Annotated in this window: 33 protein-coding genes, 1 tRNA gene and 2 pseudogenes; 16 read left to right on the top strand and 20 right to left on the bottom strand. The window is 44.7% G+C overall.

What is annotated here, in order from left to right:
* Nucleotides 1–195: 195 nt before the first annotated feature.
* Entirely contained in the window at nucleotides 196–711 is a 516-nt protein-coding gene (locus H9625_RS09150) for a sigma-70 family RNA polymerase sigma factor (protein WP_191764030.1), read from the bottom strand.
* Nucleotides 712–994: 283 nt separating this feature from the next.
* On the opposite strand from H9625_RS09150, the gene H9625_RS09145 reads away from it, so the two are divergent.
* Both H9625_RS09145 and H9625_RS09140 read left to right on the top strand, forming a co-directional pair.
* On the top strand, nucleotides 995–2,428 hold the full coding sequence (locus H9625_RS09145) for a glycosyl hydrolase family 28 protein (RefSeq protein ID WP_191764034.1): 1,434 nt from the start codon (nucleotides 995–997) through the stop codon (nucleotides 2,426–2,428).
* A 648-nt stretch (nucleotides 2,429–3,076) separates the two neighbouring features.
* Nucleotides 3,077–3,736: a glycine zipper family protein gene (locus tag H9625_RS09140; protein WP_191764028.1), complete on the top strand. Its 660-nt coding sequence runs from the start codon at nucleotides 3,077–3,079 to the stop codon at nucleotides 3,734–3,736.
* A gap of 149 nt (nucleotides 3,737–3,885) precedes the next feature.
* Here H9625_RS09140 and H9625_RS09135 read toward each other — a convergent pair whose 3' ends face one another.
* Nucleotides 3,886–8,085, bottom strand: a complete 4,200-nt coding sequence (locus H9625_RS09135) for an acyl-CoA dehydratase activase (protein ID WP_191764027.1) — start codon at nucleotides 8,083–8,085, stop codon at nucleotides 3,886–3,888.
* A gap of 176 nt (nucleotides 8,086–8,261) precedes the next feature.
* Between H9625_RS09135 and H9625_RS09130 the strand changes: the two genes are divergently transcribed.
* Nucleotides 8,262–8,522, top strand: coding sequence for a hypothetical protein (locus H9625_RS09130; RefSeq protein ID WP_158098046.1), 261 nt, complete (start codon nucleotides 8,262–8,264; stop codon nucleotides 8,520–8,522).
* On the opposite strand, the gene recQ is transcribed toward H9625_RS09130, so the two are convergent.
* From recQ to lptB, 5 genes are all read right to left on the bottom strand, one after another.
* Nucleotides 8,515–10,698: a DNA helicase RecQ gene (gene recQ / locus H9625_RS09125; protein WP_191764026.1), complete on the bottom strand. Its 2,184-nt coding sequence runs from the start codon at nucleotides 10,696–10,698 to the stop codon at nucleotides 8,515–8,517. The two genes, H9625_RS09130 and recQ, sit on opposite strands and share 8 nt — an antisense overlap.
* Before the next feature lie 154 nt (nucleotides 10,699–10,852).
* The gene (gene clpX / locus H9625_RS09120; protein ID WP_022040077.1) at nucleotides 10,853–12,097 is read right to left on the bottom strand and encodes an ATP-dependent Clp protease ATP-binding subunit ClpX; all 1,245 of its coding nucleotides are present in this window, start codon (nucleotides 12,095–12,097) and stop codon (nucleotides 10,853–10,855) included.
* Between the two features lie 105 nt (nucleotides 12,098–12,202).
* Nucleotides 12,203–12,874 (bottom strand): ATP-dependent Clp endopeptidase proteolytic subunit ClpP, encoded by a 672-nt coding sequence (clpP, locus tag H9625_RS09115; RefSeq protein ID WP_022040078.1) that lies wholly within the window; start codon nucleotides 12,872–12,874, stop codon nucleotides 12,203–12,205.
* Nucleotides 12,875–13,050: 176 nt separating this feature from the next.
* A complete protein-coding gene (gene tig / locus H9625_RS09110; protein ID WP_191764025.1) occupies nucleotides 13,051–14,397 on the bottom strand; it encodes a trigger factor in 1,347 nt (448 codons plus the stop codon).
* Nucleotides 14,398–14,523: 126 nt separating this feature from the next.
* Nucleotides 14,524–15,342, bottom strand: coding sequence for an LPS export ABC transporter ATP-binding protein (lptB, locus tag H9625_RS09105; RefSeq protein WP_191764024.1), 819 nt, complete (start codon nucleotides 15,340–15,342; stop codon nucleotides 14,524–14,526).
* A 153-nt stretch (nucleotides 15,343–15,495) separates the two neighbouring features.
* Between lptB and H9625_RS09100 the strand changes: the two genes are divergently transcribed.
* Entirely contained in the window at nucleotides 15,496–16,236 is a 741-nt protein-coding gene (locus H9625_RS09100; RefSeq protein WP_022040081.1) for an MlaE family ABC transporter permease, read from the top strand.
* 13 nt (nucleotides 16,237–16,249) lie between these two features.
* Entirely contained in the window at nucleotides 16,250–17,017 is a 768-nt protein-coding gene (locus tag H9625_RS09095) for an ABC transporter ATP-binding protein (RefSeq protein WP_022040082.1), read from the top strand.
* A gap of 101 nt (nucleotides 17,018–17,118) precedes the next feature.
* Here the strand turns inward: H9625_RS09095 and H9625_RS09090 are convergent, their stop codons facing one another.
* The 4 genes from H9625_RS09090 to H9625_RS09075 form a co-directional block, all read right to left on the bottom strand.
* Nucleotides 17,119–17,916 (bottom strand): MotA/TolQ/ExbB proton channel family protein, encoded by a 798-nt coding sequence (locus tag H9625_RS09090; protein WP_191764023.1) that lies wholly within the window; start codon nucleotides 17,914–17,916, stop codon nucleotides 17,119–17,121.
* Between the two features lie 51 nt (nucleotides 17,917–17,967).
* Nucleotides 17,968–18,055 (bottom strand) — tRNA-Ser (locus H9625_RS09085).
* Nucleotides 18,056–18,158: 103 nt separating this feature from the next.
* Nucleotides 18,159–18,938: a TatD family hydrolase gene (locus H9625_RS09080; RefSeq protein ID WP_191764022.1), complete on the bottom strand. Its 780-nt coding sequence runs from the start codon at nucleotides 18,936–18,938 to the stop codon at nucleotides 18,159–18,161.
* A 23-nt stretch (nucleotides 18,939–18,961) separates the two neighbouring features.
* A complete protein-coding gene (locus H9625_RS09075) occupies nucleotides 18,962–19,921 on the bottom strand; it encodes a polyprenyl synthetase family protein (RefSeq protein WP_394354928.1) in 960 nt (319 codons plus the stop codon).
* 163 nt (nucleotides 19,922–20,084) lie between these two features.
* Here H9625_RS09075 and cmk point away from each other — a divergent pair, with 163 nt between their 5' ends.
* The 3 genes from cmk to pfkA all read left to right on the top strand — a co-directional run bounded on the left by cmk (nucleotide 20,085) and on the right by pfkA (nucleotide 22,731).
* Nucleotides 20,085–20,777 carry a (d)CMP kinase gene (cmk, locus tag H9625_RS09070; RefSeq protein WP_022040086.1) on the top strand — a complete coding sequence of 231 codons (693 nt, stop codon included), beginning with the start codon at nucleotides 20,085–20,087 and terminating at the stop codon, nucleotides 20,775–20,777.
* Nucleotides 20,770–21,666: a 4-hydroxy-3-methylbut-2-enyl diphosphate reductase gene (locus tag H9625_RS09065; protein ID WP_087208537.1), complete on the top strand. Its 897-nt coding sequence runs from the start codon at nucleotides 20,770–20,772 to the stop codon at nucleotides 21,664–21,666. The genes cmk and H9625_RS09065 overlap by 8 nt, the downstream gene beginning before the upstream one ends.
* Before the next feature lie 84 nt (nucleotides 21,667–21,750).
* Nucleotides 21,751–22,731 carry a 6-phosphofructokinase gene (pfkA, locus tag H9625_RS09060; protein WP_013619221.1) on the top strand — a complete coding sequence of 327 codons (981 nt, stop codon included), beginning with the start codon at nucleotides 21,751–21,753 and terminating at the stop codon, nucleotides 22,729–22,731.
* Between the two features lie 90 nt (nucleotides 22,732–22,821).
* On the opposite strand, the gene H9625_RS09055 is transcribed toward pfkA, so the two are convergent.
* Nucleotides 22,822–23,667: a CvfB family protein gene (locus H9625_RS09055; protein ID WP_191764021.1), complete on the bottom strand. Its 846-nt coding sequence runs from the start codon at nucleotides 23,665–23,667 to the stop codon at nucleotides 22,822–22,824.
* A 110-nt stretch (nucleotides 23,668–23,777) separates the two neighbouring features.
* Between H9625_RS09055 and H9625_RS09050 the strand changes: the two genes are divergently transcribed.
* Nucleotides 23,778–24,629: an endonuclease/exonuclease/phosphatase family protein gene (locus H9625_RS09050; protein WP_191764019.1), complete on the top strand. Its 852-nt coding sequence runs from the start codon at nucleotides 23,778–23,780 to the stop codon at nucleotides 24,627–24,629.
* A 64-nt stretch (nucleotides 24,630–24,693) separates the two neighbouring features.
* Nucleotides 24,694–25,500: a helix-turn-helix domain-containing protein gene (locus tag H9625_RS09045; RefSeq protein WP_191764033.1), complete on the top strand. Its 807-nt coding sequence runs from the start codon at nucleotides 24,694–24,696 to the stop codon at nucleotides 25,498–25,500.
* Between the two features lie 11 nt (nucleotides 25,501–25,511).
* Here the strand turns inward: H9625_RS09045 and H9625_RS09040 are convergent, their stop codons facing one another.
* A complete protein-coding gene (locus H9625_RS09040) occupies nucleotides 25,512–27,008 on the bottom strand; it encodes a RagB/SusD family nutrient uptake outer membrane protein (protein WP_191764017.1) in 1,497 nt (498 codons plus the stop codon).
* 22 nt (nucleotides 27,009–27,030) lie between these two features.
* A complete protein-coding gene (locus H9625_RS09035) occupies nucleotides 27,031–30,114 on the bottom strand; it encodes a SusC/RagA family TonB-linked outer membrane protein (protein WP_191764015.1) in 3,084 nt (1,027 codons plus the stop codon).
* A 494-nt stretch (nucleotides 30,115–30,608) separates the two neighbouring features.
* Between H9625_RS09035 and H9625_RS09030 the strand changes: the two genes are divergently transcribed.
* The 5 genes from H9625_RS09030 (at nucleotide 30,609) to H9625_RS09010 (ending at nucleotide 34,931) form a co-directional block, all read left to right on the top strand.
* Nucleotides 30,609–31,079: a dihydrofolate reductase family protein gene (locus H9625_RS09030; RefSeq protein WP_191764013.1), complete on the top strand. Its 471-nt coding sequence runs from the start codon at nucleotides 30,609–30,611 to the stop codon at nucleotides 31,077–31,079.
* A gap of 313 nt (nucleotides 31,080–31,392) precedes the next feature.
* Nucleotides 31,393–31,770 (top strand): DUF2141 domain-containing protein, encoded by a 378-nt coding sequence (locus H9625_RS09025; protein WP_225226387.1) that lies wholly within the window; start codon nucleotides 31,393–31,395, stop codon nucleotides 31,768–31,770.
* A complete protein-coding gene (locus tag H9625_RS09020; protein ID WP_191764012.1) occupies nucleotides 31,767–33,923 on the top strand; it encodes an outer membrane beta-barrel family protein in 2,157 nt (718 codons plus the stop codon). Before H9625_RS09025 ends, H9625_RS09020 begins: the two co-directional genes overlap by 4 nt.
* Nucleotides 33,924–34,020: 97 nt before the next feature.
* The gene (locus H9625_RS09015; protein ID WP_022039110.1) at nucleotides 34,021–34,659 is read left to right on the top strand and encodes a hypothetical protein; all 639 of its coding nucleotides are present in this window, start codon (nucleotides 34,021–34,023) and stop codon (nucleotides 34,657–34,659) included.
* On the top strand, nucleotides 34,644–34,931 hold the full coding sequence (locus H9625_RS09010) for a winged helix-turn-helix domain-containing protein (protein WP_087249533.1): 288 nt from the start codon (nucleotides 34,644–34,646) through the stop codon (nucleotides 34,929–34,931). The genes H9625_RS09015 and H9625_RS09010 overlap by 16 nt, the downstream gene beginning before the upstream one ends.
* 123 nt (nucleotides 34,932–35,054) lie before the next feature.
* On the opposite strand, the gene H9625_RS09005 is transcribed toward H9625_RS09010, so the two are convergent.
* Both H9625_RS09005 and H9625_RS09000 read right to left on the bottom strand, forming a co-directional pair.
* Nucleotides 35,055–35,273, bottom strand: coding sequence for an Arc family DNA-binding protein (locus H9625_RS09005; protein ID WP_022039108.1), 219 nt, complete (start codon nucleotides 35,271–35,273; stop codon nucleotides 35,055–35,057).
* Nucleotides 35,274–35,277: 4 nt separating this feature from the next.
* Nucleotides 35,278–36,225, bottom strand: coding sequence for an SPFH domain-containing protein (locus tag H9625_RS09000; protein WP_087208547.1), 948 nt, complete (start codon nucleotides 36,223–36,225; stop codon nucleotides 35,278–35,280).
* 418 nt (nucleotides 36,226–36,643) lie between these two features.
* Between H9625_RS09000 and H9625_RS08995 the strand changes: the two genes are divergently transcribed.
* Nucleotides 36,644–37,927 carry a UDP-N-acetylmuramoyl-tripeptide--D-alanyl-D-alanine ligase gene (locus H9625_RS08995; RefSeq protein WP_191764010.1) on the top strand — a complete coding sequence of 428 codons (1,284 nt, stop codon included), beginning with the start codon at nucleotides 36,644–36,646 and terminating at the stop codon, nucleotides 37,925–37,927.
* 168 nt (nucleotides 37,928–38,095) lie between these two features.
* On the opposite strand, the gene H9625_RS08990 is transcribed toward H9625_RS08995, so the two are convergent.
* The 4 genes and pseudogenes from H9625_RS08990 to H9625_RS08975 all read right to left on the bottom strand — a co-directional run.
* Nucleotides 38,096–42,124, bottom strand: a complete 4,029-nt coding sequence (locus H9625_RS08990; RefSeq protein ID WP_191764008.1) for a hybrid sensor histidine kinase/response regulator transcription factor — start codon at nucleotides 42,122–42,124, stop codon at nucleotides 38,096–38,098.
* Between the two features lie 184 nt (nucleotides 42,125–42,308).
* Nucleotides 42,309–44,332 (bottom strand): annotated as a pseudogene (locus tag H9625_RS08985) (RagB/SusD family nutrient uptake outer membrane protein).
* Nucleotides 44,333–44,352: 20 nt separating this feature from the next.
* Nucleotides 44,353–47,649: pseudogene (locus H9625_RS08980) on the bottom strand (SusC/RagA family TonB-linked outer membrane protein).
* Between the two features lie 883 nt (nucleotides 47,650–48,532).
* The coding region (locus tag H9625_RS08975) for a PD-(D/E)XK nuclease domain-containing protein (RefSeq protein ID WP_191764006.1) at nucleotides 48,533–48,742 on the bottom strand (210 nt) is incomplete at its 5' end.

Raw genomic sequence — 48,742 nt, 5'->3', positions numbered from 1 at the left:
ACATGTATGGCACTGCATAATCTCAGAATTAAAATCAACCCTTGGAACTATCATAACTAATTTACATAAACTCTATTTTATTGTCTCTTGTTTTATACTTTCAAATCCATCCGTTCTTGAATTTCCCCGTTTACAAGTCCCTGTCATGCCCCAACTAAAAAACTTACCAACTAAAAAACTCAAAAACTTACAAACTCATATACATTGGCGGATGAACTCGCGCACCTCCTTGCGACTGATGAAGAGATGATTCTCCACCGTACGCTGTGACAGCTTCAACTCCTCCGCAATATCTTCTGCCGGCTTATCCTGAAAACGGCTCATTATATATACCTTGCGGCGCTGTTCCGGAAGCGCGGACACCCGTCGGCTTTCCAGCCTCCGAAGTTCGTCCGCTACCATCCGGCTTTCAGGCTCCACGGTCGTGACCGGGAGCGTATCATATAAATACCTATCGATTTCCTGCCTTTTATAATAACGACGCAGGTAGTCGTTCAAAAGATTACGCACAATAGTAAAAAGAAAATACTTCAGCGTATCACGGCGGATCATCATCCGATATTCAAGCAATCGTAGAAAAGCATCCTGAGTCAGGTCTTCCGCATCGCTCCTGTTCTCGATGCGCCGGCAAATATAGAAGAAGACAGATTGGCGGTATTCTTCATAATATTCGGTTATCAACCGGTCAGATAGTTTCATACGGTTTTCCATGCCATTAGTGTTTTGATTTAATGATTACGCTGCAAATGCAAAGCAGATTTAAGAAATACAAAACTTTTTACCTGTCAAAGCTATCTCATGCAATGGATACAGACCAATAAGCAAATAACAAACTCATAATCAATACAATAATAAACAACAACAGAAAGTCTCAAATAATTGTATGACACTCTAAATCGAAGTTTTTTCCAAAAAAATCCGATTTTCACTAAGTGTTATTCCCTACTTGTCCGTATATATACCAAAAGTCTAACATTTATAAATAACATCCATGATGAAACGAAAACACATTTTTCTGGCAGCACTTGCCTTGTTGTTGGTATCAGGAAATCCAACAATATGCCGGGGACAAGAACTGGTCACCTATCCGGCTCCCGCATCCGAAGAAGTTACAATGAAACAAGACTTCACTGTCCAGGTAAGAACACCGGAAGGCGAATGGAAAAACATAGATACGTATGCCGTCAAGGTAAAAGCTCCCGACAACGTAGAACTCGCCTCTTTGGCTTATTTCGACTTTTCCGGTACGGTAGAAGTGAAAGTCACGGCAAACGCACCGGTTGAACAGGCACGTATCCGCCCCCTCTCTTACAACATCCTGCCTGATGTAGACGGGCGCAGCATCACGTTCCGACTGGACAGGCCGCGCAATCTCTCGGTAGAGGTAAACGGCGATATCTTCCATAATCTGCACCTCTTTGCCAACCCCATCGACACAAACCGTCCGGCAAAGCCCCGGACGACGAAAGACTTTATCTACTTTGCACCCGGCGTGCACCAATTGCCGGGCGATACGCTCAACGTCCCATCAGGAACCACAGTCTATGTAGCCGGAGGTGCGGTAGTAAAAGGATGCATTCACGTCAAGGATGCACACGATGTGAAAATAGCAGGCCGAGGCATTGTGCATCCCGACAAAAGAGGAGAAGGAATCAGGGTAAGCCGCTCGCGCAACGTAGAGATAGAGGGACTGATTACCACCCAATGCCCCACCGGTGAGTCGGAACATGTCACCATCCGCAACGTCAAGGCTATCAGCTCATACGGTTGGGGAGACGGCATGAATGTCTTTGCCAGCAGCCATGTCCTGTTCGACGGAGTGTTCTGCCGGAACTCAGACGACTGCACCACCGTCTATGCCACCCGTTTAGGATATAAAGGCGGATGCCGCCACATCACCATGCAAAACTCCACGCTTTGGGCAGACGTAGCACATCCCATTTTCATCGGCCTGCATGGCGATTCGGGCAAATTCGAAATCATGGAAGACCTGAACTATGTGAACATAGACATCCTTGACCATCATGAAAAACAAATAGATTACCAAGGCTGCCTGGCAATCAATGCAGGCGACAACAACCTGGTGCGTAACGTACGTTTCGAGAATATCCGCATCGAGGATTTCCGCCGGGGACAACTGGTCAACCTCCGCATCTTCTATAATAAGAAGTATTGTACCGCTCCCGGAAGAGGCATCGAGAACGTCCTGTTCAAGGATATCACTTACAACGGCACACATGCCGAACTGTCGCACATCATCGGCTACGACCGCGACCGCTTGGTAAGAAACATCCGCTTCGAGAACCTCCGCATCAACGGTACGGTTATCTCCGACGACATGCCCGGCAAACCTGCATGGTACAAAACAGGCGATATGGCACGGATTTTCATCGGCGAACATGTAGAAAATGTGACATTCAGCAAATAAGATGATGCGGATCGGGATTCACCACAGAAGACACAGGTACACAGAATCTTTTAAATTTTTATGAATGTCCGCATCTTGCCAATTAACTTGTAGGGGCAGGGTTTGCCTGCCCGAATACATCCACGCAGGCGAATACGGACGGGCGAACCCCGCCCTTACATTGGCTCATTGCGGAATTCAATAAATAATATCTCTACCGGCCAAAACATTATAAGCTAATTGACTTATAAAACGGGGAAATAAGTGATTTGGCTTATTATGATGCGTTATAAGTCCTTAGTCTTATCTCGTCTAACTATCTATTTTGAAAAGTATCTATCGAAATCAGGAAAAGACACGCAACCAAGAGCCCCCGTAAACGAACATAAGTGATACGCCTGACTCACTTATGTAAATCGCCCGACTTACTTATGTTAAACGGGCAACTCACTTATGTTCGTCAAAACACATGCCTTCCTTTTTCGATTGACCATAAATACCTACGGAAAGTAATATATACTGCATCCGCAGTTTCAGTGCACTGAAACTGCCGGAGAAGATAACTTCATCGGCAGATGCAGTATATATTACTTTTTCAAGTGACATAAAAGTACTGCATTACAGGAAAATTTCGTATATTTGTCGAGGAAGAATCTAAAATCCGAAAATATGAAACAGAAGATGATTGCTTTAAGCTTGGCAACCCTTGTCCTATGCGGATGCGGAAGCGCATATCAGACTACTTCCACTCTGGCTGGAGCTTCGATAGGAGGAAACGTAGGAGGAGCCATAGGAGGACTGGTAGGAAACAACCGGCACTGGGACGGAGGTTATCGGGGTTCGGCTATCGGCACACTGGTAGGCACCTTGGCAGGAGCCGCTATCGGAGGAGCCATCAGTTCGGCACAAGAACGTAAAGCGCAGCAGGGTTACGTGGTAGAAGAGAACCATGACTATGCCCCACACCCGCAAGACGCACCGTCAAGCGTAAGCTATCTGCAAATACGTAACATCCGTTTCATTGATGAAAACCGTGACCACATCATCCAGGCAGAAGAGGGAAGCAAAGTCATCTTCGAAATCATCAATACCAGCCAAGAGACGGTATACAATGCCGTACCGATTGTACAGACCGACAACAAGCGCATATACATATCACCATCGGTGATGATAGAACAGATTGCCCCACACGACGGCATCAAATATACCGCCCACCTGAAAGGAGGGAAACGCTTGAAAGACGGCAAAGTGCTTATTCACATTGCTATAGCCGACTACGAAGGTAATGAATACGACTGGCAGGAGTTTTCGCTCCCCACCAGCCGATGAATCAGTTGACAAGGTGACGAGTTAACAAGGTGACAAGGCCCTGAATAGTTTTGCCAACAATATCCGACATTCCACCAATTCGTTAGCTTGTCACCTAAAAACCTTGTCAACTCGTCAACTTGTCAACTCGTTACCTAAATCCTTGTCAACTATTTCAAATTATCGATGAACAGCAGCAAACGGTTGATGATGTTTACATCGCTTACACCACTATCGAAATCGAGCGATAACAGATTCAAATCGGGGAAGAAACGCTTCATCTGTTTTTCGATACCTTTCGATACGATGTGATTGGCAATACAGCCGAAAGGTTGCAGACTGATGACATTGTCCACTCCTCTACGGGCGCACGACATCACTTCGGCTGGAAGCAACCAGCCTTCACCAAACTGCGCACTGAGCGTTATCACCCGGCGTGCCTCTTCCGCCTCGGCAAATATATCTTCGAAAGGTGTATAATAACGGAACTTGGCAGCCGTACGGTTAACCTTTTCTATCTGCTTGCGGATAAGTGCATACACCAGTCCATGTATGAACCGGAACAAAGACTTGCGCGTCAGATGTTCTTCTTCGTCTGACCTGCTGTTGACAAAACTCTGCATAAAGAAATCAAGCAACAGTGGAGGGACAACTTCAATACGGCGTTCGATCAGCCAATCGACAATATGCCTTTGTGCAAAAGGATTAAACTTCAGGAAAATCTCTCCCACCACACCCACTTTCGGGCGTTCTTCATCGCTGCAAATCTGATTGAAATCATTGGCAGCCAACGAAAGATAACACAGCAAATCCTCTGCCTTACCGTCTAAAATGAACTGTGTCCCGGCATTCAAATACAATGTGCGCAGACGTGCAGCTTCGCCCGGCTTCCGCTCACGCACCACCGAAGCATAATAAAACTTGGCAATGCAGTCGGTATAAAGAATAGCATACATTGCCACAGGCAATAACCTGAACCAGTTGATTTTGAATCCGGGCTGACGGTTCTCTATGGCATTGCCAAAAGTGAACGACACCACCGGTACGTCTGTATATCCAGCCTCTACCAATGCTTTCCTGATAAGCCCGACATAATTGCTTGCCCGGCACTGCCCTCCTGTCTGTGTCATGGCAATCGCCGTGTGATGTGGGTCGTATTTTCCACTTTTGAATGCCTTGATTACATCACCTACTATCAGTGTAGCCGGATAACACACCTCATTATTGGCATATTTCAATCCCCATTCGCATGACTCGGTATCGCTCAACGGCAAATTTTCGACATCGTATCCAGCCACCTTCATTACTGCCGGAATCAAGGGAGAAAGGAAAGGCGTAAAGAAAGGAATCAGTATCTTACGTTTCCGGCACTCGTCTGTAAACACAGGAGTCGTTTGAAAAGGTTCTTCCGGAAGTTTCTTTCCGGTCTCATTTCCAGCCAGCTTCAGACTTTCTATCAACGAACGGATGCGCAGCTTCATCGAACCGACATTATTGATATCATCCAGTTTGAGCAATGTCAATACCTTATGATGACGTGCCAACAGGTTTCGCACTTCATCGGTAAGGAAAGCGTCAGGACCACATCCAAATGAAGTGAACTGCACGAATTGTACATCTGTATGTGCAGAAGCCCATTCGGCAGCAGCCAATATCCGGTTGGGGAAAGACCATTGCGCCAAAAAATGTACATCGCAAACCTTTATGTTACTGTGCCTCACTATATCATCGGTAATGACATAGATACCCATACCGGCAAGCATTCCGGAAACTTTATGTTGTATCAATTCGTCCGTATGATAAGGACGGCCGGCAAGCAGAATGGTCAAAGCATGTTTCTCCTTTGCCTGACGGTAAACCTCCTCATTGTAGGCAACCAACTGACGGATATAAGCATCTTGTGCCTGTACAGCAGCCTCGAAAGCCTGTCTGATAGTACGGTCGTCTACTTGAAGACTACGGAGGTAATTCTGGCACTGTATAAACAACAGCTTCCGGTCCTTGAAACCGATAACGGGAGAATCTACCGGCACAGAAGTATCCTGTACACTATGTATTACTGCCGAATAGCCGGTCACAATCGGGCAATTGTAACTATTTTGCCCATCTTCTTGTCCTTCGTATACCACAAACGGCATGAAAATCCGGTCGACCTGCTTGTCTATCAGGTTCTGGATATGGCTGTGTACCAGTTTGGCAGGAAAACAAATATTATCGGACATCACCATACAGGCACTTGCTTCGTACCGGGAATAATTGGAAACATCGGACAAACAGACCTGCATCCCACAAGCTGCAAACAAAGCATGCCAAAACGGATATTCTTCGTACATGTTCAGGCAGCGGGGAATTCCTATTTTCAGCCTGGGACAAACCACATCGGATGTACGATTGAAAAGCAAGGCACTCTTATACTCGTAAGCGTCCATCCCCTTCCCAACCGCATCGGTTCCCTGATTGGTAAAAACTTTTTCACACCGGTTTCCAGAATAATACTGTGCCCCATTGTCAAACTGATACCGAATGACCAGACACTGATTGTCGCATCCTTTGCAATGCAACAGACGAGATGTATAGGAAGCCTTCGCAAGCATATCTTCTAACGTAACAGATGATACTGCCGGATGCTGTAAGGCATACCAGGCACACCCCAAAGCTCCCATCAATTCGGGCATGTCGCAGCGGGTCACCTCGGCATCTGTCAACAGTTCCAGGACACGCACTATAGCATCATTCCGCATCGTGCCCCCCTGTACCACAATGTGCCCCCCCAATGCTGAAGTATCTTTCAATTTCAGCACTTTATAAAGACAATTCTTCACGACCGAATAGGCAAGACCAGCAGCTATATCACCCACCGTTGCTCCTTCACGGAGTGCCTGTTTCACTTTAGAGTTCATAAATACCGTACATCGGGTTCCCAAATCACAAGGAGAACCAGACAGACAAGCAGCATCAGAAAAGTCCTCCAAAGAATATCCCAGTGTACAAGCAAATGTCTCGATAAACGAGCCACACCCCGACGAACAGGCTTCATTGATTTCAATACGGTCAATAACACCATTATTCACAAAGATGGCTTTCATATCCTGTCCGCCTATATCAAGAATAAACGATACATCCGGATTCAGGTAATGTGCTGCCAAATAATGGGCAATGGTCTCCACAATGCCATGCTCCAGATTAAAGGCAGCTTTGATAAGATCTTCTCCATAGCCTGTAGAACATCCGCCTTTGATATGTAACACGGTATGCCGTTCGGCGCACATACGCTGCAATTCTTTCAATCCGTTTTCTACAGCTTGTATCGGATTGCCTTTATTAGGAGAATAGTAGGAATATAAAACCCGGAAATCCGAATCGGTCACAACAATCTTCGTAGTAGTAGATCCGGAATCAATACCCATAAAAACATCCAAATTTCCTACAGGCAATTCGGAACGCCTCACAGCATGGCTGGAAATACGCGCTTTCCATCGAATATATGCCTCGTTATCGGCAAAAACAGGCACCAGATGCGAATGAGCAGATGCCTCATCCGGCAGTTTTTTGTCCAAGCGGGCTATCAACGAAGATAGCATGTAAAGTGTTTCCTGCTCCCCGCACGCCAATGCAGCCCCCAATGCCGGCAATAGTGTTCCATTTTCGGGCAATATTACATCGCTTTCAGAAAGTGAAAGGTATTCTGTGAAAGCTTTCCGAAGAGCCGGAATAAAGGTAAGCGGTCCTCCACAAAACAAAACCGGAGCAGCAATGGTACATCCATGTGCCAATGTAACGACTGTCTGTACCGCCACCGCATGAAAAATTGATGCAGCTATGTCGGCACGATTCACATTCTTAGCTATCAGATTCTGAATATCGGTCTTACAAAACACTCCACAACGTGAGGCTATGGGATAAATACGTACAGCCTGCAAAGCCAGTTCGTTCAACTCATCGATGCTTACTCCCAACAATACAGCCATCTGGTCGATAAAAGCTCCTGTACCTCCGGCACAATTGCCGTTCATACGTAAATCTGCAGCTTTCCCTTCCTTAAAAAACACCACTTTCGCGTCTTCACCTCCTATATCAACCATCGAAGCAGTCTGGGAATAATCGTGGTGAATGGCTTTGGTGGCCGCTACAACTTCCTGAATGAAATCAAAAGCATAGCGTTCTGCAAATCCCATGCCTACCGAACCTGTTATCTTTAGCCTGATTTCCCTATCCCCGACCTTTGCCTGCAATTCATGCAAAAGGATGATTAAAATTTCTTTTGCACGGGCATGATGTCTTTCATATTTCGAAAACAATATCCGATCCGTTTCATCCAAAGCCACAACTTTTACCGTAGTAGAACCTATATCAATTCCTATTCTAATCATAAACCATCTTCCTTTTTACAATGCAAATATCGCACATTATCCTTTGACAACGCTTATCCTCCACGAATGAAAAATGTTCAATATTTCACATTCAGCCTCCTTACACTTACTTTGGCATACGGCATTTCCTTTCCTCGTGGTCTAATATTCAGAAGCTGTTTTGAATTTATCGTGCAATGATTTGGGATGAGTTTTTGAGGCATTTTCGCTTCTGTGATGAGGAAGATAGCGGGCTATCTGACGAAGAACAGGGGCGAAAAAGACCAAAAAATCGCCCAAAGCACACACGAAAACGTATACATCAAGACAAGAAAAACTTTTTGGAGAAATTCAAAACAGCTTCTCATATAAAAAGGAACCATGACAAATGTTCCGTCATGATTCCTTCCTCATATTTCCGCACATTGTCCGATAACGGACCTACAACTATCAATTAGCCATTTCTGAAATGAACTTGATGCGCACCAACCGGATTTCTTCTTCCGTATAATCACCTCCCAGCTCACTCATGGCATCGTCTATCTTGTCTGTAGTAGACTCTTTGAAATAATCATAAATATCAAGCATGTGGTCTTCATCCATGACTTCTTCCAAAAAGTAATCGATATTCAGTTTTGTGCCAGAATAGACTATAGCCTCGATTTCATCAAGCAATTCATTAAATTCGATTCCTTTTGCTACAGCTATGTCATCAAGCGCTACTTTACGGTCAATACTTTGAATAATAGAGACTTTCAGTTTCGACTTATTGGCAACTGTACGCACACGCAAATCTTCCGGACGGTCGATTTCGTTCTCCTCACAATGCTTCTTGATCAAATCGCAGAACTCCTGTCCGTAACGTTTAGCCTTACCGGCACCCACTCCCGGAATATTCTGCAGTTCCTCCAATGTTATCGGATAGATGGTAGCCATTGCTTCCAACGACGGATCCTGAAATATGACATAAGGCGGTACATCCAGTTTCTTTGACATCTTCTTGCGCAAATCTTTCAGCATAGAGAACAGCACCGGATCAACGGCACACGAAGCACCGCCGCGCATCGGCACGTCTTCGATTTCTTCTTCATCGAAATCTGTATCTTCTACAATCTTGAACGATTTAGGCTTCTTCAAGAACTTGCGTCCCTCAGCCGTCACTTTCAGCAAGCCATAGTTTTCTACATCTTTACTTAAATATCCGGCAATCAGCGCCTGGCGAATCACGGCATTCCACAACCTTTCTTCTTCGCCCATACCCGAACCGAACACTTCCAGTTCTTCGTGTTTGTGCGCCAATACCTCGCTTGTCTCTTTTCCCAAAAGGATATCAACAATATAATCTTGTTTAAAGTTTTCTTTAACTGCAATGATTGTTTCAATCACTGCACACAATGAATCCTGAGCCTCCACTTGTTTCTTCGGATTTAAACAGTTATCACAATTACCACAATTATCTTCTGTATATTCTTCACCGAAGTAATGCAACAACACCTTTCTACGGCACACTGATGATTCGGCATAAGCTGCAGTTTCCAACAGTAATTGCTTTCCAATTTCCTGTTCGGAAACAGGCTTTCCCTGCATAAATTTTTCCAACTTCTGCAAGTCTTTGTTCGAATAGAACGTTATACATTGGCCTTCCCCTCCGTCACGTCCAGCACGCCCAGTTTCCTGATAATACCCTTCCAGGCTTTTCGGCATATCATAATGAATTACAAACCGGACATCCGGCTTGTCTATTCCCATACCGAAAGCAATGGTGGCAACAATCACATCAACGTCTTCCTTCAAAAAAGCATCCTGATTGGCATTCCGTGTAGCCGAATCCATACCGGCATGATAAGGACGCGCCTTAATGCCATTTGCCTGAAGGATTTCGGCAAGCTCCTCCACTTTCTTCCGGCTCAAACAATAAATGATACCTGATTTTTCCGGATTCTGCTTAATGAAACGGATAATATCCTTGTCTATATTATTGGTCTTAGGACGTACCTCATAATACAAGTTCGGACGATTGAAAGAAGACTTGAACTCAGTTGCATCCACTATCCCTAAATTTTTCTGGATATCCATTTTTACTTTAGGTGTAGCCGTTGCCGTCAATGCTATCACCGGAGCTTTTCCGATTTCATTGATAATCGGCCGAATACGGCGGTATTCCGGACGGAAGTCATGTCCCCATTCAGAAATGCAGTGCGCCTCATCAATTGCATAAAAAGAGATTTTTACATGCTTCAGGAAATCAACATTTTCTTCTTTCGTCAATGATTCGGGAGCCACATACAACAACTTGGTTTTTCCAGCCAAGATGTCCGACTTCACCTGATCAATCGCTGATTTCGTGAGTGAAGAATTAATGAAATGCGCTACTCCATCTTCTTCGCTGTAGTTGCGCATCGCATCTACCTGATTTTTCATCAGAGCAATGAGCGGAGATATCACGATAGCCGTACCTTCCATCAATAAGGAAGGCAACTGATAACACAAAGATTTCCCTCCACCGGTAGGCATTAACACAAATGTATCTTTGCCTGCCAGCAGGTTACGAATAATAGCTTCCTGGTTTCCCTTAAATGTATCGAAACCGAAATACTTTTTCAATTGTGCTGCTAAATTGATGTTTTCCGCCATTGTCTCTTCATTTTAAGTGATGTTAGTATTCAAGTTTTTCAAGAGAATAATTCCTTTTTCCTCTTAACAAAGTTATAAACAAGTTTTGATATTATGCAAATTTCTTAGGAATAAATTCAAGAAAAAACTACTTTTTTCATCACTTTCCATGTTTTTAAGCCATTTGAAGACGCGAGATGTTCGCTTTTCCCATCTGTTCTTTCGCATAATCGAGCGTCACGACAAAGGTATCCACCTTGTGCGAAGGAACCTCGAACATCGTGTCCATCATAATGGTTTCCACGATGGAGCGCAAGCCGCGGGCTCCCAACTTATACTCGATAGCCTTATCGACAATATATTCGAACACCTCCGGCTCGAACTCCAATTTCACGCCATCCATTTCGAACAATTTGATATATTGCCTGATAATGGAATTCTTGGGTTCGGTCAGAATGTTGCGCAATGCCGTACGGTCCAACGGATTCAGATAAGTCAGTATCGGCAAACGTCCGATAATTTCAGGAATCAGGCCGAATGACTTCAAGTCTTGAGGTGCAATATACTGCATCAAGTTCTTGCGGTCGATATTCACCGTATTCTTTGCTGCACCATATCCTACCACGTGCGTATTCAGGCGCTGGGCAATCTTACGTTCTATCCCATCGAACGCCCCTCCACAAATAAACAAGATGTTCTTTGTATTTACCGGAATAAGCTTCTGCTCCGGATGCTTACGTCCGCCCTGAGGAGGCACATTGACGATAGACCCTTCCAAGAGCTTCAGCAAACCTTGCTGAACCCCTTCACCACTGACGTCACGGGTAATAGAAGGATTATCCCCCTTACGGGCTATCTTGTCTATTTCATCAATAAACACAATACCTCGTTCTGCCTCGGCAACATTGTAGTCTGCTACCTGCAACAGGCGGGTGAGGATGCTTTCGATATCTTCGCCCACATAACCGGCTTCGGTCAAGACCGTAGCATCGACAATGGTAAAAGGTACGTGCAGCAACTTGGCTATGGTGCGCGCCAGCAATGTCTTTCCAGTTCCGGTGCTTCCTACCATTATGATATTCGACTTCTCGATTTCCACATCATCTTTGCTCTCGGGCTGCAACAAACGCTTGTAATGATTGTAAACAGCCACCGAAAGGTAACGCTTGGCACTATCTTGCCCGATGACGTATTGGTCAAGAAACTCCTTGATTTCTTTCGGTTTCGGTAAATCCTGCAAATTCAGATTCAAACCGTTTCCTTTCTGGCGAACAGCTTCCTGTACGATTTCATGCGCCTGTTCGGCACAACTGTCGCAAATACATCCGTTGACCCCCGTTATCAAAAAGCCCACTTCATTTTCCGACCGTCCACAAAAGCTGCAACGCCGTTTGCCTCTTTGATTCGTTTTATCTTCCAATTTTCTTGTTTTTTAGTTGAAAAAGTCAACAAGCTGGCAAGACTTCTTAATTACCATTCAGGTCTTTGCCAACTTGTTATCTGATACTTTGTTTACTCGTTAATACTACAATACCGGTTTACGCGACAACACTTCGTCAATCATACCATATTCCTTGGCCTCTTGTGCTGTCATCCAGTAATCACGGTCCGAGTCTGCCCATACCTTATCGAAATCGGTATGCGAATGTTCGGCGATAATCGTGTACAATTCTTTCTTCAATTTCTGTATTTCACGTGCCGTAATCTCAATGTCGGATGCCTGACCCTGTGCTCCTCCCATCGGCTGATGAATCATCACCCGTGAATGCGTCAACGCAGACCGCTTGCCTTCCTTGCCAGCCACCAGCAACACCGCAGCCATCGAAGCAGCCATACCGGTACAAATGGTAGCCACATCACTACCGATAAACTGCATTGTGTCATAAATACCCAGACCGGCATATACCGACCCGCCCGGAGAATTGATATAAATAGAAATGTCTTTACCCGAATCTACTGAATCCAGATACAGCAGCTGTGCCTGCAAGGTATTGGCTGTATAATCATCAATCTGGGTTCCGAGGAAAATGATGCGGTCCATCATCAAACGCGAGAACACATCAAGCTGCGTCACATTCAGCTGACGTTCTTCCAAAATATAAGGATTCAAATAACCTGCCTGCGACTTGATTACGTCATCAAGCACCATGCTGTTCATGCCTAAATGCTTGACAGCATATTTTCTAAAATCATCCATTCGTCTATTAAGTTTTTAATTGTGTTTTAATCTGAATAAAAAGAGAAGCTTTTAAACTGGCCTCTTCTTTCCGCTTGGGCAAAAGTACAAAAACTTCCACTCACTTAACGGAATGCCAAATTAAAAGCTCCTCTTTTAGCAAGTTTTAGCAATTCGCCTTCACCACAGGAAGGAAATCACTCAAACATCTTATTGAATTCTTCTGCCGAAACGGCCTTGTGGTTTAATGTAACCTGTGCTTTCAATGCTTCTGCCAGCTTGCTTTCCACAGCACGGTTTACCAAAGCTTCCACACTTTCGCGTTTCTTCAACATTTCCTTCGAATAGTTATCCAGCAGTTCATCCGGAACATTGATCATGCCATACTGGGCAAATTGAGCACGAGTAGCTTCCTTGGCCATTTCGTTGATATCTGCCTGTTCTATTTTAATTCCGTTGGCAGCCACCAGTTTTTCCTTAATCAGGTGCCAAGTCAGTTCTTCCAGGCTCTTCTCATAGTGTTCTGAAACGAACTCTTCGCCTTTATCCTTGTTGTTTTCCAGCATGATGCGCTTCATCAACTCATCAGCGAACTGCAATTTTCCGATTTTTCCGGATACATACGAGCGCACATCAATCAAGAATTTATAATCACTGTCTGCTTCGTATTGCTTGGCAATGGTTTCCTTGATTTGTGCACGGAATTCCTCTTCACTATGCGCCTTGCCTTCACCCAAAACCAGATCGAACAGTTCCTGATTCAAGTCTCCCGGAATCATACGTGTAATCTCTTCTATCTGGAAGCTGAAATTGCCGGTATGTGCACCCACTTCTTCTTTCTTGATTTTCAAAAGTGACGACAATTCGGCTTCATTGTTGTCGAAAGCAACAGACGGGTTGAACACCAACACAGTATTCACTTTCGCACCGTTGAATACAGCCTTCTGGTCATCATTCTTCATATAAGTAGGCATCATTACTGCACCTTCTACCTGAATGCCGCCTTCTTTGGTATTTCCGTTTTCATCCAATTCGGCAAGCAAACCTTTCAACAAATCATTGTCCTGATAGTCTTCCACCTTTTCATATTTGGCCGTACGCTGAGTATACAACTTCACCTGTTGGTCTACCATCTCGTCTGTGACATTGATGTCGTAATAATCAATGGTATCAGCAGCCGACAAATCTACTGTAAATTCGGGAGCCAAGGCAATATCGAAAGAGAATTCAAAGTTTTCGTCATTGGCAAAATCTACATTGCTTTCTTTGGGAAGCGGAGCGCCCAACATATCCACTTTATTTTCACGAATATATTCGTTCACCTTTTCCTGCATCAATTTGTCAACTTCCTCTACCAATACTGACGTACCATACTGCTTCTTGAGCAATGTCATCGGAACCATGCCTTTGCGAAATCCCGGCATATTCACGTTCTGACGAAGCTTTTTCAATGTTTTTTCTACTTTTTCCTGATAGTCAGCTTTTTCAATCTGAACGGTAAGCACCGCGCTCACCTTGTCTACATTTTGCAATGAAATATTCATTTCCGACTTATTGTTTTAATTACTACTATATTTCCTATTCAATTTTTGAGGTTGCAAAAATAGTGTTTAATCTTACAATAACCAAAAAGTCAACGTAAAATTTCACAAAACACCTGGCAGATAATGCTATTCGCGTATATCTCTCATCTGAAAATCTTTCCGGCGGAGCACAAAACTGTTACTCAAATATTTCTCACGCACAATCTTGTTGGTCGCCAGTTCCTCGGGTGTGCCTTGAAACAAGATTTTACCTTCGAACAACAGGTAAGCCCGGTCAGTAATGCTCAATGTTTCCTGCACATTATGGTCGGTAATCAGAATGCCGATGTTCTTATCTTTCAATCTCCATACAATATGCTGGATGTCTTCTACAGCAATAGGGTCGACTCCGGCAAAAGGCTCGTCCAACATGATAAACTTAGGGTCGATGGCTAAGCATCGGGCTATTTCCGTACGCCGACGCTCTCCCCCTGACAACTGGTCCCCCAAGTTCTTCCGGACCTTCTGCAGACGAAATTCGGCTATAAGACTTTCCAGCTTTTCCTTCTGATACTCTTTTGAAGTCTTGGTCAGCTCCAATACTGAAGCGATATTGTCTTCCACGCTCATCTTCCTGAATACGGAAGCTTCCTGCGCCAGATAACCGATACCGTTCTGCGCACGCTTGTACACCGGATAGCTGGTTATATCCTGGTCGTTCAAGTAAATATGTCCCTCATTGGGCACAATCAGTCCCGTCGTCATATAAAAAGAAGTGGTCTTCCCTGCCCCGTTCGGCCCCAGAAGCCCCACGATTTCCCCTTGCTTCACATTAATGGAAACGTGGCTCACCACGGTACGCTTGCCATACTTCTTCACCAAATTCTCAGTACGAAGTACCATACGTCCGTCAGCCGGAAGCTCGAAATTGCCTGTAGCCTGTTGCTGGTTTTCCTGTTCTGCCATATTGCTCTAAAATTCGTTTGCGTGATAAAAATCTTCGGCAAAAGTAGTAAAAAACTTGGGTTATGTGGTCATTCGCCCTAATTTCCTCTTCCCTTTTATTATAATATAGCTAAAAAACCGTACTTTTGCACTAAAATCAGACTTGAATAAGATATGGTAAAGCCAATTTCAAACTTCGGAAAATACATCATGCTTATGGGCAGGGTATTCGCCCGTCCTGAACGGTTCAGGATGTATTTCAAACAATACGTCAACGAAATGGCACAGCTGGGCATCAATTCCATCGGAATCGTCCTGCTGATTTCCTTTTTCATCGGCGCAGTCATCTGCATCCAAATCAAGCTCAATATAGAAAGCCCTTGGATGCCACGTTTCGTGGTCGGCTATACGACCCGTGAAATCTTGTTGCTGGAATTTTCCTCCTCCATCATGTGTTTGATTCTTGCCGGAAAGGTGGGCTCGAACATTGCATCCGAACTGGGAACCATGCGCGTCACCCAACAGATAGATGCACTCGACATCATGGGTGTAAATTCGGCATCGTACCTGATTCTCCCTAAAATAATCGGACTGATGACCATGATTCCCCTTCTGGTGGTATTCAGCATCTTTGCGGGCATTATCGGAGCCTTCTGTACTGCCTGGTTTGCCGGCATCATGAATGCCACCGACCTGGAATATGGTATCCAGTACAGTTTCGTGGAATGGTATGTGTGGTGCAGTTTCATCAAGTCGTTGTTCTTTGCTTTCATCATCGCCAGCGTTTCGGCTTTCTTTGGATATACAGTCGAAGGCGGTTCCATAGCAGTGGGTAAAGCAAGTACCGACGCTGTAGTATCGAGCAGCGTACTGATTCTGTTTTCCGACCTGATTCTAACCCAATTACTCAGCTAAAGCGAAACCAATCATGATAGAAATAAAATCAATATACAAATCTTTCGAAGACAAGAATGTGCTGGAAGACATCAGCTTCACTTTCGAAAACGGGAAAACCAACCTGATTATCGGACAGAGTGGCTCGGGAAAAACCGTGCTGATGAAATGCCTGGTAGGACTGCTCGCTCCCAATAAAGGTGAAGTATTATACGACGGGCGTAACTTTCTCACAATGGACAAGAAAGAAAAAAAATCATTGCGCAGAGAAATGGGGATGATTTTCCAAAGTGCAGCTTTGTTCGATTCGCTCACCGTACTGGAAAACGTGATGTTTCCCCTCGACATGTTTTCCAACAAGAATTACAACGAGCGGGTCAAACGTGCCCAGTTTTGTCTGGACCGGGTCAACCTGCTTGATGCCCAAAAGAAATATCCCGGCGAAATAAGTGGAGGTATGCAGAAACGTGTGGCAATCGCCCGTGCCATTGCTCTTCAGCCCCAATACCTGTTTTGTGACGAACCCAACTCCGGACTGGACCCGAAGACATCGCTGGTAATTGACGAGCTGGTACACGACATTACCACAGAATACAATATGACCACCATCATCAACACCCATGACATGAACTCGGTATTAGGTATCGGCGATAGCATCCTTTACATTTACCAAGGGCACAAGGAATGGGAAGGCAACAAAGACCAGGTATTCAGTGCCACAAACGAACGGCTGAACAATTTCATCTTTGCTTCCGACCTGCTTCGGAAAGTGAAGACCGAAGAAGCCTCGAAAGTAAAATAACCTTTGCAAAAGAAATGAACCTATGTTCATCAGCCCACGAACTTATCTTCGCCCGCTGATGAACATAGGTTCATAAGCATACGGACCTATATCCGCCCATATCATCTTTTATACTTCCAGTTGTATTTCATCACCAAGTCAAGGAATGTCAAAGAGGCTTCCTTCATCCGGTTCTCCATTGTTGCAATCCGATTCTGGATGTAAATGTAAAACACATAAAGCACAATGGCCGCAACCAAAGCAAATATCATAGGAAACAGAGCCGTACGTATATTCCCCGCCATATCCGATACCGAAAATCCACCGGCATAGCAAAGAGAATCAAAAGCCATAGCCATACCAATTACTGTGCCCAATACGCCTAACGCCAACGTCGTGACAATAAACATCCTTATCCACAAGCACCTTTTCTTCAGATTACCCGATTGTACTTCCCGATAAGAAACGACCATCCGTTCTACCACATCCGAGTCCTCATCGATTCTCGACAAGCCGTGATAACAAACAGCCGCTACTGGTCCACGCGTGTTATGACAAAGATTCGTAGCTCCTTCCACATCACCTTTTTCCAATGCAGACGCTACTTTTTCCATCAATTTCCGGATATCGATATCCGCCAAGCCCAACGACAGGATACGCTCTACGCAACAAGCCAAGCCTAATACGAAAGCAATGCCGACCAATGACATCAAGCCAGAATCTCCTTCTTTCCATCCTGAGGTCAGAACTCCGGGCACACCTCTTTGCCCAGCGGTCTCAACTGTGTCCTTGTCCATCACCTCATACTCTTCCGCTTGTTCGAATCCCTTGCTAATATCTGCATCTTGAGCCCTTGCAGAATGAACCATTCCCAATGACAGAATACCTGCCACCGCGAAAAATGCAAAAAACTTCTTCATCTTGGATTTGTTTAAAGATTCATATAAGACCTGATAAATCTTACCTTGCTGCGGAGAGAACGGGATTCGAACCCGTGATACGCTTTTGACGTATACACGCTTTCCAGGCGTGCCTCTTCAACCACTCGAGCATCTCTCCTTGACTCTTATGACCGTATCTTAGAAATTCGTGTGCAAAAGTATTCTTTATTTTTGGTTTTGCCTAAGATTTGGCGTACAAAAGTCTTCCAGCAAAGATGAATTTAATATATTTTAAAAACTTTCAGTGCGTTTGCTGATGTCACAGAGGCTATTCCAGCCATCGGGACTCCATAAATCTCAGACAACCTCTCTGCTACTTTCACAATAAATGCACTTTCGTTCCGCTTTCCCCGATAAGGCACCGGAGCCAAATAAGGCGAGTCGGTCTCCAGCACCAAACGCTCTAATGGCACCGACGATGCCAATACAGCCGGTAAGGTACTCTTCTTGAATGTCACAACGCCATTTATCCCCAACATAAAACCGGGATAATCCAACAAGCGGAGCCCCTCTTCCTCTGTACCTGTAAAACTATGGAAAATACCTGTCAGACTCTTTTTGTCATACCGCGAAAGCACTTCCAACAATTCGGAACAGGCGGCACGGCAATGGATGACCAACGGCAAACCATACGTCAATGCCCATTCTATCTGTCTGTGCAACACCTCTACCTGCTCTTTCAGGTAAGTCTTGTCCCAATACAAGTCAAGTCCCACCTCTCCGATACCATAAAACCTCCTGTCTGAATGCAACCACCGTTCTACACGCTCCAGACGGATTTTCCAATCAGCATCTACCGATGTGGGATGCAATCCAATCATCGGATAACATCCTTCATGTTCGTCGCACAAAGCCAGCATCTGCTCTACCGATGCATCATCAATGTTGGGCATAAACAAACGTGTCACTCCTGCTTCACGGGCACGAATCAATGCCAGTTCGCGGTCTCCGTCAAACTCTTCGACAAACAAGTGTGTGTGTGTATCTATCAAATGAGCCATAACCCCTCCTTTCATTTATCCGGTTACAGGTTACGGTGCATCAGACCGACTACAAAATCCAACAGATGCCGCTTGTTCTCCTGCGGAACCTGCACCTGTTCCAATAAACGCATCCCTTGCCCGTAATAATCTTCTATCTTCTTCTGGCACAGTTCTCCGATTTTCTCTTTATTATATATAGCCGTCACAGCAGCTATCTTTTGTTCAGGCATATAATCTCCGGCAGTAATCCAGTGCATCAGTTCGGTACGGGTTCCGGCATCAGCTTGCTCGAAAGCCGTAATCAGCATAAAGGTTTTCTTGTTGCAAAGAATGTCTCCCCCGATATTCTTACCAAAGACTTTCGGATCGCCATACACATCCAAATAGTCATCCTGCAATTGGAAAGCCAAGCCGATCTGGATGCCGAAGTCATACAACTTCCGGGCATCTTCCTCGGATGCACCTCCTAAAATCGCCCCTATCTTCAACGAACCCGCCAACAACACCGAAGTCTTCAAGCGTATCATCTCAATGTATTCATCTACCGACACATCATTACGGTGCTCGAATTCCATATCCCATTGCTGCCCCTCGCAAACTTCCAGTGCCGTTTGCGAAAATACTTCCATTACCGGTTTGACATACTGCGTAGGACAATCTTTCATCAAGAACTGATAAGCCAAGATAATCATGGCATCGCCCGAGAGAATTGCCGTATTTTCATTCCAACGCTTATGTACCGTCGGCTTCCCTCTCCGCTTGTCTGCCTTATCCATCAAATCATCATGCAAAAGAGTAAAATTATGATATGTCTCCAGTGCAGCAGCCTGCGAAAATACAGCCTCCACATCTTCCTTATATAAGTTGTATGCCAATAGCAACAACAATGGACGGATACGTTTTCCGCCAATGGCAAGTACATATTCTATCGGTTCGTACAAACCTTTCGGGTCGCGCATATAAGCCAGTTTTTCCATATACACATGGAAAAGCCCTTGCATTTCTTTCGTGGTCAATTGTTTCATAATTCTTTGGTATAAATAATGCTCCGGAATACTCCGTACTGCAAATATAACAGAAATCTTTAAAGGGTTGTCAAGAAAGAAAAGAAATCTAACAAAAATGTGTATCTTTGAAGCGCAAACCATAAAAACGAAACAACGTATGAAAAAAATAGTCATCGCCATCGACGGTTTTTCGTCGTGCGGAAAAAGCACTATGGCAAAAGACTTGGCAAAAGAAATCGGCTATATCTATATCGACAGCGGTGCCATGTATCGTGCCGTAACCCTATATTGCATCGAACATGACTTATTCGACCCGGACGGAAACATCCGGACCGAAGCCCTCAGGCAACACATGGACGAGATACACATTACGTTTCGCATAGACACAGCCACCCAGCGCCTGCACACCTTCTTAAACGGAAAAGATGTAGAAGAACAGATACGTACACTTGAAGTGTCCTCAAAAGTCAGCCCTGTGTCAGCACTTGATTTCGTGCGCCATGCTTTGGTGCGCCAACAGCAAGACATGGGCAAAGACAAAGGCATTGTAATGGACGGACGCGATATCGGCACCGCCGTATTCCCCGATGCCGAACTGAAGATTTTTGTCACAGCTTCACCCCAAATCCGTGCCAAACGCCGCTACGATGAGTTGTGCGCCAAAGGACAGAAAGCTTCATTCGAAGATATCCTGCACAATGTAGAAGAACGCGACCGTATTGACCAGACCCGTACCGTAAGCCCCTTACGAAAAGCTGAAGATGCTATCTTACTGGACAACAGCAATCTGACACTCAGCGAACAGAAAGACTGGTTGTTGGATCAATTCAAACGCGTAGTCTATGAATAACAAGACATCCCCCCAAATAGAAATAGACGAAAGTTCAGGCTTCTGTTTCGGTGTGACTACTGCTATCCAGAAAGCCGAAGAAGAATTGTCTAAAGGTGCTCCTCTGTATTGCCTGGGAGACATCGTCCACAACGGACAAGAATGCGAACGCCTGAAAAGGCTCGGGCTCCTTACCATAGACCATGAGAAATTCGGCACACTGGAAGAAGTAAAAGTCTTACTACGGGCACACGGCGAACCTCCCTCTACATACGAACTGGCTCGGCGAAAACACATCGAAATCATCGATGCCACCTGCCCCGTCGTATTACGGCTTCAGAAGCGTATCAAGCAAGAATATGACACCCCTGCCCCTGAAGGACGAAAAAAACAAATAGTCATTTTCGGGAAAAACGGACACGCGGAAGTTTTAGGACTGGTAGGACAAACCAATGGTGAAGCTATCGTAATTGAGAATCTGGAAGAAGCCAAACAACTGGATTTCAACAAAGACATCCGGCTCTATTCACAAACTACAAAATCCCTGGACGAATTCAGAGAAATCGTTGCTTATATCCAAGCACATATTGCCCCTCATGTCACGTTCCAGTTTTACGATACCATCTGCCGGCAAGTAGCAAACCGCATGCCAGAAATACGCCGTTTTGCTGCAGCCCACGACTTGGTATTTTTCGTTTGCGGACATAAAAGCTCGAATGGAAAAATACTTTACCAAGAATGCCGCAAAGTAAACCCCAACTCTTACCAGATAGACCAACCTGAAGAAATAGACCGCAACTTGTTACAACAGGCACGTTCAATCGGCATTTGTGGAGCGACCTCTACCCCTAAATGGCTGATGGAAGCCTGTAAAGAAACCATTTTGTCACTCAACCGACAGCCCGGATAATGTCAAAAAATGGAAATATTTATTTGCTTGTAAACTAGTTTTTTGATACCTTTGCAGTATCACTATATAACGAATAACAATTTTATGGGAACTATTAAATGTATTGGTATTCTGACTTCGGGAGGAGACGCCCCAGGTATGAACGCAGCCATCCGTGCCGTAACACGCTCTGCTATCTATAACGGCTTGAGAGTAAAAGGCATTTACAGAGGATACAAGGGATTGATTACAGGAGAAATTCAAGAATTCAAAACGCAAAACGTAAGCAACATCATCCAACAGGGAGGAACAATCCTGAAAACAGCACGTTGCCAGGAATTCAAGACCCCGGAAGGACGTAAGATTGCATACGAAACGATGCAACGTGAAGAAATCGATGCCTTGATTGTCATCGGAGGGGACGGTTCGCTGACGGGAGCACGCTTGCTGGCCCAAGAATACGACATTCCGTGTATCGGCCTGCCCGGAACCATCGACAATGACCTGTATGGCACAGATACAACCATCGGTTATGACACCGCACTGAACACCATTCTGGATGCAGTGGATAAGATTCGTGATACAGCCACCTCACACGAACGTCTCTTTTTCGTAGAAGTAATGGGACGTGATGCCGGATTCCTTGCCTTGAATGGCGCTATTGCCGCAGGAGCTGAAGCTGCAATCATCCCCGAATTCAATACAGAAGTCGACCAACTGGAGGAATTCATCAAAAACGGATTCCGCAAGTCAAAGAGCAGTTCCATTGTGCTCGTTGCAGAGAGTGAAATCACGGGCGGAGCCATGCATTATGCCGAACGCGTAAAGAACGAATATCCGCAATATGACGTACGTGTCACTATCTTAGGGCACTTGCAACGCGGAGGAAGCCCCACGGCACATGACCGTATCATCGCCAGCCGTATGGGAGTAGCCAGCATCCAAGCGCTCATGGAAGGCCAGCGCAATGTAATGATCGGTATCGAAAACGACCAAATCGTATATGTGCCGTTCAGCAAAGCCATTAAAAACGACAAGCCCATTGACCGTGAATTAGTCAATGTATTGCATGAATTGTCCATCTAAGGCTTTAACACAATAAAGAATTGCCTCAAAACAGAAAATAACGTTATCTTATTCATACAGTTATCTTTCTGTTTTGAGGCAATTTCATAATCAGTCCTGAGGAACAAGACGAATGCCTTCTTTTTCCAAGACAATCAGACGTTTCTTGTATAAATCGCCGACCGCCTTTTTAAATGTTTTCTTACTTACCCCGAATGTATTGTAAATCACAGCGGCATCGGTCTTATCGTTCATCGGTGTAAATCCGCCTTGTGCCTCAATATATTGAAGCAAGGTCTCCGCAAAGTCGTCTATCTTTTCAAATCCTGCTTTCTGCAAAGCCAAATCAATCTTTCCGTCTTCACGTACCTGCCTGATATAAGCCAGGACATGTTTTCCCGGACTCAATGGCTGGAACACCTCGTTGTGATATAACATCCCGCTGAATTTATTATCCACAATGACTTTATAACCTAAATCCGTACGTTGCCATACCAACGCATCCACTTCTTCACCGGCTTCATATACCGGATGTTCTTTCGACAAGAAATGCTCCACTTTGGCAGAAGCAGCAATACGGTAACTTTCCTCATCTATGTATACATAAACAATATACTTACCACCCTTCACCATCTTTGTCTTCTGTTCCCGATAAGGGACAAACAGGTCTTTCATCAATCCCCAGTCCAAAAAAGCACCAAACTGATTGACCCACGCCACTTCCAGGCAAGCAAACTCTCCTACCTGTACATAAGGTTGGAGTGTGGTAGCTATCAGCCGCTCTTCCATATCCAGATAAATGAAAACATTCAAGACATCACTCGGAACGCAACCTTGTGGAACATAGCGTTTTGGCAACAAGATTTCCCCGTCTTCCCCACCATCCAGATACACACCGAAATCTACCTCCTTCACAACCTCTAACTGATTGTATTTTCCTAACCGTATATGACTCATAAAAATATTTTTGTTACAAAGATAGAAAGTTTTTTCCATATATTTCGTATCTTAGCCGGATATAAGGAACATCCCGTATAAAACCAACCTATCAAACCATTATAAAGATTATGAAAAGACTTTTTTTAGCCATTGCCGTTATCACATCGGCATTTTTCTCCTTACCCTGCCAGGCACAAACGATTACTTGGGCGACATTCAACATCCGGTATGATAACCCTGCCGACCAATCGAACAACTGGCAATTCCGCAAAGACACCGTCACACGGTTCATCCAGGCACAAGACATGGACATCGTAGGCATGCAAGAAGTGCTGCACAACCAATTGGAAGACCTGCTGCAGCGCCTTCCTGGCTATAAATCTATCGGAGTAGGACGCGATGACGGGAAAACCAAAGGCGAATATGCTCCTATATTATATAAGGAAGACAGATTCGAAGTATTAGACAGCAACACATTCTGGCTTTCACAATATCCTGACAGCATAGGGTTTATCGGATGGGACGGAGCCTGCACACGCATTGCAACCTGGGCGAAAATGAAAGACAGGCAAAGCGGAAAAATCTTTATGGCAGTCAACACACATTTTGACCATGTCGGTGTTACTGCCCGACGGGAAGGCGCTTTGCTGATTATCCGGAAAATAAAAGAAATAGTAGGCGACCGCCCCGCGGTACTAACGGGCGACTTCAACGTAAACGACCAATCGGAAGCTTACCGCACCATTACCTCCAACGCATTCGTACTGAAAGATGCGGCTAAGATTGCCGGCAAACAGACGGGAGTGGACTACACTTTCCACAACTTCGGGCAAATTCCTTCGGAGCAATGCGAGAAAATAGACTTTATCTTTGTCACTCCGCAAATAAAAGTACTCGACAGTTTCATTCCGAAAGAAGCGGCACCGGGAAGCAAATTCCTGTCCGACCACAATCCGCAAATCGTACACCTTATATTATAACAATATATACAAAAGACTAAGTGACATGAAACAACAAAATCAAACGGAAGACCCTACCGGCCCGATGAAAATGATATTCAACTACAACAACATTTTCTTCAGCTTCTTCTACGATGATACCAGCGGATGCATTCACCGCTCCCGTGAATTTGCCATGAATTATGTTTATTCGGGGGAAATGTTGCTCGATAACGGCAAAGAACAAATACACGTGAGCAAAGGCGAATGCGTATTTATCCCTCGCGACCATCATATCACAATGTATAAACGGACAGCCAATGGCGAAAAATATTGCGGTATTTTCCTGATGTTTACCCGCAACTTTTTAAAAGAGATGTACACCAAATCCGAACAATACAAAGCGCCGGCAAATACTCCTAAATTAGATTTGGGAGTCATCAAACTGCCCAAAACAGCGGAAATCACCAGCCTTTTCGCCTCCATGACTCCTTATTTCGACCCCGATGTAAAACCGCAAGACGACCTTATGCAACTCAAACTGCAGGAAGGATTGCTTGCCTTGCTCCATATCGACAAGCGTTTTGCTCCTACACTTTTCGATTTCAACGAGCCCTGGAAAATAGACATTCTTGATTTCATGAACAAAAACTATATGTACGAGTTCACGATGGAAGAACTGGCACATTATACAGGCAGAAGCCTTGCCACCTTTAAACGTGACTTTAAGAAAGTGAGTAACCTTACTCCGGAGAAATGGCTGATACGGAAACGGCTGGAAGCAGCATACGACTTAATGAAAGAAGGCAGACGAAAAATAGCCGATGTATATACGGAGGTCGGCTTCAAGAACCAGTCTCATTTTTCGTCTGCTTTCAAGAAAATGTATGGCGTATCCCCTACGGCTTTGTAACCGTACGCCCTTTAACGGGGATTCTGCACCATATTCGGATTGGCATCTATTTCGGTTTGCGGGATAGGCAAAGCAATACGAAGGTCATTGGGCTGGATAGTCCATGCATCAGAAGTATCCAACGTCACCAAGTGCCAGCCCTTGTTGCGCACAATAGGCTTGCCGTTGCGCAGGAAATCAAAGAACACTTGCCCTTCACCTACCAGTTCCCGGCGCACTTCTTCCAAGATGCGGTCAATGGTAAAACCTGCAGTCGAGACCTGCATACCGGTATTCGGCGTACGCTGGCTGATTAAATCATTCAGGTAAGTACGCCCCGTTTCTGCATACGAGCCTCCTAAATGAAAGCCAGCCTCTGCAGCATTCAGATAGACTTCGGAAAGACGGATGATACAGATGTCATTGTCTTGCGGATTGCCGGTCTTTCCGGGAAACTTCGTAAGAAACACTTTCCGGTCGCGTGCCGCTTCAGGCAATCCTCCATTGTCAGGCGTAACGGAAGCAACTGTCACGCTATGACGCACATCGTCAGGGTCCTGTTCCAGCAAGTCTAAGTAGTCTTCAGTCAATATCAAGTTGTTCCAGTCGAAAGTCGCTTCATTGGCATAAACCATCGGAGCGCCTTCACCTCCTGTTCCTCCCGCAGGTTCGGTCATCGTTATATACAGTTCGAAAAGTGATTCGGACTGGAAATCCTGTCCCCATACAGCAGCATATTCACTCTGCGTATAAAGCTGATAAAGCCCTCCATTATTCTCGATGACATCCGTCGCAGCATCCCATGCCGCCTGATACTCTCCCATATCCAGATAAACACGTGAAAGCAAAGCCTGTGCCGCCCAATAATTGACATATCCGTCCGCTTTCTCACGCGTCAGGTCAGGCAAAGCCTCCGTAAAATCCGCTACAACCTGTCCGTAACATTCAGCAACCGTATTACGGGCAGGAGCCGAAGTCGGATCAGTAGGAGACGTAACAATAGGTACACCCAGAGACGTACCGTTATCATACATATAAGGCATGCCGAAGAAACGTGTCAAATTGAACAATGCCAACCCGCGCAAAACCAATGCTTCAGCCTTGATGCTTGCCAAATCCTCATCGGCAGCTCCTTCAATGCCTCCTTCCTCAATACGTTGAAGAATATTGTTCGCCTGACGGATGACAATATAAGGCTGTTGCCAAGGCAGAGTAATGTTCAGGTTATCGGTAGCCTGGACATTGTACTCGTAATAAGGAGACACACGCCGTCCGTCTCCTTTGGTAACCCGCGCCTGTACATCCATGGCACGGCAATCTCCGTAATACCAGTAATTGTCGCCATAGTAGCTATGCAAGGAAGTCTCGCGATAGACTCCGTTCAAAGCAGTTTCAATATCAGTCAGCGTAGACAAAGCCTGGTCTGTCGTGACCGAAGTAGACGGATTCAAATCAAGCCAACTATCTGAACAAGAAGTTGCCGCCAACGAAGCCGCCATCATTCCTATATATAAAGTAACTCGTTTCATACTGTTGTTTCTATCCATTGAATTAGAAAGTTAATTGTACACCAAAACTGAATGTGCGCATAGTCGGAGCTTCACAGAACACTTCGCCATTCACCGGAGTTTCCGGATCGTAATATTTCCATTTCGCCCATGTCAGCAAATTGCTTCCGGAAAAATAAACACGGGCTTTCTGCAGCAATACCTTTTGTGTCCAACGTTCGGGCAAAGTATAACCGAAAGTCAAGCTCTTCAACCGCAAATGGTCGGTACTGTGAATATAACGTGAAGAGTTTTGCGGTCCAGCCGCTTCTCCATAGACAAAACGCGGCACATCGGTCACATCACCGGGCTTCGTCCAACGGTTGAGCGTATAAACGGACAAGTTATAACCCGTACTTCCGGTTTCGTTCCCATAAATTCCAGTTGTCCCGTTTTCAATATAAGTTCCGGCTTTATCGAAAGAATATCCTCCCAACGAATAAGTCAAGGTAAAGCTCAAATCAAAGTCCCGATAACGGAATTGGTTGGTCAAACCGCCCGACACCTTCGGCTCCGCTCCCTTATAAGCGATGGCTTGAGCTGCATTTGCATCCGTCGTAAGCGAACGGTTCAGGCTTCCGTCTTCATTGGTGGTATTCAAGTAATATTGCGCCTGTCCAGTCTGCGGATCCACACCGGCGTACTCCTTTACATAAAACGTATGATACGGCAGGCCTACCTTATGAATGAACCACGTGCCTTCGATAGACTGCTCCAGCTCGCCGTTCAGCGATACAATCTTATTCCGGTTATGGCTCAAGTTGAAAATGGTAGTCCAGTTAAAACCGTTCGAAGAAAAGTTCAAGGTACGCAATTCCAATTCCACCCCTTTATTGTTCAATTGCCCCACATTGGCAAGATAACTGGTAAAACCGGTTGTAGAACTGATTGGCAAATTATACAGCAAGTCTTTCGTGTCGCGGTTATAATATTCCAGACTGATAAAGATACGGTTAATGAAAGACAAATCCAATCCGATATTCAAGTTATAGTTCTTTTCCCACTTCAAATTCGAATTCGGCTGGGACGATTCATACGAGCCCGCATTGCCGATATAGTTCTGCCCATACGAATACAAGCCCATATATCCGTATAACGAATTCGGCTGGTTTCCGTTCACACCATAGGATGCACGTATTTTCAAGTCACTCAAAATATGGCGCACAGGCTGCATGAACGATTCGTTGCCGATGTTCCACATGCCCGACACAGACCAGAAATTCCCCCAACGGTTATCCGGCGAAAGGCGCGAGCTTCCGTCCCGGCGGAAACTTCCTGCCACATAGTAGCGGTCATCATAATTATAATTCAGGCGCGACAAATACGAAATCATCCGATAAGCTTGCGTCGATGACATAAAGTCGCTCAATGAGGCGGCATTGTCCGGTTCTGTCAATATTCCGGAAGGCAAACCGAACGCCTCGCCTACGGCATGGTCGGTCTCATAACTTTCTACTTCATAGGCTGCCAGAACATCCAAATTATGCTTGTCCGCAAATGTATGCACATAATTGATAGAGGTAGACGAGTTCAGCCGTCCATATTCGATAAACCCTTTCGCTGTACGGGCATCGCTCCCGCTTTTGGGTCCCGCCGAACTGAGCGGATTGTAATAACGGGCATCCTTCTGGATATTGTAATCGTAACTCAACGTTTCCTTCAGCTTCAGTCCCTTTAGAGGTTCTATCTGGGCATATCCCGTACTGAACATACGAGTCATGCGGGTACGGTTGTAGTCGGTCAAGATATCCCGCAACGGATTCAATGAAGACCCCGGATAAGCTCCCGTATAATTGCCTTCCTCATCGCGTACAGTCATTGAGGGATTCATCGTCACAGCCACATCAAAGAAAGGATTTATGGCAGAAGTACGTTCCTCGTTCAATTCCTGGTTCATCTGCGAGAACATCATGTTAGCTCCCACTTCACCATACCTGCCAACCTTTTGAGTCAGGTTCAGACGGGCAGAATAACGTTTCAGGCTTGAGTTCTTGGCAAGCCCTTCCTGCTTGTCATACCCCAACGAAGCATAATATGTCGTGCGTTCGCTTCCTCCCGAAACCGATGCCTCATAGCGCTGCTGGGAAGCCGTACGAAGCAATTCCTTACGCCAGTCCGTATATCCCATCGAAGGAATGGAAGCATAATTGTCTATCAGCCCGTCGGCATATTCCGTGGGCGATTCCACCCCCTGGTCTGTAGCATAATTCACCAAGCCCTCATACAATAATTCACGCCGTTGGTCACCGTTCAGTGTCGGCCGGAAATCGACAGCAGAGTTTGAGAATCCTCCCGACACATTCAGCGTGACTTGCGTCCTGCCTAATTTCCCCCGTTTGGTGGTAATCAAGATAACGCCGTTAGCCGCGCGCGAACCGTAAAGCGAAGCTGCAGCCGCATCTTTAATCACCGTTATGTTTTCAATATCAGAAGGGTTCAGCGTGCTCATGATATTTGTTTTCGAATTATTCATATACGATGCGTCAAAGCCTCCTGTACTTAAATTTCCGGAAGTAACCGGCACGCCGTCAATTACGAACAAGGGTTCTTGCGACGCGTTAAACGATCCCATACCACGGATACGGATGCTTTGATTGGCACCCGGTTGCCCCGAACTTCCGGTAATGTTCACACCGGTAGTCATCCCTTCCAGTTTCTGCTCCACATTCATAACAGGAATGTCTTTCATCATATCCGCCCGCAAGGTATTGGCAGAACCGGTAAATGACGACTTGGTAAAATTACCATATCCTGTCACTACGACTTCCTGCAACATCTGATTATCAGGCTGCAAAATGATATTCAACTTGTCACGCCCATGAGGGATACGGACTTCCTGAGTTTTCATACCTACATACGAAACAATCAAAGCCTGAGTCTCAGAAGGCACATCAAGCGTATAATGCCCGTTGATATCAGTAATCGTACCTTGAGCTTCGTTTCCTTTAATGGCGATAACAGCCCCAATCAAGGGTTCGCCGTCTTCAGCCGAAGTGATAATGCCTTGCAATGTACGGTTTTGAGCGACAACCGTCTGCCCCACTAAAAACAAGGCAATGAAAATAAACAATACTTTCTCTCTTGACATAAGTTATAAATTTTTGCCTATACACTACTTCCTTTGCAAAACAAATACCAAACACTGGCTTTTCACATCCGATTCATCAAAACACATTAAACAACAACATTTTACCATTGCAAAAAATAAAGAAGGAAATCAAACCGGCAGATATTATTGTAGAAAAAATCCACAATCTGTGCAACATTGCCACACTATAAAAAAATGAATGTCCGCAAAATGTCAATGGTATGAAAGGAGTTAGAAGAAGTTATGCTCGCTTCGCCCACAGGAGTTAAAGGACAATAGTTCTGTTAGGATTTCCATTAGTAAATGCATTGGCTTCTAACTCCCTTTAACTCCCTGAAATAACTTCTTATTAGTGAAATGCGGACAATCATATTATAAAAAGCATATCTTTCATTTTGAACTTTTCAACAATATAAATTGAGCCTTTCAGCAATCAGACTAAATAAGTTCTGCCCTATCTTTGTCTTTATAATCATAAAAAATGAATCAACATCATGAAACCTTACATCATTTGCCACATGATGGCATCCATAGACGGACGCATTGACTGCGATATGACGGAACGCATTGGCGGAAACGAATATTACAAAGCACTGGAGCAACTGGCTTGCGACTCCGATTTATCAGGACGTATAACGGCGGCCATGCACATTGCCTTACCCGAACCTTTTCACACCGACAATCCGAAACAGGCAAACCAATCTTCGTTTTACAAGGCAACGGAAGCAAAAGGATATTCCATCGTACTCGACTCGAAAGGCAAGCTGAAATGGCCTGGCAACAATATTGACGGAAAACCAATGCTCGTCATCGCAAGTGAACAAGTGGCGCAAACCTATCTTGACACCTTATGCAGACAAAACATTTCGTGGATAACAACCGGAAAAGAAAAAGTTGACTTGACCCAAGCCGTAAATATAGCTGCACCGTTTGTAAGATTAATAATCTTACAGCGTGAAGATTAATAATCTTTCGGCATGAAGATTAATAATCTTACAAACAAGGCAGTCATGTGAACACATGAAACGAACACATCAAACCCAAAAACTATTTGTAGAAATTCAAAATAGTTTCTTCTAAATACCGATGTTCATATAAAATAATGTAAGCAAGACTCTAATAAAAAAAGAAGTTAAATTATTTCCTTTTATTGGTTTATAAAATAAACTATTCTATATTTGCAAAACAAAATCAAGGGAAAGCGCGCACTCTTGCTTTTATTTAACGTATTCAGTTTATACTATAAACTTATTTATTAACTTAAAACAATAAATGATTATGAAAACAATCTGCTTTATAATCGCGCTGTTAAGCTTGTCTGTATCTGCTTCAGCCAAAGGATTTTCTATCTCCATCGGCAATATCCGCAATGATAACGGGAATATCTTGGTCATGCTTCAAGCGGACGGACAAAACAAACCTGTTTACGGAATGGCAAAAGCACAAAAGGGAGAGGTGACCATCACAATAGAAGAAGTGACTTGGGAGCACTTTACCATTTCTGTCTTTCACGATGAAAACGAGAATTGGCAAATAGATACAGACGAACAGGGAAAACCTGTAGAAGGTTTTGCACGGGAAAAGCATCATCCGAAGAAAAAAGAAGATGCATGTAAGTTGAAATTGTTTTATTTCGATAATCCTTTAGAACGATGAAACGCCTGGTCTTTCTCTACCTATTATATACAGGAGGCATTGCACTTCTACATGCGATGCCTATCGCCCCACAGGCATTGACGGACAGCATCCATGCTACATTGAAAACCTACGACCTGCCAGAGATAACGGTGAGAAGCAGTAAAATCAAGCGGAATGCCGACCGGTTTATCATGCAAGTGACACCATCCTCGGGAAAAAACGGAATTGAATTGTTGAAAGAAGCACCCGGTGTATGGCTTTCCGACAAAGGGATTTCCATCAACGGAGCGTCTGGAGCCAAAGTCTATATCAACGGACAGGAAGTGAGGCTGGAAGGAGAACTTCTGCATTTCCGCCTGCAGTCCTTGCAATCGGCAGACATCCAGCGCATCGAGATACTTCCCTTCTCCGGAGCTGAAAAAGATGCAAACGCTCAAGGCGGTGCTGTCTATATCCTGTTAAGAAAACCCAAGCAGAAAGGTTGGCAAGGGCATTTCTCGCTGATGTCCACAACAGGACATTCCGCCCAGCAATATCAGCCTAACGGAAGTTGGCATGCACATTGGGACAAATGGGACTGGTACGCTTCCGCTTCCATAACCTGGAAACCGGAAGATGCAAGCGATTGGAACGAAGACCGCATCTATCGCCAAACAGGCAAACAGTTTCAAAGCACAGGAGCACGAAAGCAAACATCAGATTATGAGACGTTCCGCTCAGGCATCATCTTCTCGCCCGACACGCTGAATACGTTCGGACTGGAAGTGGAATGCTTCCGCCATTCATCCGATAACCCGTCGCATAGCCGTGACGCAATAAGCAACAGACATGAAACGGTCTATAGCCATGGGAATTATCACCAAAAATCTGATTACGACATGACATCCGTTAATTTCAGCTACCAGCACCGCCTGTCACATTCCTGTTCGACATTAAAAATATTGGCAGACTATACCGGCAAACATGCAAAAGGAAAAAACCGCTACAACATCCTGCGCCAAGCCGGGGATTACAAAAAGGATACTTTATACCGGTCGCAAACAAAAGCCGATTACCGGATTATCAACGCAGATGTGTCATGGAATAGCAAATCTTTCCAAACAGGTGCCAAATACACACAAACCTATACCGATAACACTTCGGCATACGAAGGATTCCGTAGCGGAGCCACGTGGACGCCCCTGCCCGATTTCGGTTATACACGGGATTACCGGGAACAGATAGCCGCCTGGTATGCACAATACACATTTACCCGAAGGAAATGGACGGTAAAAGCCGGACTCCGGTTGGAATATACCCATACCTCTAACCGGGAAAACAACGTAAACCAACGGTATTTCGACTGGTTTCCGCACATGGATGTCAGCTATGCGTTCGACCCTCTCCAACACTGGATGCTGGCAGGACAATATGGCAAGTACATCGAACGCCCGGCATTCGCGGCACTAAACCCGAACCGGACACAAACCTCCGACTATAGCTACCAGATAGGAAACCCTTGGCTGAAGCCTACTTACATCAACCGCTTCAGCCTGACGCTAATCTACAAATACCGCTACACCTTAACCATAGGAGGCAATCTGCATAAAAACCTGATTCGCGAGTTTACCAAGCAAGACGAAGCAAATCCGGACATCGCATACGTCACTTACGAAAACCACCATCGGGAAAATCATTGGTTCGTTGCAATTTCCGCTCCTTGGCAACCCACAGGCTGGCTAAACCTTACCGCCAACTTTATCGGATCCAGGCAAGACATCTATATGAATCCCGAAGAGGAACGGCAAAGCCATTGGCTTTATTTCATCCGCGCCCAAGCCGAATGCTTCCTGCCTTGGGATCTTTCACTTGAAATGAAATACAGCGGAACTTCACGCTTACATTCGGGGAATAGCGAAATCAATCCCTATCACACGGCAGACATCCGCTTGCAGAAAAAATTCAATCAAGGGAAATGGATACTCACGCTGGGCATAGACAATCTGTTCGACCGTTCTTCCGGCTATGCATGCCATACGGAAGACTACGAGAGAGACATACATATCCACACAGCTTCGCAAGGGAGGACATGGAAAATAGGAATCGCATGGAACTTCGGAAAAGGGAAACAAGCGAAAAAGACGGAAGTGGAAAAAGGCAAATTTTCCCAGCGGAACCGTTTGGCAGATTGATGAAACCGTTTTATATTTGCAAGCAAAAGCAAGTCCTCGTTTTCTTGCTTTTATTTTTCCACATAAAGTTTATAACATAAACCATTTTATTAAGACTATGGAAGAAAAGACATTAAACGAAAAAGAAAGCCTGGAAATCATCACACGCATGATTCAGGAGACGAAAAACAAATTGGAAGTAGGCGACGGGAATATGTTGTTACTATGGGGATATGTGTCGGTATGCACGGCTATCCTTGTCTATGCCCTGCTTTTATGGGTTCAAACCCCACAAGTCAACTGGCTTTGGTTCCTGATTCCCCTCATCGGATATGGGGTTACGCAAAAACAGAAAAGGAAAGAAGCCAACGTAAAGCCACATTCGTCCAGCTACGTTGATAAGGTTTCCGCCGGAATCTGGAAGAGCGTAGGCATTATTGCCTGCTTGTTTGCAGCTATTTGCATGGCTTTTATGTTTTGCGGATACAACTGCTGGGTACTGATGTTTGCATACGCTTTCATCATTATCGGATTCGGAAGCATAGCGCAAGGGATTATCATCCGTGAACAAAGTCTGACATTCGGAGGGTTGTTCAGTATAGCCGCGGGAGGAGTCGTGGCAAGCTGCGCCATCTGCGACATACCGATTTATATCACTTGGGCGATACCTTTGTACATCCTTTGTTTTATCTTGATGATGATTATCCCCGGACATATCATTAACCGTAAAGCCAAGAAGCTATGCCGAAAGAACTGAATCCGTTGCTGCATTCCCAGCTAAGACTTGGCGTGATGTCTATCCTGATGGTGAAAGAGGAGGCAGACTTTGTATACCTGAAAGAGAAGACCGAATCCACCGCCGGCAATTTGAGCGTACAGCTCGACAAGCTGGCGGGAGCAGGCTATATCACCATCGAAAAAGGCTTTGAAGGGAAACGCCCACGCACCACATGCCGCATCACCCCCGAAGGAAGGGCTGCGTTTGAGGAGTACGTCAATACGCTGAAGGTGTATTTGCACTTAGAATGAACGGCAAAGGCAACTATATGCACAAGTCTGAAAGGGGCATGCCTACGGACATGGCATGTCCCCTTTATCATAGTAGAGACGATTGCACATCATCTCTAATGTTTAGGAAGACTGAAACAGTTTCTATATCTCAGCGGTTCCGGATGCTGTATTTTCTTCCTGCTGCACACTACGTTTTCTTTTTTTCAACCTGCCGCTTTTCCGCAACGCTTCGGTAATAATCCACTGAAGTTGCCCGTTGGTACTACGAAACTCATCGGCTGCCCATTTCTCGACAGCCTCCATTGTATCCGCATCCAATCTCAAGACGAAACTTTTGGTTGCACTCTCTTTCTTTGCCATAGGATTAATGATTCAACGTACCCGTATTCAGAACAGGTTGGGCAGACTCATCGGCACAAAGCACTACCAGCAAATTACTCACCATAGCGGCCTTCTTGTCATCGTCCAGTTCTACTATCTGGTCTTTTTCCAACTTGTCGAGTGCCATATGAACCATTGATACAGCACCTTCTACTATCTTCTCGCGTGCGCTGATAATTGCCGAAGCCTGTTGGCGACGAAGCATTACGGCAGCAATTTCGGGTGCATATGCAAGGTAATTGATACGTGCTTCCACAACCTCCATACCCGCCATTGCAAGCCGTTCGTTCAGTTTCTGTTCCAATTGTTCGTTGATTTCATCTCCTCCCGAACGAAGAGTCAGTTCACCTGTCTCGCCTTCATTGTCATCATAAGCATATTGTCCCGCCACCTGACGCAATGCAGCATCACTCTGTATTTTCACAAAATTCTCAAAAGCATTCATCCGTCCGGCTATGGCATTGCCGGCATTGGCTGCAGCTTCTTTTCCACTTGCCGCCATCGTTTGCGAATCAATTTCAAACATAGCCTTGTACGTATCCTTCAGCTTCCATACCAGCACCAGTCCGATAAGAATGGGATTCCCTATCTTATCATTGACCTTAATGGGTTCCACATCGAGATTACGTGCACGGAGCGAGAGTTTTTTCTTGGCAAGAAACGGATTGACCCAGAAAAATCCGGTTTCTTTAAACGTACCTTTATATTTACCGAAAAACACCATAGCACGCGCTTCATTAGGCTCCAATTGCATATAACCGGCAAACAGCACACACCATACAAGGAAAAGCAATACGCCGATAGCATATCCCGCTTCGGATACCTGTACAAAACAGCCTACAATAGCAGCACTTACGATAATCAGATGCACGAATAACATTGCAAATCCATTCAGCCTGAATCCTTTGAAAATCATTTCTTTTGTTTCCATAAACATAACATTAAAGTTGATATTATTTTAATATCACAAATATATATAAATGAATTGATACAAACAAGAGTAAAAGGAATATTTTCAAATTGATTGCAGGGGGCATATCGCATACGCTCTGAAAAAACTCTACATGGATAAGTTGGTGCATTCGGGCGTATGCGATACGTCCCTACATTGGCTGTTTATGAATCTTCATTTATTTTTATTCGATTCAAGAGTTAGAAGCTGCGTTCCATCAGACACCACGCCAAGAACATTTTTTATAGAAATCCGAAACAGTTTCTTAATGTTCTTGCCTATTTCCCATTCATTATGTATATATTTGTGCCCACATTATCTAAATGAATATCCGCAATACGCTCCTACAGCAAATTGGACTAAATGCGGATATCAAATTATCTAATTACAAAGAAAAATGAAACTGGAAGAATTGTATAGCCTTTTTCTGACATGCAAAGGAATTACGACAGACAGCCGTCATTGCCCACAAGGAAGTATGTTCGTAGCCCTGAAAGGAGAAACATTCAACGGCAATGCCTTTGCAGCGCAGGCATTGGCACAAGGGTGCCGCTATGCCGTAGTAGACGAACCGGAATATGCAGGCGAACATTGTATCCTGGTAGACAATTGCCTGACAACCTTGCAACGCTTGGCTACCTACCACCGCCGTCAACTCAAAACGCCGATACTCGGTATCACCGGAACAAACGGAAAGACCACAACCAAGGAATTGGTATCTGCTGTACTGAGTTGCAAATACAACACCCTGTTCACTCAAGGAAACCTGAACAATCATATCGGAGTTCCGCTGACTTTATTGCGCCTTACTCCCCAACATGAAATGGCAGTAGTAGAGATGGGAGCCAATCATCCGGGAGAAATCAAGACCTTGGTACATATAGCCGAACCCGACTACGGACTGATTACCAATGTAGGCAAGGCACATTTATTGGGGTTTGGCTCATTCGAAGGGGTTATCCGTACAAAAGGAGAATTATACGATTATTTACGCGGGAAAAGCGGGTCGACCATCTTCATCCAAAACGAGAACCCTTATCTGAACAACATTGCCAGCCAACTGCATTGCATACGTTACGGACAGACCCCAGGTCTGTTTGTAAGCGGAAAGACAACAGGGTGTTCTCCGTATCTTTCCTTCTGCTGGACATCGGAAAGTATTTCACACGAAGTACAAACCCATTTAATAGGTAGCTATAACCTGGACAATGCATTGGCAGCAGTAGCAATAGGACGTTATTTCGGAGTTCCCGATACAGATATTTGCAAGGCTATTGCCTCTTATCTTCCCCAAAACAACCGTTCAGAACTGAAAGAAACCGCTTCAAACCGCCTCATCATTGATGCCTATAATGCCAACCCTACCAGCATGCACGCTGCACTGGAAAATTTCCGGCAAATGCAGGTTCCCCACAGGATGGTTATTTTGGGCGATATGAAAGAGTTGGGCAAATCCAGTATTGAGGAACATCAAAAAGTAATAACCTATTTAAAGACATGTCCTTTCGAGCGAATCGTACTGGTGGGTCCTGAATTTGCGGCTATACCTTCCGGATACGAACATTATCAAGATGTATACCAACTTATCGAAACCTTGAAGCAGGAAAAGCCCGAAGGATACACCATTTTAATAAAAGGTTCCAACAGTATGAAATTGAGCCAGATTCCCGATTATTTATAATTGCTCAACCGCCATTAACCTGCAAAACCTGAATCATGTGAATCAGGAGTTATAGGGAGTTATAAGGAAGTTATAGGGAGTTAAAAGGATGTTATAGGGAGTTAGAGCCAATATTTCTAACTCCCTTTTAACTCATTGATGGCTAAATTCCGGCTTTCTGAAACGGTTTTATCTCTTGTCCTGCTTTAAGTATTCGGTAGGAGTCACTCCATATTCGTCCTTGAAGCATTGACGGAAATAAGCCACACTACTAAATCCGGTCAAATCTGCTATTTCAGCGATGGAATATCCTCCATCACTGATAAGTTCCAGGCTTTTCCGTATCTTGATTTTGCGGACAAATTCATTGGCAGACATTTCGGTCAGACCTTTGATTTTCCGATAAAGAGTAGAATGGCTCATACACATCTTATCCGCAATGAAAGCCAAATCCATTTTTTCCATATTCAAGTGTTCTTCCACGATAGCCGTAACTTTTTGCAGAAACTCTTTATCCAGATTACTCAGCTTTTGTTCTGGTTCTCCATCATTTTCCGGTTCATCTTCTGTTTTCAATCCAGCAATGATAACCTTTGCCAGTTTCTTACGGTTATCCAGGATATTGTCTATACGGCTGTTGAGCAAACGGGCGCTAAACGGTTTGGTGATAAATGAATCGGCACCGGCTGCATATCCTTCCTCTTTATCCTGAATCGTATCTTTTGCCGTCAGCAAAATAACCGGTATATGGCTGGTACGCATATCTTCTTTCACTGCCTTACAAAGCTCGATGCCATCCATCACCGGCATCATAATGTCAGACACAATGATATTGGGTATCCGGTTCGAAGCAATATCCCATCCCTCTTTTCCATCGTTAGCAACCAACACCTCATATTTCTCACCAAACGAACTGCGGATGTATTCACAGATATCCCGGTTGTCTTCTACCAGCAGAATAATGGGTTTTGTCTCACTCCGTGCATCCGCCAACTCTGTCTGTTCGTTTCTGTTTCGGGTCACGATACTCCGATGACTGGTATTAGGATACGTGTTTTCGGTCAACAGCCTGAGGGTAAACCGGCTGCCTTTATCCACTTCACTTTGTACATCGACAGTTGCCTGATGTAAATCAGCAAGCGACTTGACGAGCGAAAGCCCAATACCCGAGCCGGAAGCCTGGTATTTTCCCTCTCCCTGGTAATAACGTTCGAATATATGATTCAGTGATTCCTTCGAAATGCCATGCCCGGTATCAGCCACCGTAATCTCCGTATAGCGCACACCGTTTTCCTCGCTTGCATCGAGTGACAAAGTAATTTCTCCCTTAGGAGTATATTTCAAAGCGTTCGACATCAAGTTATCTATAATAATTGTGATAATTTCACTATCATAATAAATCACTGTATTGTCAGCCGTAATCCGGATATTGATGCCGACATTCGGATTACGATTCAATTCTTTATACTTGATGCCTATTTCCTGGACCAGTTTGCCCAAATCATCCTGTGCCACTTTCAACTTCCGGTTCTCTGTTTCCGTTTTCCGGAATTCCAGAATCTGATTGATAAGATTCAAAAGACGGTTGGCATTATCGTGAATAATACTGATTTTATTGACAACTCCAGCCGGAAGCGTCTTGTCGGCAAGCAAGTCTTCCAGCGGCCCGAGAATCAGTGTAAGTGGTGTACGCAGCTCATGGGTTATGTTGGTATAAAACCGCAATCGTTCGTTATTCAGCTTCTTGTCATTTTCATGCTGATGATGCTCCAGGCTGAGCCTGCTCTCAAGAGTAAGTTTCCGCTTGTATGAACGCATCAGCCAATAACAGAAACACCCCACAAGAACAACATATAATAACTTGGCATACCAGGTCAGCCAGAACGGAGGAGTTACCACAATCTTCACCGCAGCAAAATCATCTCCAAAAGGTTGATTGGGAAGACGCGCCTTAACTTTAAACACATATTCACCAGGCAAGAGACTATGGAATGTAATGCTGTTCTGGCTATGTGTCTCAAACCATGTTTTGTTAAGCCCTTCCATCAGGTAAGCATATTCCACCTGCTGGCTTTGGGTAAAGTCCATCACATTAAACGACAGAGTGAGGGTATTGCTGTTATAAGGAATTCTCACTTCATTGTCTTCAATGGGTTCAAAAGTAGCGTTTTGTTCGTTTTGGGCATTGTCGCCATAGCTTCGTACGCCCGTTATCTTGATAGAAGCGATTTGTTCATTGTCTTCAATCAAGGACGGATGGAAATAGCAAATGCCGTTCTGTGAACCGAAATAAAGATTTCCATCCTTATCTTTGCCCACAGCACCATCCATAAAATCACCCTGGGGCACCCCTTGCGTGTAAGTATAGTTACAGAATTGCCCCCTGTCGTTTTTCCACACCGAGATTCCCTTATTCGTACTTAACCAAATTTGTCCTGCATCATCTTCTATGATGCTTCTTACATTGTTGTCCGGCAATCCCTGGGAGGTACCGAATACTTGAAAGCTGTAAGTCTTTGTATCGGTAATATGTACCAATCCGCCACGCGTAGCAGCCCATATATCCCCCTCAGAAGCCTGATAAAGATAATTTATGGCATTAGAAGTCAGTCCGCCGGAGGTATCTATCCGCTTTACCAGTTTATTTTCAGCATTAAATATGAAAAAGCCCTTTCCGAAAGTACCTACCCAAAGTTTTCCTTGCCGATCTCTTAAAATACCATGCACCATAGGGTCAACAAGCTGCCCGTTAATACGGTCCTCCCGCCGGATTTTATCATTCTGGCACGAGAACAATCCGTTTTGAGTGCCTATCCAAAGCTTGTCAGCATCTTCGTAAAAAGTACATATCTCAGCATAAGGCTCATTTATCGGTATACGCGTAACCATACCTGTATTCGGGTCACACCTCAACACTCCGTCACGGTACATGCCGAACCACAGCATTCCGCTCCTGTCTTTATAAATAACAGATACATGCGTATAAGGCATGATTCCTTTTTCCAGCAGGATTACTTTCCAAAGGCTGCGATTCTGAAATATAGCCACTTCGTTTTCGCCTCCAACCCAAAGCCTGCCACGATTATCAAAGGCAATTCCCCAGACCTGTTTGCCAACCACCTTTCCGTCGCGGGAAGTATCAAACGCCAGCATCTGGAAATCGGGACGCTTATAACTCAGGAAATCCAGCCCTCCCCGATAATTTCCAATCCAGATATTCCCGAAGCAGTCTTGCAGGAAACAACTGGCATTGGGTGAAGAAAGTCCATGCAAGTCACCGGTCACACCAATGTTGCAAAATGTCATATTCTCGGGCGAAGTAAAGGTATTGGCATGCATATTCAGCATGCTGACACCCCCCATATGAGTACAAATCCAGATATTCCCGTCCAAGTCTTCCCCTATGCTATTGATTTGGTTGGAGATAAGCGAATGCGGGTTATTCTCATCGTGACGGAACGAAATGAAACGTTCCTGTTCCATGTTAAACAAGGCAAGCCCCTGCGTGGTGCCTACCCAAATATTTTTTCCTTTATCAATATAGATACATTTCACCGTATTTCCAGGAAGGCTGTTCGGGTCATCCGGATTGTGACGATAGTTTTTACAAGTACGTGTTTTCAGGTCAATCACACTCAACCCATCTGCATGTTGTCCTACCAGCAACTGACCTTTCCCATTATCGGCTGCGCACCAGAAATTGCCTTCCAATCCCTTTACATCTTTGGTGCGAAAAGACGTAAAAGCCTGTTTCCGATTATCATAATAATCTACCCCCAAGTGATAGTGTACAATCCATAATCCTCCATCGGTAGCAGGAACGATATTGGTCACATCATTGGTTATCATGTTATTGGCATCATAGAAATGCGTAAACCGTTGCTGCAGGCAGTCAAATACACACAATCCGTCGCGTTGGGTCCCTACCCAAAGCGTATTATCGTATGCATTGTAGTAAATGGCATTCAGCTCATTACTGGTAATATCCGAATTGGAAGTATTATATTGTGTAAACTGGCTTCCATCGAACCGGCTTAGTCCCGATTCGGAAGCAATCCAGATATTACCTGCTTTGTCTTGCGCCAGATCGACCACATAATTGCTCGATATGCCATTGGCAGCATTCAAGCGTTTGAATGTAAATTCACGCTGAGCCGAAACTGACAACGAACCTATTAGCCCAGACAGTAATATAAGTGCAACGATACGTCTTATCATAATAAACCGATTTCTGTACAAAATGTGTATTATCCAAGTTTGCGGAGTATCAATAAAAAAGCACACCTGAATCGCATGATTATCACAAAGATGCGGGACAACCAACCGATTGAAAAAGACCAGTGATTGCCCCACATTTTACCTACTGAAAACTCGTTGTGATATTGATATTTTGAGAAACTGTTTAATTTGTCGTTTCTTCATCGGCAACCGCCTCTTCCCAGTTGGTAAACATCGGAACCGAATCGTCATAACCGTCATAACCGTAGTTTTGACGCAACGGAGCACCAATGTTGGCAGTAATAGCCGAGTTCGGGACAGGCCAGAACAAGTTACGTTTGTCTACCCGGTAATTCAACTCCCTACCTGAAACAATCGTACCGTGATTAAAGATGTTGTAGCGTGTACAACGTTTGTACCAGTAACTTCCACCGTTCAGGTCAGTTCCGCTCTGTTTGTCCCAAGTGTTGAGGTCGTAAGTCTCACCCCATTCATCCGGTTGTCCGCTGCGGGCAAGGCACCACGAGATACGGGTCAGCTCGGGCTGACGCCATTCTTCCAGATAAAGTTCACGGGCACGTTCATCGGCAATGTCACCAATGGTAACGGTAGTGAACATCTTCTGTGCATGGGCACGCTGACGAATAATATTTACATCTTCAGCCGCTTCAGCTGCACGTCCCTGATAAAACTTAGCTTCTGCACGGAGCAGGTAAGTTTCTGCCAGACGGAACAAATATAAATTGCCATTCGAAGTGGTATTACCATTTGTCGCACCGTTAAACTGGTTGGCACCCATATTCTCTTCTGCGCTTTGGTCAGTATATAGACTTTATACAAAGGAGTAGGGAACCAACTGCGGATGGTATCTGAACAAAGCAAGTCACCTTTTCTTACGATTACTTCACCACTTATCGAGTCAATATAATCTTCAGGCGCATAAAGCATCATGTTTTGACCATAGAAGTCCGATTCGGGATTATTGTATTTCAGGTCGGTCATTTCAATCCAGTTACCTACCTGACGGTTATGGCGCAAATCCTGCCAGTCCGTTTCGCCATCATAGTTCCAAATGGTCTGGTTATAATGGTAAGAAGTACGGAAACATCCGATGCCACGTCCCATAGCACGTACCCAATCCAACTGTGAATCATATTTACCTGCATTACGTGCATAATTGTAAGTTGGCGAGCCAAGGTTATGCGGGTCTCTGATGATACCATTACTCCAATGTACACACATGGCACGCATAAGCGGATAAGAGATAAAACCTTCTGCATAATAATTCAGGATAGGCATAATCAGTTCTTTGTTGGAAGCATCTGTAATGTTCACGCCACGATGCAAATCCCACATTACATTCCGTTCTACCGGCCAAGTATCCGGATTGCCCGAAGGTACATTGGTGCCAAAAGATTCGGTCATCAGTTGCAGGCCATGATTGTCAATCAGGTCCGTAGCCATCTGTTCTGCCTTCTGGTATTCACCTACCACCAAGTAGCACTTGATAAGCAATTGCATGCAGGCTTCCTGGTTGACGGTACCAATATAACCGATTTCGCTCTGTGGCGGCACGTGCTCTACGGCAAACTCCAGGTCGTGTACCAACATCTGGAAGATGGCTTCCTTGCTGGTCGACTTATAGTTTTGTTTAGGCACCTCAATCAATTTGGTAATCAAAGGTATATCGCCAAACAACAATACACCGTGATAGTAAGCATACGCACGATGGAAATAGGCGCGCCCTAAATATTCGTCACGCAGGGTCGGATCCAATCCTTCCACATTATCTACATTTGAAATGATGGTATTGGCAAAAGTCACACTGTTCCACGTACGGTCCCAAAAACGTTGCATGGCGTTTTCGTCCCCACCGCCTTTCATACCCGATGTCGGGGTGATTTTATTGGCAAAATCATCCTGCATATCACCTGCATCAGTCTTTGCATACAGACCAATATCAGTCATAAAATAAAGCGAGGCCATCGGCAAAACATTACCATTCCCGTCCATCAGCATTTCTTTCAGCCCATAGTCACACATCGCCATAGCGGCTTGCAGACCGGATTCCGTCGTATAAGTATTTTCCGGATTGTAGAACGACAACGGGTCTTGTGCCAAAAAGTCGTCAGAGCATCCGGTGTTCAGCAGGGCGGCAGATGCCAGCACCATACATCCCTTTGCAAATATCGAATTTCTTTTTTTCATAACTGTTTTCCATTTAAAGATTAAAGTGTTACATTGATACCAAAGTTAAAGGTACGTGTAGCCAGACCACCTGTTTCCGGATCGCCATATTCCCATCCGCTGATAGTGCAGACGTTCTTGCAGCTTGCCGTTACACGGATACGGTCTACCATGAACTTGCGGGTCCATTTCTTCGGAATGGTATAACCGATGGTGATGTCATCCAAACGTACAAAACTACGGTTATAAAGTTTATCGACACCACTTGCCAGACCCGTATTCGGACCTGCTGCATTCAGGCGGCAATAGTCATTGGTCGGGTTTTCCGGAGTCCAATATTCCTTTTCCGGCATATTGAAGCCATTGGTTACCTGCGAACCGCCGTTATCGATATTCAGCCAATTGCCGCTCGTACTCTTATGACCCATGTACGAATAAAATGAGATAGAGAGAGTCAGGTCTTTCCACAGGGTAAAGTCGTTGCGGAAATTCCAGTAAATAGGAGGAGCGGTAGTGCCCAAATATACCTTATCGTTATCGTTGTACACCGGGATACGGGTACCGTCTTCCGCTATCTGGTCGTCTTCCGTATAGTGGTTGATTACTTTCGGGTCACCAGGTTTCTGACCCACCAAAGCCGCGGCGGCAATGTCTTCGGGCGTATTCTGCCATACACCGTCGGTTTCATAATACCAGATGGTGCCGATAGGCTGTCCGATATACCAGCCATTGGATGTATCGCTAAGTTCGTTGCCATTCTCGTCATAGTCATAATACAAGTGGTTAATCTTATTCTTGTTGATGGAGAAACCTACCGAAGTGTTCCAAACAAACTTGTCGTTTTCGATGTTGGTCGAATTGACGGCGATTTCAAAACCCTGGTTTTGCACTTCACCCAAGTTTGCCATAATGCTGCCGAACCCGGAGAAACTTGGCAGGCGTTGGCTCATAATCATATCCGTAGTTTTCTTAAAATAGTAATCCATGTTGGCAGTCAGCCGGCCTCCAAAGAACGAAAGGTCAAGTCCGACGTTCCATGCCTTTGTTTTCTCCCATTCCAGATTGGGCGCAGCCAGACGGCTCATATAAAGCGGATTTACAACATTCGAATTACCGTTTTGGTAATACACCATTTCACCGCCAGCCAGGGCAAGGTTTGCCAATGTAGAATATACATCTCCAAATTCACGGTTACCGTTAGTACCCCAGGAAAGACGGAGCTTACCCATGTCCCACCATTCTTTCGTATCTTCCATGAATTTTTCTTCCGTAAAAATCCAGCTGGCACCTACCGAACCGAAGTTACCACAAGGATTGTTGGCACCGAAACCTGCATATCCATCCCGGCGGAACGAACCGGTAATCATGTAACGGTCTTTGTAGCTATAGAACAGACGTCCCAGATAAGAAGCTGCTGTGTAATGCGTATCGTTGGTACTGAAGTTACTCTGTGTCTTGTTGGCACCAGAAGTATAATGGAAACCAAGTGCATCACTCGGTGTGATATTGCGTGCTTCGATACGGTCTTGCCAGTAGCGGTGCTCTTCGGCTTCCTGTACCAAGGTCAACGTCACATGATGGTCACCGAATGTCTTATCCCATGTCAAGGTGTTATTCAGGTTCCAGTCGAAGTTCTTGCTCCATTCTCGGTCAACACCCCGACTGGGAGCTGATGCGTTTGGTAAGTCTGCCGACATCCAGTAGCGGTTATAGAACCACTGGTAACGGGGCGCAATATTGAATTGGTAAGTAATGCCGAACGGAAGAGTCACTTTGGCATTGAAGATGGTATTCAATACGGTATACCCTTTTTCCAAATCATAGTACTGGCGGTCGAAATAATAGTTATATCCGCCATTGGTAGGCAACCCCGACATCGGATATTGCTCGTATCCACCAGTTTCTTCATCATACATCGAAGCGTATGGAGAGTTGCGAAGCATGTTGTTGTCCCAATAATTGCTTCCTAAAGATACCTGCATATCACCGTCCGAACGGTCTTGGAAGTTGACGTTGGCACCGATTTCCAGCCAGTCGGTAATCTTGGCGTTTACTTTCATGTTGGCACGGTAAGCATCATAGTCATTACCTCTTACGGCACCTTCATTTTTCATATAACCAAGCGACATATAATAATTTACTCTTTCGGTAGCCCCCGAAATGCTGGCATTATAATCCTGATTCAAACCGGTGCGGAACGTAGCGTCATTCCAGTCTGTAACCTGTCCGTTCAAGAAATTCTGCAATACCAACGGAGAATTATTGAATTCCAAACGGCGGGCAAAAAGACTCAGTGCCGACTCTCCCGTAGTCGGACCGATACCACTCACACCCGTATTCATCATCCAAGCCTGTTGGTCTGCATCACTCATCAGGCGAGGGTCATCATAATATCCTTGTGGATAAAGCAGGTTGCCGTTTTCGTCTTTTGCTTGGTAATACCCATAAAGTCCGTCCTCTCCCTGGCCATACGTATTGACCATCTTACGATAATCCTGATGGTATTTCAAGTAACCGGCCGCATCAAAATAGTCACGGTAAGCCGACTTTTTATTAACGGCAAGGTTGGCACTGACATTGATAACCGGTTTGCCTATTTTACCTTTCTTGGTAGTGATAATGATGACACCTGCCGCTGCCTGTGCACCGTAGATAGCAGCCGAAGAAGCATCCTTCAACACATCGATCTGACCGATATCATCCGGATTGATTTCCGAAAGTTCGCCATAAAACGGCATACCGTCCAATACAATCATCGGGCTGGCATTGGTACCCAATGAGTTCTGTCCACGCAACTGGATACTTGGGCTACTCTTTGCCGAAGCATCATACCCGATTTGCAGACCCGGTGTGCCGCGCAATACATCCTACACGGTATTCGGGTTCTGGTCGGCAAGCTTGGTCGGATTAATTTGCACCACCGAACCGGTCAAGTCTTTCTTGCGCATCGAACCGTAACCTACTACCACCACTTCTTCCAATGTTTCAGAATCTTCCTGCAACGTGATTTGAAGTGTTTTGCCCGGAACAGCCTCTACGGTCTGTGTCTTATATCCTATAAAAGATATTTCCAATACAGCGCCGCTTTTTACTTTCAAAGTAAACTTTCCGTCCAAATCGGTAATGATACCATTATTTGTACCTTTTTCTACTACACTTGCACCGATGACAGCTTCTCCTGTTGCGTCCCGAACGTTACCGCTCACTTCGTTCGTTTGCTGTTGGCTTACGGCAGCAGCCGGTTCAGCCATTGCCGTCAAAGGATGACCAGCAATAAAACCTGCACACACCAGTAAAGCAAACAAGGCTTTTCGATTGTTGATAAACGAATCTCTCATTTGTTTTTCAGATTTAAGTTAAACATATTTATTATATAAATACTTATTTATCCCATTAAGTGTTTTTTACTTAATCGAATGGCGCAAATATAATAGTTTAATTTAAAAAATAAAATAGAAAAATTAGTCAAAAAAGAAAGAAATTCATCAATATCGCTTTCTAGAAGCTCACCTGAAAAAACTGCATACAAGTCTTACAAGCAATAGTAAGCATAAAAACTAAGCATAAATAGTAAAGAACTAAGCATTCTTGATGAAAGAATATTATAATGTGTGCAGCATGAATTTGTGCATTCTATTGATACCACAGTTCCAACATGTTGTCTCCGTCCCGTTCGGTACGCATTACAAAACTGTATTTTATCATACTCAGATGATTTAAAAACTGGTTGTTAATATCTTCTTCTCTCAACACGCAGAAAACTTCGTCTGGTGTAAGATTAATAATCTTCCGCTTGTAAGATTAATAATCTTGCAGCCTGAAGATTAATAATCTTACAGCAGATGGACCTATATGTTTTTGCCGACCCACCTATATCCGCAGGCTTCCGCAACCGCCTGCGCCTTGCTATGATTCTACCCGGAAAGGCAGTAGTCGGTAAGTTATTGACTCGAATGCTTACGAAATTTAAAATGAATACCGCATTTTACCTAATTGACTGTAGGGACATATCGCATACGCCCTGAAGACATCCGCGTGGATAAGTGAACGCATTCGGGCGTATGCGATACGCCCCTACATGGAATGTTTGTGGAATAAATTTAATCAGGAAATTAGTTTTGAATTTCTATAAAAAGTTTTTCTAGTCTTGATGTATCCGTTTTCGTGTATACTTTGGACGATAAATTCAAAACAGTTAATGGCAGAGTTCCGTCTGGAAGATTAGCCTTGAATCTTCCAGTCGTCAATGGTCCCGGTCTGCGAGGAGAAGCTTACACCTATTTTATATACAGGCCGCCTGTCGGAAGCGTAGGGGCGTGCGTAGCCTTTTTCCTCTATCTGCTTTAGGGCTTCATCTGCCGAACCGTCCAGTTTGAACTCGAAAATGTAGACGTAATCGGGTGTCTCTACGATGCAGTCCACCCGTCCTTC

It is taken from the genome of Phocaeicola intestinalis (assembly GCF_014837065.1).
Lineage (GTDB): Bacteria > Bacteroidota > Bacteroidia > Bacteroidales > Bacteroidaceae > Phocaeicola > Phocaeicola intestinalis.
The sequence above is the reverse complement of the archived record's forward strand: the minus strand, read 5'-3'. Positions and strand labels throughout refer to the sequence as shown.

Bases quoted from the DNA above. Each gene is read 5' to 3' on its own strand.
- tig (WP_191764025.1), bottom strand. From the start codon at position 14,397: ATGAATATTTCATTGCAAAATGTAGACAAGGTGAGCGCGGTGCTTACC.
- H9625_RS09150 (WP_191764030.1), bottom strand. From the start codon at position 711: ATGGAAAACCGTATGAAACTATCTGACCGGTTGATAACCGAATATTAT.
- H9625_RS08990 (WP_191764008.1), bottom strand. From the start codon at position 42,124: ATGATAAGACGTATCGTTGCACTTATATTACTGTCTGGGCTAATAGGT.
- H9625_RS09030 (WP_191764013.1), top strand. From the start codon at position 30,609: ATGAAACCTTACATCATTTGCCACATGATGGCATCCATAGACGGACGC.
- H9625_RS09055 (WP_191764021.1), bottom strand. From the start codon at position 23,667: ATGAGTCATATACGGTTAGGAAAATACAATCAGTTAGAGGTTGTGAAG.
- H9625_RS09075 (WP_394354928.1), bottom strand. From the start codon at position 19,921: ATGCAAGGGCTTTTCCATGTGTATATGGAAAAACTGGCTTATATGCGC.
- H9625_RS09080 (WP_191764022.1), bottom strand. From the start codon at position 18,938: ATGGCTCATTTGATAGATACACACACACACTTGTTTGTCGAAGAGTTT.
- H9625_RS09090 (WP_191764023.1), bottom strand. From the start codon at position 17,916: ATGAAGAAGTTTTTTGCATTTTTCGCGGTGGCAGGTATTCTGTCATTG.
- H9625_RS09035 (WP_191764015.1), bottom strand. From the start codon at position 30,114: ATGTCAAGAGAGAAAGTATTGTTTATTTTCATTGCCTTGTTTTTAGTG.
- H9625_RS09100 (WP_022040081.1), top strand. From the start codon at position 15,496: ATGGTAAAGCCAATTTCAAACTTCGGAAAATACATCATGCTTATGGGC.
- H9625_RS09135 (WP_191764027.1), bottom strand. From the start codon at position 8,085: ATGATTAGAATAGGAATTGATATAGGTTCTACTACGGTAAAAGTTGTG.
- H9625_RS09095 (WP_022040082.1), top strand. From the start codon at position 16,250: ATGATAGAAATAAAATCAATATACAAATCTTTCGAAGACAAGAATGTG.
- H9625_RS09005 (WP_022039108.1), bottom strand. From the start codon at position 35,273: ATGGCAAAGAAAGAGAGTGCAACCAAAAGTTTCGTCTTGAGATTGGAT.
- recQ (WP_191764026.1), bottom strand. From the start codon at position 10,698: ATGGCGGAAAACATCAATTTAGCAGCACAATTGAAAAAGTATTTCGGT.
- H9625_RS09050 (WP_191764019.1), top strand. From the start codon at position 23,778: ATGAAAAGACTTTTTTTAGCCATTGCCGTTATCACATCGGCATTTTTC.
- H9625_RS08995 (WP_191764010.1), top strand. From the start codon at position 36,644: ATGAAACTGGAAGAATTGTATAGCCTTTTTCTGACATGCAAAGGAATT.
- H9625_RS09010 (WP_087249533.1), top strand. From the start codon at position 34,644: ATGCCGAAAGAACTGAATCCGTTGCTGCATTCCCAGCTAAGACTTGGC.
- H9625_RS09045 (WP_191764033.1), top strand. From the start codon at position 24,694: ATGAAAATGATATTCAACTACAACAACATTTTCTTCAGCTTCTTCTAC.
- H9625_RS09000 (WP_087208547.1), bottom strand. From the start codon at position 36,225: ATGGAAACAAAAGAAATGATTTTCAAAGGATTCAGGCTGAATGGATTT.
- H9625_RS09040 (WP_191764017.1), bottom strand. From the start codon at position 27,008: ATGAAACGAGTTACTTTATATATAGGAATGATGGCGGCTTCGTTGGCG.
- lptB (WP_191764024.1), bottom strand. From the start codon at position 15,342: ATGGCAGAACAGGAAAACCAGCAACAGGCTACAGGCAATTTCGAGCTT.
- clpP (WP_022040078.1), bottom strand. From the start codon at position 12,874: ATGGATGATTTTAGAAAATATGCTGTCAAGCATTTAGGCATGAACAGC.
- H9625_RS09140 (WP_191764028.1), top strand. From the start codon at position 3,077: ATGAAACAGAAGATGATTGCTTTAAGCTTGGCAACCCTTGTCCTATGC.
- H9625_RS09015 (WP_022039110.1), top strand. From the start codon at position 34,021: ATGGAAGAAAAGACATTAAACGAAAAAGAAAGCCTGGAAATCATCACA.
- pfkA (WP_013619221.1), top strand. From the start codon at position 21,751: ATGGGAACTATTAAATGTATTGGTATTCTGACTTCGGGAGGAGACGCC.
- cmk (WP_022040086.1), top strand. From the start codon at position 20,085: ATGAAAAAAATAGTCATCGCCATCGACGGTTTTTCGTCGTGCGGAAAA.
- H9625_RS09020 (WP_191764012.1), top strand. From the start codon at position 31,767: ATGAAACGCCTGGTCTTTCTCTACCTATTATATACAGGAGGCATTGCA.
- H9625_RS09065 (WP_087208537.1), top strand. From the start codon at position 20,770: ATGAATAACAAGACATCCCCCCAAATAGAAATAGACGAAAGTTCAGGC.
- H9625_RS09130 (WP_158098046.1), top strand. From the start codon at position 8,262: ATGATTTGGGATGAGTTTTTGAGGCATTTTCGCTTCTGTGATGAGGAA.
- H9625_RS09025 (WP_225226387.1), top strand. From the start codon at position 31,393: ATGAAAACAATCTGCTTTATAATCGCGCTGTTAAGCTTGTCTGTATCT.
- H9625_RS09145 (WP_191764034.1), top strand. From the start codon at position 995: ATGAAACGAAAACACATTTTTCTGGCAGCACTTGCCTTGTTGTTGGTA.